Raw genomic sequence first — 57671 nt, forward strand, 5'->3', positions numbered from 1 at the left:
ATTTATTTCGTCGTCCCACCCCGGCAAGGTTGACTAGAATTGAAAAAAGCTTGTTACAAGTGCATTTTCGTTCAGTCAACTACTGCCAATATAACTTCGTAGAGCATAGAACATTGATTTCTTTCCTAGCCTGTTTATCATTTATGTCTCGCTCTCAAATGTAAATTAATAATTGTTTTGGGGGAGTTTGAAGTAAAATATTTAACAGGATTTATTTTAATATTATTGTTAGAAGGAATTTTTACAAATTCAGCAAGTGCAATCGAATATTCAGACTTACATCATAAAAGTAAACTTGATTCCAAGCGTCTATATAATGCTAAGGTGTCATTTGCTAATCCAACTGATCTTGAAAATAAAAAAACAAATGATAGACTGTTGAAGCATGATTTGTTATTTCATGACATGTTCTTAAATGATGCTTGGAAAAAAGATTTAAAAGTTGAATTCGAAAATGAGGCACTTTCAAAGAAATTTATAAATAAGAATATTGATGTATATGCTGGAAGCTATAGCTATGAATGTCATGGGGGAGAAACCAATAAAACGCAATGTAGTTATGGTGGTGTTACTTTAAGTGACAATAATAAATACGATGATTATAAGAATATACCTTGTAATTTATGGATTGACGGACATCAAACAGAAATAGAACTAACTGCAGTGAAAACGAAAAAGTAAATTGTTACCATTCAAGAATTAGATGTTCAATTAAGAAATTATTTGAATGAGAAGTATAAGTTGTACGAACAAGGTGGCGACATTGTTAAAGGGTATGTTAAATATCATAATGATGATGAAAAAATGTAGAATATGATTTTTATAATTTAAATGGTGAGTATGGTCATGAGGTATTAAAAATGTATGCTGATAATAAAACTATCAATAGTGACAAATTGCATTTAGATATCTATTTATTCAAATCATAATTTAAGTGAGTTAATCATTAATGATCTTTGACAGTGAAATATAAAGTACCTGTCATTATATTGTTACAAATAAAAACAGCAGTAAGGAGGCTATTACTCAGAAAAGTCTTACTGCTGTTTTCTATTAGAATAATCTTTAATGCACACAGGAATTCGATACGAAACAAATATGATTAACTGTATAATTACAAAATAAAACTACTATAGTAAAAAGAAGATAAAGACGATGATAATAAATGCATCGAATATAATTTTCTTAATGTTTTTATCAACAACATCAGGTAAGGACATAAGTATAAATCCTAGAATTAGAGTGTAGCGACATATGTTCATAATTGTTGCTGTAAACTCGATATTAAATGAAAACTTTAAAAATATACTTATAAATAAAATGACAAACGACGCAATTGCAATAAAACTGCCGTATGTAGCTATCTTTGTTACGAGACTATTTTGATTATTTTCAGCCATTGTAAAATCCTCTTATTTCATCATTATTATTTTAAACATATCATTTTCCTGTTATTTAATAAAGTTTCTTGACACTATTGGTTGATGTAATTGATATGATTAGTTTTTGAAAAATACACAAATTAGAAGCATCTATTTCACTGTTATGAGTTCATAAATAATTATTTATGATACCAAGGTATTGTGAAAGCTTTTTATAAAAATAAAGCAAAAGTTTTATACAGTAATGAAAATCATGATACTTGTCGTTGTAGTGATTAAAATGTGATAAAATAACAAATGCTAGGATTTTTTAAAAGAGGTGAATCAAAGGATGATTGGTATAATTGGTGCCATGGAAGAAGAAGTAACAATATTAAAAAATAAATTAACACAATTAAGCGAAATTTCAGTTGCACATGTTAAATTTTATACTGGCATTTTAAAAGATAGAGAAGTAGTGATTACCCAAAGCGGCATTGGAAAAGTTAATGCTGCAATTTCTACGACATTATTAATTAATAAGTTTAAACCGGACATCATTATTAATACAGGTTCTGCTGGAGCTTTAGATGAAAGTTTAAATGTAGGTGACGTTCTTATAAGTGATGATGTAAAATATCATGATGCGGATGCAACAGCATTTGGTTATGAATATGGACAAGTACCACAGATGCCGGTAGCATTTCAATCAAGTAAACCTTTAATAGAAAAAGTATCTCAAGTTGTACAACAACAACAATTAACAGCTAAAGTAGGCTTAATTGTAAGTGGTGATAGCTTTATCGGTAGTGTTGAACAACGCCAAAAAATTAAAAAAGCATTTCCAAATGCGATGGCGGTTGAAATGGAAGCAACTGCAATTGCACAAACATGTTATCAATTTAATGTACCATTTGTTGTAGTTCGTGCAGTTTCAGACTTAGCAAATGGAGAAGCGGAAATGAGTTTCGAAGCATTTTTAGAAAAAGCAGCGGTATCATCAAGTCAAACTGTTGAAGCATTAGTGTCTCAATTATAAAAAGGTAAAGGTGAGTTAAATGGGTTTAGTTCGCAAGTTTTTTATGCCGAATTCATATGTTCAATCAATATTTCAAATTGATTTAGACAAGTTAGTGGACAAAGGCGTTAAAGGTATTATTACAGATTTAGATAATACGCTAGTAGGTTGGGATGTTAAAGAACCTACAGAACGTGTTAAAGCATGGTTTAAGGAAGCTAATGAAAAAGGAATCACTATTACAATTGTGTCTAATAATAATGAGTCTCGTGTTGCTAGTTTTAGTCAGCATTTAGACATCGATTTTATTTTTAAAGCGAGAAAGCCAATGGGAAAAGCGTTTGATAAAGCAATAACTAAGATGAATATAAGACCTGATCAAACTGTTGTTATAGGTGACCAAATGCTTACTGATGTATTTGGTGGTAACCGTCGAGGTTTATATACAATTATGGTCGTTCCAGTTAAACGAACGGATGGCTTTATTACTAAGTTTAATAGATTAATTGAAAGACGATTATTACGTCATTTCAGTAAAAAAGGTTATATCACATGGGAGGAAAATTGATTGTCTGACATTTTAAAATGTATCGGTTGTGGTGCGCCACTTCAATCTGAAGATAAAAATAAACCTGGGTTTGTACCAGAGCATAATATGTTTGGTGATGACGTGATTTGCAGACGTTGTTTCCGCTTGAAAAATTATAACGAAGTTCAAGATGTAGGATTAGAAAGTGAAGACTTTTTAAAATTATTATCAGGACTTGCGGATAAAAAGGGTATTGTCGTCAATGTTGTGGATGTATTTGACTTTGAAGGATCATTTATTAATGCAGTTAAACGTATTGTCGGAAACAAAAAAATCATTTTAGCAGCAAATAAATTGGATTTATTGCCGAAGCAAATTAATAAACGTCGAGTTAAAGAATGGCTAAAACGAACAGCAAGAAAATATGGTTTGGAAGCTGACGATGTCGTATTAATTTCAGCTGAAAAAGGCTGGGGCATAGACGACTTATTATCATCAATTGCGAATATTCGAGAAAATGAAGATGTGTATATTGTAGGGACAACGAATGTTGGGAAATCTACATTGATTAATAAACTGATTGAAGCTAGTGTTGGTGAAAAAGATGTAGTAACAACTTCAAGATTCCCTGGAACAACTTTAGATATGATAGATATTCCATTAGATGAAACATCATTTATGTATGATACACCAGGTATTATTCAAGATCATCAAATGACGCATTTAGTTAGTGAAAAAGAATTGAAAATTATTATGCCTAAGAAAGAAATAAAACAACGCGTATATCAATTAAACGAGGCGCAAACATTATTCTTCGGCGGTCTAGCGCGCATAGATTATGTATCAGGTGGTAAACGTCCGTTAATTTGTTTCTTTTCTAATGACTTGAATATACATCGTACTAAAACGGAGAAGGCCAATGATTTATGGCGTAATCAACTTGGCGATTTATTAACGCCACCTGGAAATCTACAAAATTTTGATCTTAATGAGGTAAAGGCTGTTAGACTTGAAACAGGCAAAGAGAAACGCGATGTTATGATCTCTGGTCTAGGCTTTATAACTATAGGACCAGGAGCTAAAGTAATCGTTCGTGTTCCTAAAAATGTTGATGTTGTATTAAGAAATTCTATTTTATAAGGTGATTTAAAAAATGAAATTTGCAGTTATCGGAAATCCTATTTCACATTCCTTGTCGCCCGTTATGCATAGAGCAAATTTTAATTCTTTAGGATTAGATGATACTTATGAAGCTTTAAATATTCCAATTGAAGATTTTCATTTAATTAAAGAAATTATTTCAAAAAAAGAATTAGATGGCTTTAATATCACAATTCCTCATAAAGAGCGTATCATACCGTATTTAGATCATGTTGATGAACAAGCGATTAATGCAGGTGCAGTTAACACTGTTTTGATAAAAGATGGCAAGTGGATAGGGTATAATACAGATGGTATTGGTTATGTTAAAGGATTGCACAGCGTTTATCCAGATTTAGAAAATGCATACATTTTAATTTTGGGAGCAGGTGGTGCAAGTAAAGGTATTGCTTATGAATTAGCAAAATTTGTAAAGCCCAAATTAACTGTTGCGAATAGAACGATGGCTCGTTTTGAATCTTGGAATTTAAATATAAACCAAATTTCATTGGCAGATGCTGAAAAGTATTTAGCTGAATTCGATATTGTTATTAATACAACACCAGCGGGTATGGCTGGAAATAACGAAAGTATTATTAATTTAAAGCATCTTTCTCCCAATACTTTAATGAGTGATATTGTTTATATACCATATAAAACACCTATTTTAGAGGAAGCAGAGCGCAAGGGAAACCATATTTATAATGGCTTAGATATGTTTGTTTACCAAGGTGCGGAAAGCTTTAAAATTTGGACTAATAAAGATGCTGATATTAATTCTATGAAAACAGCAGTTTTACAACAATTAAAAGGAGAATAACATATGCTTACTGGCAAACAAAAAAGATACTTAAGAAGTTTAGCACACAATATTGATCCGATTTTTCAAATTGGAAAAGGCGGTATCAACGAAAACATGATTAAACAAATAGATGATACGTTAGAAAACAGAGAATTGATTAAAGTACATGTACTACAAAATAACTTTGATGATAAAAAAGAATTAGCTGAAACATTAAGCGAAGCTACGCATAGTGAATTAGTGCAAGTGATTGGATCTATGATCGTGATTTATAGAGAATCTAAAGAAAATAAAGAAATTGAATTGCCATAATAATGAAAAGGATAGTACTTTACGGCGGTCAGTTTAACCCTATCCATACTGCACATATGATAGTAGCTAGCGAAGTATTTCATGAATTACAGCCAGATGAATTTTATTTTTTACCTAGTTTTATGTCTCCATTGAAAAAGCACCATGATTTTATAGACGTTCAGCACAGATTAACAATGATACAGATGGTTATCGACGAGCTTGGTTTTGGAGATATTTGCGACGATGAAATTAAACGTGGTGGTCAAAGTTATACCTATGACACGATCAAGGCATTCAAGGAGCAACACAAAGACAGTGAGTTGTACTTTGTTATTGGGACGGATCAGTATAACCAACTAGAGAAATGGTATCAAATTGAATACTTAAAAGAAATGGTTACTTTTGTAGTTGTAAATCGAGACAAAAATAGTCAAAATGTTGAAAATGGTATGATTGCAATTCAGATACCTAGGGTAGATATAAGTTCGACAATGATTCGACAAAGAGTTAGTAAAGGTAAATCTATCCAAGTTCTTGTTCCTAAATCCGTTGAAAACTATATTAAGGGGGAAGGATTATATGAACATTGAAAAAGCAAAACGGCTTGCAAAAGAGAAACTGCCAGAGAAACGTTATAATCATTCTTTAAGAGTTGCAGAAACAGCGATTAAATTAGCAGAAATTTATGATGGAGACACTAGTAAAGTAGAATTAGCAGGTGTATTACATGATTTCTGTAAATATGATGATTTAGGTAAAATGTATCAAATTGTTCGACAATACGAATTAGGTAATGATCTACTGAGTTATGGTAGTGAAATATTGCATGGCCCAGTGTGTGCAGCAATCATGGAACATGAATATGGTATCAATGATGAGGAAGTATTAATGGCTATCAAATACCATACTACGGGACGTCAACAAATGACAAAAACTGAAAAACTGATTTTTATTGCAGATTACATCGAACCTGGTAGAACAATCCCAGGAGTTGATGATATTCGAGATATGGCATACAATCAAGGTAGTTTAGATAAGACAATTTATGAAATTTCTAAACGCACAGTACTATTTTTAATACAGAAAGATATTACGGTATATAATAAGACAATTGACTGTTTAAATTATTATAACTATAGTGACGAAAGAATAAAGGATGATTAAATGAATTCACAAGAATTATTAGCAATTGCTGTGGATGCAATTGACAATAAAAAAGGCGAAGATACGATTTCTTTAGAAATGAAAGGTATCAGCGATATGACAGATTATTTTGTTGTAACGCACGGAAATAATGAACGACAAGTTCAAGCGATTGCTAGAGCGGTGAAAGAAGTAGCCAATGAACAAAATATAGAAGTAAAACGTATGGAAGGTTACAATGAAGCGCGTTGGATATTAATTGACTTAGCTGATGTTGTGGTACATGTTTTCCATAAAGACGAACGAAATTATTATAATATTGAAAAGTTATATCAAGATGCACCATTAGAATCATATGGTCAGGTTGCGTATTAATTATGTCGCAATATGCAGAAATGAGCCTAGTGTACGATCAATTGACTCAAGATCAACCATATGAAAAATGGTTTGAAATTGTAAAAAATCACTGCAAAGATGAATCAAATATTTTAGATATTGGATGCGGTACTGGTAGTTTAACAGTTCAATTAGAAGCTTTAGGTAATGTTACTGGTATGGATTTAAGTGTTGATATGTTGACTGTTGCAGCTCAAAAATCAGCAAATGTAAATTGGCTTGAAGGAGATATGACATCGTTTGATTTGCAACAACAATTTGATATCATCACTATTTTTTGTGACTCTCTAAATTATTTGCAAGATGAAACTGCTGTTATTGAAACATTCATCAATGTTTATCGTCATCTGGCTGATTCAGGTGTATTTATTTTTGATGTACATACTGTTTATAAAATGATGACTTTGTTTAATAATCAAAGTTATATTGATGATAAAGGGGACATTTTTTTAGCATGGGATGCTGTGCAAGGAGATTTACCTTTAAGTGTTTATCATGATATGACATTTTTCATTCGACATGAAGATGAAACATATTCAAGATTTGACGAGTCTCATTTTCAGAGAACATTTGATGAAAAGACATATTTGTCTTGGTTAACTCAAGTTGGTTTTAAACATGTTGAAACATTTACTGATTTTAATATAGATGAACATAATGAAGATGCAGAAAGATTGTTTTTCATTGCGAAAAAATAAAAGTAAAACCACTCGCTCAGACGTGTATAAAGTTGAGGAGTGGTTTTATTGTATCAATTTTTATTACGCTATAAAGATTTTTTAGCTCAATGGAAGTTATATATTATAAGTGCTGTTGTTTTAATTATGGTATTAATTGGTTTTATATTCTGGAGACAAGATGATTATACTTCAAGAGATTTTGAAAATAAAGATACTGTTCTGAAACAAAGCACTAGTGAAAATAGTAGTTTGTCCAAATTAGAAGATGTCCAGGTCAAAGATGGAGATAATTCCAAAAATAAAGGTCCTGTATATGTCGATATAAAAGGTGCTGTTAAACATCCTAATGTTTATAAAATGACATCTAAGGATAGAGTAGTTGATTTACTTGATAAAGCACAATTATTAGATGATGCAGATGTAAGTCAAATTAATTTGTCTGAAAAATTAACAGATCAAAAAATGATTTTCATTCCTCATAAAGGACAAAAGAATGTTGAACCACAATTTGGAGCAAACAGTGTGCACGTAAAAAATGGGAACACAAATAATACTAAAGTAAATTTAAATACGGCATCTGTATCAGAATTGATGTCTGTTCCTGGAGTAGGGCAAGCTAAAGCTAATGCAATTGTTGAATATCGCAACCAACAAGGTGCATTTCAAGAAATTGACGATTTGAAAAAAGTAAAAGGTTTTGGAAGTAAAACTTTTGATAAACTGAATTCTTATTTCACGACATAATGGATTATTTTAATTGCAAATTTTATTTTTTGTGATTAATCTTATATTATTAGAAAATGTTACTAAATTTTAAGTATGGAAGGTGAACATCTTGGAAAGAATCAAATGGGAAGAATATTTTATGGCACAAAGTCATTTGCTAGCATTACGTTCAACTTGTCAAAGATTATCTGTAGGTGCAACGATTGTTAAGGATAATCGTATTATTGCTGGTGGTTATAATGGCTCTGTAGCTGGCGAGGTGCATTGTATAGATGAAGGGTGTTTAATTGAAGATGGACATTGTATCAGAACGATACATGCAGAAATGAATGCTTTATTACAATGTGCAAAACAAGGTGTATCTACTGAAGGTGCAACAATCTATGTTACTCATTTTCCATGCCTAAATTGTACAAAGTCAATTATTCAAGCAGGTATAAAGCGTATCTACTATGCAGAAGATTATCATAACCATGAATATGCAACTAAATTACTCAAACAATCTGGTATTGAATTTAAAAAAATTCCATTTTCACCTGAATATGTTGCTGAATATCTGACTAAAGGTTGATGTTTTGCTGTATGTCGCGTTATCAATGATTGTAGGAGTGCTTTGGAATTCTAGCAAAGTGCTCTCTACATTTCTTTTTATTTTACTTTTGTATATTGCTTATCGTAAAAATAAAATCGTATATGCCCCTATTTCTCTCTTTTTAATCATTTTCTCCTCATGGTATTTACATTATTCACAACAAGCAATATTTAATTATATCAATTATATTGAACGTAATTCTCAGTTTAATGAGCGTGCTCAAGTAATCCAAATTCAACGTCAAGGTAGTGACACATATAAAGGTAGGTTGAGTTTAAAAAATGAAATATATCCTTTCTTTTTAACAAATAAAAAGAATTTTGATTTAAAGAAAATTGAAAGTCGTAATTGTATTGTTAAAGGACAATTCAAAGTTAATGACAATAAGTTTGTAACTCTTAAATTACAAAGTATAGTTGTACAAAGCTGCCTAGAATCGAACCGGTCTAATTTAATTGAGAAACATAAACAGTTTATAATGAATCGAATTTATGATTCGGGTATTAAGTTTCCGGATCGTATTATGGCATTGATTACTGGTGACGTAAAAGAAATTAATGAGCAATTTAAGGAACGTGTTAAAGAAATAGGTATATATCATTTGCTGGCAGTTAGTGGCTCGCATATAGCTGCAATTGTATTCTTAATTTACCAACCTTTAAAACGATTAAATTTACCTTTATTTGTCATTAAAGGAATTACAATCATTGTATTAGCCTTATTTGCTCAATACACAAATTATGCACCTAGTGCTGTAAGAGCTATAATAATGACAACGCTTGTACTGCTTATTACTAATCAAATTAAAATAAAGGGTATTCAGCTTTTAGCATTTGCATTTATAATTATGTTTATTTTAAATCCACTAGTTGTTTATGATATTGGATTTCAATTTTCATTCATCATTTCATTTTTTATTATGTTACTTTTTCCTTTTTTACAGCAATTGTCGAAGTTACAATCATTATTCATAATTACGTTTATTGCACAATTAGCTTCATTTATCGTTGCCATTCCAAACTTTCATCAACTTCAATGGGTGGGATTTTTATCTAATTTGATTTTTGTACCATACTATTCGATTATATTGTTTCCTCTATCTATTTTATTCTTTATTACAAGTCATTTTATTGTGGGATTAACGCCGCTAAATTACTTGGTTGACCTAAGTTTTAATTTTCATGACTGGTTACTAGACCTATTCACAAGAATCAAGCAATCACATTTTTCTGTTCCCAAGTTTAATGATTGGATATTTATAATATTTATAATTTCCGTTTATTACATATTTTGGTTATTGGCTAAACGTAAATATATATTGGTTACGTTTTGGACTATAATTATTCTGACATTATTAATAACGTTTCCAACAAATTCACATCACAAAATTACAATGTTAAATGTGGGGCAGGGAGACAGTATTTTATATGAAGGTGGTAAGAACCAAAATGTCTTGATTGATACAGGTGGGAAAGTGATTGATGATACTAAACAACCTAGTTATTCAATTTCTAAATATCATATTTTACCAACGCTAAATGAGAGAGGGATAAATGAATTAGAGTATCTAATTTTAACACATCCACACAATGATCATATTGGTGAATTGGAATATATTATTAGTCATATTAAAATTAAACATATAGTGATATACAATAAGGGATATAGTAGTAATACATTGATGTTATTATCGAAATTAAGCCATAAGTATAACATTAAACTTATGGATGTAAGGCAAGTTAGTAGTTTTAAACTTGGAGATAGTAGTTTTCTATTTTTTGATAGTTTTATTCCAAATAGCCGAGATAAAAATGAATACTCGATTATTACTATGATTACATATCAAAATAAAAAAGTTTTATTAATGGGCGATGCTAGTAAAAATAATGAATCTTTACTTCTAAAAAAATATAATTTGCCGGAGATTGATATTTTAAAAGTAGGACATCATGGGAGTAAGACAAGTAGTTCTAAAGAATTTATAGAGATGATTAAGCCTAAAATAAGTTTGATTTCTTCTGGAAAGAACAATATGTATCATCTTCCTAACATAGAAGTTGTTAAACGATTGCAAAGGATTCGCAGTCGCATTTACAATAGCCAACAAAACGGTCAAGTTACAATAGACTTAGATGATAATTTAAAAGTTGATTCAAACTCTTATGGAAATGCAAGTGGTTTATAGATACAGAAACATGATATAATCTATTGATGTGTCAAACGAATGAAAGGGTGTACTGAATGAGCGACAATATTGTAGCTATTTATGGAGATGTGCCTGAATTGGTTGAAAAACAAAGTGCAGAAATCATATCACAATTTTTGAAAAGTGATAGAGATGACTTTAACTTTGTGAAATATAATTTATACGAAACAGAGATTGCACCAATTGTTGAAGAAACATTAACATTGCCTTTCTTTTCAGATAAAAAAGCAATTTTGGTTAAAAATGCATATATATTTACAGGTGAAAAATCGCCAAAAGATATGGCTCATAATGTAGATCAATTAATAGAATTTATTGAAAAATATGATGGCGAAAATTTGATTGTCTTTGAGATATATCAAAATAAACTTGATGAAAGAAAAAAGTTAACTAAAACTCTAAAAAAGCATGCAAGGCTTAAAAAAATAGAGCAAATGTCTGAAGAAGAAATAAAAAAATGGATTCAAAGTAAATTAAATGAGAATTTCAAAGATATCAAAAGAGATGCATTAGATTTATTTATTGAGTTGACAGGTATTAACTTTAATATTGTCTCACAAGAGATAGAAAAGTTGATTTTATTTTTAGGCGATAGACCAACAATTAATAAGCAGGATGTTAACCAAATTATTAATAGAAGTTTAGAACAAAATGTATTTTTACTGACTGAATACATTCAGAAAAGAAAGAAAGAACAAGCAATTCATTTAGTAAAAGATTTAATAACAATGAAAGAAGAACCTATTAAATTACTTGCACTAATTACAAGTAATTACCGATTATTTTATCAATGTAAGATTCTGAGTCAAAAAGGATATAGTGGACAGCAAATTGCTAAAACAATAGGCGTACATCCATACAGAGTAAAATTAGCGTTAGGACAAGTAAGACATTATCAACTTGATGAATTATTGAATATTATAGATGCTTGTGCGGAAACTGATTATAAACTTAAATCATCATATATGGATAAACAGTTAATACTGGAATTATTCATTCTATCTTTATAAAAAATAAAAGTTCAAGCATGCGCTTGAACTTTTATTTAAAAAGATTATTTATTTGCAGTCATTAATTGTGATTTAATACGGTCAGCTTTGTTTGAATGTATTAAATTACTTTGAGCAGCTTTGTCTACTAACTTAACTGCTAAGCTTACTAATTCATTTTTATTATCAGCGTTATTTGAAACAGCTGTTTTAGCGTTTTTAACTGCTGTACGCATTGCACTCTTTTGTGAAATGTTGCGTGCTTCAGCTTTTTCAGTTGTTTTTACACGTTTAATTGCAGATTTGATATTTGCCATTTCTGTCACCTCCTAAAAGTGAGTTCATCTTATCAAAATTTTATTTGATTACAACAAGAAATATTTTAACAAAAGTCTAACCGTTGTGCAATCATTTATTTGATGGGGTTAGCTTAAAATTTTGCAGATTTAATAAATTGTGTTGGAAACACAATCAATACGTTTTATAATTATAAGTACGTAATTAACATATTAACATATCGCAAGTATGTATTTAAATAAAGATTGTTATAAATTCAAAGTTCATCCAAGATTATGGCGTTTGCATTTACCTATTAAAAACGTTATTATATCAAAGATGCGAAAGATAATACGGGTTTATTTTATGAAAGTGAGAAGGATAAAATGGATAATGAGCAACGCTTAAAAAGAAGAGAGAATATAAGGAATTTCTCGATTATAGCACATATTGACCACGGAAAATCTACATTGGCTGATAGAATTTTAGAAAATACCAAATCAGTTGAAACAAGAGATATGCAAGATCAGTTACTAGATTCAATGGATTTAGAAAGAGAACGTGGTATTACAATCAAATTAAACGCAGTACGTTTAAAGTACGAAGCTAAAGATGGAAATACTTATACATTCCATTTAATCGATACGCCTGGACACGTCGATTTTACATATGAAGTGTCACGTTCTTTGGCAGCTTGTGAGGGCGCGATTTTAGTAGTAGATGCGGCTCAAGGTATCGAAGCACAAACATTAGCAAATGTTTATTTGGCATTAGATAATGAGTTAGAGTTATTGCCTGTTATTAACAAAATTGATTTACCTGCTGCAGAACCTGAACGCGTGAAACAAGAAATTGAAGATATGATAGGTTTAGACCAAGACGATGTTGTTTTAGCAAGTGCTAAATCTAACATTGGAATTGAAGAGATACTTGAGAAAATAGTTGAAGTTGTGCCAGCTCCAGATGGTGACCCAGAAGCACCACTAAAAGCGTTAATATTTGATTCTGAGTATGATCCATATAGAGGGGTAATTTCATCGATAAGAATTGTAGACGGTGTTGTTAAAGCCGGAGATAAAATTCGAATGATGGCCACTGGTAAAGAGTTCGAAGTAACAGAAGTTGGAATTAATACACCTAAGCAACTTCCAGTTGATGAATTAACAGTTGGTGATGTTGGTTACATTATTGCAAGTATTAAAAATGTTGATGATTCTAGGGTTGGTGACACAATCACATTAGCTAGTAGACCTGCATCAGAACCATTGCAAGGTTATAAGAAAATGAATCCAATGGTATATTGCGGACTGTTCCCAATAGATAACAAAAATTATAATGATTTAAGAGAAGCATTAGAAAAATTACAATTGAATGATGCATCATTAGAATTTGAGCCTGAATCATCACAAGCATTAGGTTTTGGTTATAGAACTGGTTTCTTAGGTATGTTACACATGGAAATAATTCAAGAAAGAATTGAAAGAGAATTTGGCATTGAATTAATTGCAACCGCACCATCTGTAATTTATCAATGTATTTTAAGTGACGGTTCAGAAGTGACGGTTGATAATCCAGCACAAATGCCAGACCGTGATAAAATTGATAAAATATTCGAGCCATATGTTCGTGCAACTATGATGGTTCCAAATGACTATGTAGGTGCAGTAATGGAATTATGTCAACGTAAACGTGGACAATTTATAAATATGGACTATTTAGATGATATTCGTGTAAATATTGTTTATGAATTACCTTTAGCTGAAGTTGTATTTGATTTCTTCGATCAACTTAAATCTAATACTAAAGGATATGCATCATTTGATTATGAGTTCATCGAAAATAAAGAAAGTAATTTAGTGAAGATGGATATTTTATTAAACGGTGATAAAGTGGATGCTCTAAGCTTCATAGTCCATAGAGATTTTGCATATGAACGTGGTAAAGCATTAGTTGAAAAACTTAAAACGTTAATTCCAAGACAGCAATTTGAAGTACCTGTACAAGCTGCAATAGGACAAAAAATTGTAGCACGTACAAATATTAAATCAATGGGTAAAAACGTTTTAGCTAAATGTTATGGCGGTGACATAAGCCGTAAACGTAAATTACTTGAAAAACAAAAAGCAGGTAAAGCTAAGATGAAAGCAGTTGGTAATGTTGAAATTCCACAGGATGCTTTTTTGGCTGTATTGAAAATGGATGACGAATAATTTTTTAAAAATCAATTAACAATTTACAATGAATAAAGTTTAATAACTAAAAAGAGGGAGCCTAGGATAAATTAACGTCCTGGGCTTTACAATGTTATATTGGCAGTCATCGACAGAGTTAAAATGAGCTTATAACAATGGGGCCCCAACATAGAAGCTGACGAAAAGTCAGCTTACAATAATGTGCAAGTTGGGGTGGGACGACGAAATAAATTTTGCGAAAATATCATTTCTGTCCCACTCCCTTATGCATGAGTTTAACTCATGTAATTCTATTTTTAAGTACATATTACCTCTGGCTAATGTGTAAGAGCCACTACATAATAAATCATTAGTGGTTCTTTATTATTTCTATCTCACTCCCTCTTAACATTTATAAATATTAAAATGAATCGATATATTAGACAATTATTGATTAAACGTTAAAGTTAAAAGTAAGAATAATTGCAGATAGTCCAACAGGATATAGCCGATTGGATAAACAGTCTGAGAAGCGGGGCATTAAAATGACAGTACAAAGTGCATATATACATATTCCATTTTGTGTAAGAATATGTACATATTGTGATTTCAATAAATATTTTATACAGAACCAACCTGTAGATGAGTACTTAGATGCACTAATAACAGAAATGTCTACAGCAAAATATAGGAACTTAAAGACTATGTATGTAGGTGGCGGCACACCAACGGCCCTTTCTATTAATCAGTTGGAAAGATTACTTAAAGCAATACGTGATACGTTTACAATCACAGGTGAGTATACATTTGAAGCAAATCCTGATGAGTTAACTAAAGAGAAAGTCCAACTATTAGAGAAATATGGAGTAAACAGAATTTCAATGGGCGTTCAAACATTCAAGCCGGAGTTATTGTCTGTTTTAGGTAGAACGCACAATACTGAAGATATTTACACGTCGGTGTTAAATGCTAAAAACGCCGGTATTAAATCAATCAGTTTAGATTTAATGTATCATTTACCGAAACAGACGATTGAAGATTTTGAACAAAGTTTAGATCTAGCTTTAGATATGGATATTCAACATATTTCGAGTTACGGCTTAATACTTGAACCTAAAACCCAATTTTATAATATGTATAGAAAAGGTTTGCTCAAACTTCCTAATGAGGATTTAGGTGCTGACATGTATCAGTTGCTGATGTCTAAGATAGAACAATCTCCTTTCCATCAATACGAAATATCTAATTTTGCATTAGATGGCCATGAATCAGAACATAATAAGGTTTACTGGTTTAATGAGGAATATTATGGATTTGGAGCAGGTGCAAGTGGTTATGTAGATGGTGTTCGTTATACGAATATCAATCCAGTGAATCATTATATCAAAGCTATAAATAAAGAAAGTAAAGCAATTTTAGTATCAAATAAACCTTCTTTGACTGAGAGAATGGAAGAAGAAATGTTTCTTGGGTTGCGTTTAAATGAAGGTGTGAGTAGTAGAAGGTTCAAAAAGAAGTTTGACCAATCAATTGAAAGTGTCTTTGGTCAAACAATAAATAATTTAAAAGAGAAGAAATTAATTGTAGAAAAGAACGATGCGATTGCACTTACAAATCGAGGGAAAGTCATTGGTAATGAGGTTTTTGAAGCTTTCCTAATAAATGATTAAAAAAAATTGAAATTTCGAGTCTTTAACATTGACTTACTTTGACCAATTTGATAAATTATAATTAGCACTTGAGATAAGTGAGTGCTAATGAGGTGAAAACATGATTACAGATAGGCAATTGAGTATATTAAACGCAATTGTTGAGGATTATGTTGATTTTGGACAACCCGTTGGTTCTAAAACACTAATTGAGCGACATAACTTGAATGTTAGTCCTGCTACAATTAGAAATGAGATGAAACAGCTTGAAGATTTAAACTATATCGAAAAGACACATAGTTCTTCAGGGCGTTCGCCATCACAATTAGGTTTTAGGTATTATGTCAATCGTTTACTTGAACAAACATCTCATCAAAAAACAAATAAATTAAGACGATTAAATCAATTGTTAGTTGAGAATCAATATGATGTATCATCAGCATTGACATATTTTGCAGATGAATTATCAAATATATCTCAATATACAACTTTAGTTGTTCATCCTAATCATAAACAAGATATTATCAATAATGTACACTTGATTCGTGCTAATCCTAATTTAGTTATTATGGTTATCGTATTTTCATCAGGTCATGTTGAGCATGTACATCTTGCTTCAGACATACCGTTTAGTAATGACAAACTAAATACAATATCAAATTTTGTTACTAACAAACTAACTGAGTTTAATCAGAATTTACAAGATGATATTGTCTCTTTTGTTCAATCAGAGCAGGAAGAAATATTTATCAATAAATTGTTAAATACGATGAATAATCATATTTCTAATCAAAGTAATAGCATTTATATGGGGGGGAAGGTTAAACTTATTGATGCATTGAATGAAAGTAATGTATCTTCAATTCAGCCCGTTCTACAATATATAGAATCAAATAGAATTGCAGAATTATTACAAGATATATCTTCACCAAATATTAATGTAAAAATTGGTAATGAAATTGATGACAGCTTAAGTGATATTTCAATTGTAACAAGTCAATATCATTTTGATGAAACGTTAAAAGGTCAAATCGCTGTGATTGGACCTACAGCTATGCATTATCAAAATGTCATTCAATTATTAAATAGAATTTGGTAATGATGGATTAGAAAGTATTGGAGGACAGAAAATGACAAATAAAGACGAATCAGTTGAAAAAAACACTGAATCAACAGTTGAAGAAACAAACGTCAAACAAAATATTGATGATTCAGTTGAACAAGCTGAAGAAAGTAAAGGTCATTTACAAGATGAAGCAATAGAAGAAACGTCTGACGAGAATGTTATTGAAGAAATAGATCCAAAAGATCAAAAAATTAATGAACTTCAACAATTAGCAGATGAAAACGAAGAGAAATATTTAAGGCTCTACGCTGAGTTTGAAAATTATAAGCGTAGAATTCAAAAAGAAAATGAAATAAATAAAACATATCAAGCACAACGTGTGTTAACAGATATTTTACCAGCAATAGACAATATAGAACGTGCACTTCAAATTGAAGGTGATGATGAGACTTTTAAATCTCTTCAAAAAGGTGTACAAATGGTGCATGAAAGTTTGATTAACGCACTAAAAGATAATGGTCTTGAAGTTATTAAAACTGAAGGTGAAGCATTTGATCCAAATATTCACCAAGCTGTAGTTCAAGATGATAACCCTGATTTTGAATCTGGCGAAATCACTCAAGAACTACAAAAAGGATACAAGCTTAAAGATAGAGTATTAAGACCATCAATGGTCAAAGTAAACCAATAACTTAAATTTGGCGAAAAGACATTGTTTAAAATTAAATTAATTTAATGATTAAATGGAGGAATTTTATTATGAGTAAAATTATTGGTATAGACTTAGGTACAACAAATTCATGTGTAACAGTATTAGAAGGCGATGAGCCAAAAGTAATTCAAAACCCTGAAGGTTCACGTACAACACCATCTGTTGTAGCTTTCAAAAATGGAGAAACTCAAGTTGGTGAAGTAGCTAAACGTCAAGCTATTACAAACCCAAACACTGTTCAATCTATTAAACGTCATATGGGGACTGATTATAAAGTAGATATTGAAGGTAAATCATACACACCACAAGAAATCTCAGCTATGATTTTACAAAACTTAAAAAATACAGCTGAAAGCTATTTAGGTGAGAAAGTTGACAAAGCTGTAATTACAGTACCTGCATACTTTAACGATGCTGAACGTCAAGCAACTAAAGATGCTGGTAAAATTGCTGGTTTAGAAGTTGAGCGTATCATTAATGAACCAACAGCTGCAGCATTAGCATATGGTTTAGACAAAACTGATAAAGACGAAAAAGTTCTTGTTTTTGACTTAGGTGGCGGTACATTTGACGTATCTATCCTAGAATTAGGTGACGGTGTATTCGAAGTACTATCAACAGCCGGTGACAACAAACTTGGCGGTGATGATTTTGACCAAGTAATTATTGATTACCTAGTTGCAGAATTCAAAAAAGAAAATGGCGTAGACTTATCTCAAGATAAAATGGCATTACAACGTTTGAAAGATGCTGCTGAAAAAGCTAAAAAAGACTTATCAGGTGTATCACAAACTCAAATCTCATTACCATTTATCTCAGCTGGTGAAAACGGTCCATTACACTTAGAAGTAAACTTAACTCGTTCTAAATTTGAGGAATTATCAGATTCATTAATTAGAAGAACAATGGAACCTACACGCCAAGCAATGAAAGACGCTGGCTTAACAAACTCAGATATCGATGAAGTTATCTTAGTTGGTGGATCAACTCGTATTCCAGCGGTACAAGAAGCTGTCAAAAAAGAAATCGGTAAAGAACCTAACAAAGGTGTAAACCCGGACGAAGTAGTGGCTATGGGAGCTGCAATCCAAGGTGGCGTTATCACAGGTGACGTTAAAGACGTAGTATTATTAGACGTAACACCACTATCTTTAGGTATTGAAATTTTAGGTGGACGTATGAATACGTTAATTGAACGTAACACTACGATTCCTACATCTAAATCTCAAATCTATTCAACAGCAGTAGATAATCAACCATCAGTAGATGTACACGTATTACAAGGTGAACGTCCAATGGCTGCGGATAATAAAACACTTGGTAGATTCCAATTGACTGATATTCCACCAGCTGAACGTGGTAAACCTCAAATTGAAGTAACGTTTGATATCGATAAAAACGGTATTGTAAATGTAACTGCAAAAGACTTAGGTACAAATAAAGAACAAAGAATTACAATTCAATCAAGTTCTTCATTATCAGACGAAGAAATCGACCGTATGGTAAAAGATGCTGAAGTTAACGCTGAAGCAGATAAAAAACGTCGTGAAGAAGTAGACTTAAGAAACGAAGCTGACAGCCTAGTATTCCAAGTTGAAAAAACTTTAACTGATTTAGGCGAAAATATCGGTGAAGAAGATAAAAAATCTGCTGAAGAGAAAAAAGACGCTCTTAAAACTGCTTTAGAAGGTCAAGATATAGAAGATATTAAATCTAAAAAAGAAGAACTTGAAAAAGTGATTCAAGAATTATCAGCAAAAGTATATGAGCAAGCGGCTCAACAGCAACAACAAGCACAAGGTGCTAATGCTGGTCAAAACAACGATAGTACTGTAGAAGATGCTGAATTTAAAGAAGTAAAAGACGACGACAAAAAATAATTAAACAATACAATTAGAATGTTGTCATGATCTGAAAAGTCAAAGTCAATAGAACATTGGCTTTGGCTTTTTATTTGGATAGTATGACATATTACGTTAAACTATATGAGTTAATTAAGAAAAGGAGAGATAGCTGTGGCCAAAAGAGACTATTATGAAGTTTTAGGCATTAGTAAAGATGCTTCAAAAGATGAAATCAAAAAAGCGTATCGAAAGCTTTCGAAAAAATATCATCCAGATATTAACAAAGAAGAAGGTGCAGATGAAAAGTTTAAAGAAATTTCTGAAGCCTATGAAGTTTTAAGTGATGATAATAAACGCGCAAGCTATGATCAATTTGGACATGACGGGCCACAAGGTTTTGGTGGACAAGGATTCAATGGCTCTGACTTTGGCGGTTTTAGTGGCTTCGGTGGCGGCGGTTTTGAAGATATCTTTAGCTCTTTCTTCGGTGGCGGCAGACAAAGAGATCCAAATGCACCGCAAAAAGGTGATGATCTTCAGTACACAATGACATTGACATTTGAAGAAGCGGTATTTGGTACAACAAAAGAAATTTCAATCCGTAAAGATGTAACATGCGAAACATGTCATGGTGATGGTGCAAAGCCTGGAACAAGTAAAAAGACTTGTAGTTACTGTAATGGCGCTGGTCATGTAGCTGTAGAACAAAATACAATTTTAGGTAGAGTTCGCACTGAACAAGTTTGTCCTAAATGTAATGGAAGTGGTCAAGAATTTGAAGAAGCTTGTCCAACATGTCACGGAAAAGGTACTGAAAATAAAACGGTTAAATTAGAAGTGAAAGTACCTGAAGGTGTCGACAATGAACAACAAATTAGATTAGCTGGTGAAGGCTCTCCAGGCGTGAATGGAGGACCTGCTGGTGATTTATACGTAGTATTTAGAGTTAAACCATCTGAAACATTTAAACGTGATGGTGATGATATTTATTACAAATTAAATGTTAGCTTCCCACAAGCAGCTTTAGGCGATGAAATAAAAATACCAACATTAAATAATGAAGTTATGTTAACAATCCCAGCTGGTACACAAACAGGTAAGCAATTCCGCTTAAAAGAAAAGGGTATAAAAAATGTTCATGGCTATGGATACGGAGATTTATATGTTGATATTAAAGTAGTAACACCTACTAAATTAACAGATAGACAAAAAGAACTAATGAAAGAATTTGCCCAATTAAATGGTGAAGAAATTAATGATCAACCTTCGAATTTTAAAGATAGAGCAAAAAGATTCTTTAAGGGAGAATAAAGTATGAACTGGACAGAGCTTTCAATTATTATTAATCATGAAGCAGTAGAATTGGCTACCAATATACTTGAAAATCATGGATCAAATGGTGTCGTGATAGAAGATTCATATGATTTAATTAATCAACCAGAAGATAAATACGGTGAAATTTACGCTTTGAAAAAAGAGGATTATCCAGATAAGGGAGTAAGATTGAAAGCCTATTTTAATGAGTTGACTTATGATGATAAGTTGCGACAGCGAATTAAAGATGAGTTATTAAACTTAGATGAACTTGATCAACATAACGTTCAATTCAGTGAGCAAATCATTGCAGAAACGGATTGGGAAAATGAATGGAAAAACTATTTCCATCCATTCCGAGCGTCGAAGAAGTTCACAATAGTCCCTAGTTGGGAAACATATGCTAAAGAAGCGGATGAAGAGCTTTGCATTGAGCTCGATCCAGGTATGGCTTTTGGAACAGGAGATCATCCGACTACAAGTATGTGTTTGAAGGCAATAGAAACATATGTATTGCCACAGCATTCAGTAATTGATGTTGGTACTGGCTCAGGTATATTAAGTATTGCAAGTTATCTAATCGGTGTAAAACGTATTAAAGCGTTGGATATTGATGAAATGGCAGTGAGTGTAGCTAAAGAAAACTTCAGAAGAAATCATTGTGAAACGTTAATTGAAGCTGTTCCAGGTAACTTATTGAAAGACGAAACAGAAAAATTTGATATTGTAATAGCAAATATTTTAGCGCATATTATTGATGAAATGATTGATGATGCTTATAATACTCTAAATGAAGGCGGTTATTTTATTACTTCTGGTATTATAAAAGAGAAGTATGAAGGTATACAGTCACATATGGAGCGTGTAGGTTTTAAAATTATTTCAGAACAACATGACAACGGTTGGGTTTGTCTTGTTGGCCAGAAAGTGAGTGAATAATGTGCAACGTTATTTCATAGACCAAAACGCTGATGTAAGTCAGCGTTTTTTTATTACAAAAAAAGAAGATATTCATCATATAACAAATGTAATGAGATATGATGTTGGTAGTAAAATTATTTTAACTTTTAATGATCAAACAGTTTATTTATGTGAAATTGCTGATATAACAAGTGATAAAATTGCAGTTGATTTAAAAGAAAAACAAAATATTAATACAGAATTGCCAGTTGATGTTACGATTTGCAGTGGACTAATTAAAGCTGACAAATATGAGTGGTTGCTACAAAAAGCTACTGAATTGGGTGCTTCATCGTTTATAGCTGTTAGCATGGAACGTTCAATTGTTAAATTAAACGAGGCAAAAGTTGCCAAAAAGATAGAACGTTGGCAAAAAATAATTAAAGAAGCTGCTGAACAAAGCTATCGTTTAGTGATTCCATCTATTCAATTCGAGTCGAATTTAAAATTAATTTGTGATACTATTGATAATTATGACTATATTCTTATTGCACATGAAGAGGAAGCAAAAGATGGTGAGTTAAGCAATTTCAAGCAAACTTTACAACAATTCAAGGCTCAGGATAAAGTGTTGATGATTTTTGGTCCTGAGGGTGGTTTGTCAGAAAATGAAATTTCATTATTTAGTAATACTAGTACAGTTGTTGGTCTTGGACCGAGAATTTTACGGGCAGAAACTGCGCCATTGTATGCGTTAAGTGCAATAAGTTATGAAAAAGAATTAATGGGGTGAATATTTATGTCAACAGTTGCGTTTCACACATTAGGTTGTAAAGTAAACCATTATGAAACTGAAGCAATCTGGCAATTATTTAAAGAAGCAAACTATGAGCGCGTTGACTTTGAAGCGAATGCTGATGTATTTGTTATTAATACTTGTACAGTAACGAATACAGGTGATAAAAAAAGTCGTCAAATTATTAGACGTGCAATAAGACAAAATCCTGATGCTGTAATCTGTGTAACAGGTTGTTATGCGCAAACTTCATCAGCTGAAATTATGGAAATTCCTGGTGTCGATGTAGTAGTTGGTACACAAGATAGACATAAACTATTAGGTTACATTGATGAATTCCGTAAAGAACGCCAACCAATTAATGGTGTTGGAAATATCATGAAAAATCGTAAATATGAAGAATTAGATGTCCCTTATTTTACAGATAGAACACGTGCGTCATTAAAAATTCAAGAAGGTTGTAACAACTTTTGCACATTCTGTATTATTCCATGGGCTCGTGGCTTAATGCGTTCAAGAGATCCGGAAAAAGTAGTTGAACAAGCGACGCAACTAGTGAATTCAGGATATAAGGAAATTGTATTGACGGGAATTCATACAGGTGGATATGGTCAAGATTTAAAAGATTATAACTTGGCCCAATTATTACGTGATCTTGAAACGATTAATGGATTAGAACGAATTCGAATTTCTTCAATTGAAGCAAGTCAACTTACAGATGAAGTGATTGACGTTTTAGAACGTTCAACAAAAGTTGTGCGTCATTTGCATATTCCGTTACAATCTGGTTCAGATACAGTATTAAAACGTATGAGACGTAAGTATACAATGGATAGGTTTTCGGAACGATTAACAAAATTGCATAAAGCTTTACCAGACTTGGCAGTTACGAGTGATGTAATTGTTGGTTTCCCAGGTGAAACTGAAGAAGAGTTCCAAGAAACATATGATTTTATCGTAAAGCATAAGTTCTCTGAACTGCATGTTTTCCCTTATTCTCCTAGAATTGGCACGCCAGCTGCAAGAATGGATGACCAAATTGATGAAGAAATTAAAAATGAACGCGTGCATAAGTTAATTACGCTTAGCAATCAACTTGGAAAGTTATATGCGTCTAAATTTGATCAAGATGTGCTTGAAGTAATTCCTGAGGAGCAGGGTGACACAGAAGGTACATTAGTTGGATATGCAGATAATTATATGAAAGTACAATTTGAAGGTGACGAATCACTCATAGGTCAAATTGTAAAAGTTAAAATTACGCAAGCAAATTATCCATTAAATGAAGGGCAAGCAATTAAAGTTGTTGATTTCGCAACAAATAAATCTGATAGAGAAGTTTTAGTTTAAGTATTCCTTGATTCATACCATAAGGTTCCGTATTAAAGATATAGGTTTTGTAACGTTGTTTTAACAGCTTCACAATTTACTATATAAACAACTCTTCTCATTAAATAAATTATTAAGAGATTTTTAGAACAAAATCTAAAAGTCTTTGTGATTTTGATGTGAAATATGTTTCAAATAAAAAACAATTTACTAATTGACCATAAATTACAGATATATTATACTTATAAATGCATAGTTTTACTGTGCAATTGACTATAAAGTTCCGTTGATATTTGGAGGGAGGGAAATACAGATGTCTAAAACAGTAGTACGTAAAAATGAATCACTTGAAGATGCGTTACGTAGATTTAAACGTTCAGTTTCTAAAAGTGGAACAATCCAAGAAGTACGTAAACGTGAATTTTACGAAAAACCAAGCGTAAAACGTAAAAAGAAATCAGAAGCTGCACGTAAACGTAAATTCAAATAATTAATACCTCTGTTGACTCCCTCAACACGAATATTAATTATATAAAATAAACATCACAAGTTAGTGTCTGACACTAATATGTGATGTTTTTTTGTTGTCAATTTTTAATTTAAAAAAATTATATAGTTTATAAATAATCAAATTGATATTCTATAGGTTCTTATAACTATAAAGTATATTCAATTTCATGTATAATTAATGTGAGGGCGAGGTGAAATTGTGAGTTATAATAATTTTTTACAAATGACAACTATCTTGGAATCAACGGCTGGAGATACTTGGGTTGAACAAGTTAGTAATATAATTGTTCAACCTATTTTTACGTTAATATTAACCTGTTTGACATTCTTAGGATTTGCATATCAACTTTACTCTAAAAAAATCAATGCAGCTGGTATTATCGCCACATTATCATTACTTATTTTATTTTTGGGATTTCTAATCCAAGGAAATGTCAATATGCATTCTATCTTAATATTCTCAATTGGCGTTATATTAGTTGTAATTGAATTATTTGTAGTTGGTGCAGTAATTGGTATTATTGGCATGATACTGATAACTATAAGCATAACAACGCTCGGTGATAATTTGCTATTTATGCTTGCGAATGTTATCGTTGCCTTGATTTTAACGATTGTAGAATGGGTGATATTAGTGAAGATTTTCAACAGAAAGATTCCGTTTTTGGATAAAGTTATCTTAAAAGATTCAACTAATTCTGAGTCAGGTTACAATTCTCATGATAACCGCTCGCACCTCGTAGGAAAGACTGCTCAAACAGTTACAGATCTTCGACCTGCAGGGATTATTTTTTGTGAAAATGAACGTATTGATGCTGTTTCAGATGGCAACTTTATTTTACGCAATAAAACGGTAAAAATCCTTGAAGTTGAAGGAACAAGAGTAGTTGTGAGGGAAGTAGATTAATTAAAAGGAGCGATACCATGTTTAGTTTAAGTTTTATCGTAATAGCAGTTATTATAGTAGTTGCATTACTTATTTTATTCTCATTTGTACCGATTGGTTTATGGATTTCAGCGTTAGCAGCTGGCGTTCATGTTGGTATAGGTACATTGGTTGGTATGCGTTTACGTCGTGTATCTCCAAGAAAAGTTATAGCGCCATTAATTAAAGCGCATAAAGCAGGACTAGCATTAACAACAAACCAATTAGAATCGCATTATCTAGCAGGAGGAAATGTTGACAGAGTTGTTGACGCTAATATTGCTGCACAACGTGCTGACATTGACCTTCCTTTCGAACGTGCAGCTGCTATTGACCTAGCAGGACGTGACGTATTAGAAGCGGTTCAAATGTCTGTTAATCCTAAAGTCATTGAAACTCCATTTATCGCAGGTGTAGCAATGAATGGTATTGAAGTGAAAGCCAAAGCTCGTATCACAGTTAGAGCTAATATTGCTCGACTTGTTGGTGGTGCTGGTGAAGAAACAATCATCGCACGTGTTGGTGAAGGTATCGTTTCAACAATTGGTTCTAGTAAGCATCATACAGAAGTACTTGAAAACCCAGATAATATTTCTAAAACAGTATTAAGCAAAGGTTTAGATTCAGGTACTGCATTTGAAATTTTATCAATTGATATTGCTGACGTTGATATTAGTAAAAATATTGGTGCAGACTTACAAACTGAACAAGCATTAGCAGACAAAAATATTGCACAAGCAAAAGCTGAAGAACGTAGAGCTATGGCTGTAGCAACTGAGCAAGAAATGAAAGCGCGTGTACAAGAAATGCATGCTAAAGTAGTTGAAGCCGAATCTGAAGTACCATTAGCTATGGCTGAAGCATTACGTTCAGGTAATATCAGTGTTAAAGATTATTATAATTTGAAAAATATCGAAGCTGATACAGGCATGAGAAATGCAATTAATAAACGAACTGATCAAAGTGATGATGAGTCACCTGAACATTAAGTCGAGAGGTGATTAAATGAGTGTCGGTATTCTAATTTTTGTCATATCAGTGATCATTTCTATCATTACTACTATGCGCGAAAATAGTCATAAAGATAGACAAAATCAAAAGCCACCTCAAAAAACATCTACCGATAATGAACCAAAAAAAGGTGGCTTTTTTGAAGAAATTGAGCGAACGTTTAAAGAAATAAGTGAAGAATTAAATGAAGAAGAAAAGAAATCATCGAAACGAAAATACGATGATACGTTACCACCTTTATTCGATGAACTTCCAAAGGAAGAGCCTAAATCGAAACCTGTTGTAGAACCTATGGCACCTAAAAAACAACAAGAAACAAAACCGATGACAGAGAAACCAATTACAGTGCCTAAAGCAGAACCGGTGGAGCAGAAACATAGACCTTCTAGACAAGATAATTCTGACGAAATTAGACGTCAATTAGAAAAATCACTTAGAGATGATATTAAAACGATTCGTACTGACATTGATAGAGAAAAAGAAAAGCAAATTGCTAAAATGGAAAAACGTGCTAGAGATATTATTGAGGATAAATACTTATCTGAACGTACAAAACGTTTGAAATTAAAGCAGTTGTTTAATTCTCAAAATGTCGAAAAAGATTTGACTAAATCAGCGTTCCAATTTGATAAAGATGAAGTAATCAATGGTATGATATGGTCAGAAATTTTAGCTAAACCAAAACAATTATAAAATTTTTGAAAACAAGCACTATCGTAATGGTAGTTGCTTGTTTTTTTACGTTAAGAAAAATTGAAAATCAAAGAGAATCTTTCGAGAAATATGAGTTGTTTAAATTACAACAAAAAATTGATTAGTCTAAAATTGAATCTGTTTTTATGACAAGGTGAAAAGTATAAATGATTATTTTAAATTAAAGAAAAATCAGTAAGTCAATGCAAAGATGTTTAAATCAATCAATTGCATGATATAATTAAGTAGATATTAAAGCATCATAGAATGAATATAAATGATATATGAAAAGGAGCGCGTGTATGCCTGGAATTATACAAATAGACGATATGAACCAATCTCAAGCTTTAATTGGAAATAATGATGAACATTTAAAAGCAATTGAAGAGAGTTTCGATGTTGTCATCCATGCAAGAGGACAAGAAGTTGCCGTTAAAGGTACAAAAATAGAAAACGTAGAAAAAGCGGAATCAGTATTAATCAATTTGCTGAAGGTTATTGATTTAGGTAATAATATTACAATTAAAGATGTTGAAGCAGCTATTAAAATGGCGCATAATAACACAATTCAACATCTGTTAGATTTATATGATGAAGAGATAACTAAAGATGCATTTGGTAAGACGATTCGTGCGAAAACGATGGGGCAACGTATATATGTTAATGCCATGAAAAATAATGATTTAGTATTTGGTATAGGTCCTGCTGGTACAGGTAAGACATTCTTAGCTGTAGTTTATGCAGCAAAGCAACTCCGTAAAGGTACTGTTAAACGTATTGTATTAACAAGACCTGCTGTTGAAGCAGGAGAGTCACTTGGATTTTTACCAGGAGATTTGAAAGAAAAGGTAGATCCATATTTAAGACCTTTATATGATGGTCTATATACTGTTCTTGGGCGTGAACAAACAGAGCGATTTATTGAAAGAGGCATTATCGAAATAGCGCCACTTGCATATATGCGCGGACGAACATTAGAAGATGCATTTGTAATTCTTGATGAGGCGCAGAATACGACACATGCGCAAATGAAAATGTTTTTAACAAGACTAGGTTTTGGCTCAAAAATGGTAGTTACTGGTGACCAAACTCAAATCGATTTACCTAAAGGTGTTAAAAGTGGACTTAAGGAAGCGGTCAGTAGGTTACACAACGTTAAAGGTATAAGTATATTGAAATTAGATCAGAGCGATGTAGTAAGACATCCATTGGTAAGTAAAATCATTGAACATTATGAAGGAGAGAATTAAATGTTTACGATAGATTTTAGCGATCACACAGGCTTAGTTAAAGATGCTTGGTATAAACAAATTGAAGATTTATTAGAATTTGCTAAAAAAGAAGAGCATATAGAAGACGATGCTGAGCTTTCTGTTACATTTGTAGATAAACAAGAAATACAAGAAATTAATCGAACATATAGAGATAAAGATAAAGTTACAGATGTAATCTCATTTGCTTTAGAAGAGGATGAGCCAGATATTGATTTTAGTGGTCTTGATATACCACGTGTTTTAGGGGATATAATTATCTGTACGGATGTAGCGCAAGAACAAGCAAACAATTACGGACATTCTTTTGAACGAGAATTAGGATTTTTAGCATTACATGGATTTTTGCATCTATTAGGTTATGATCATATGACTGAAGCGGATGAAAAGGAAATGTTTGGTCGACAAGATACAATATTAAACGCATATGGATTAACACGAGACTAATTATGAAAAGGTTTAAATATGCACTTGATGGGCTGAAAATCTTAATTCAAAAAGACTATAAATTTCTTTTACATGTGTTTGCAATGATTGTTGCTATTGTCTTTGGTCTCGTACTAAATATTAATCGGATTGAGTGGATATTTATACTCATTGCTATTGCATTAGTTCTCACTGTTGAAGCTTTAAACACTGCTATTGAATATGTTGTAGATTTAGTGACCGTTGAATATCATGATTTAGCTAAATACGCTAAAGATATAGCGGCTTTTAGTGTACTTATAGTTTCAATATTAGCATTTATTATAGGTTTAATAGTATTTTTACCACATTTTATAGCGTTATTTTAGGGAGGCATATATGAGTTATCAACCTCATTATTTTCAAGAAGTTAGAAAAGCACAACAAGAATCATATTCGCCATACAGTCATTTTAAAGTAGGGGCTTATTTAAAAACGAAAGACGGTAGAACTTTTTATGGTACCAATGTAGAAAATGCTTCTTATCCATTATCGATATGTGCTGAACGAGCTAGTTTGGTATCGGCAATTTCTCAAGGATACAGACCAGGTGATTTTGAATCAATAACTGTAACCGTAGATGCAGATAAACCGTCATCACCTTGTGGTGCATGTCGTCAAGTTTTGAAGGAATTATGTGATGATGATATGCCTGTGTATATGACAAATCATAAAGGAGATATGGTTATGATGACAGTCGCAGAGTTACTACCATTTGGATTTTCAGGAAAGGATTTAGAATAAATGACAGAACATAAATCAGGATTTGTTTCAATTATAGGTAGACCAAATGTAGGGAAGTCAACATTTGTTAATAGAGTGATTGGCCATAAAATAGCAATCATGTCCGATAAAGCTCAAACAACTAGAAATAAAATTCAAGGTGTAATGACAAGAGATGATGCGCAAATTATATTCATTGATACGCCAGGTATTCATAAACCTAAACACAAATTAGGTGACTATATGATGAAAGTCGCTAAAAATACATTATCTGAGATAGATGCAATCATGTTTATGGTTAATGCCAATGAGGAAATTGGACGAGGCGATGAATATATTATAGAAATGTTGAAAAATGTTAAGACACCAGTATTTTTAGTATTAAATAAAATAGATTTAGTGCATCCAGATGAATTAATGCCAAAGATTGAAGAATATCAAAGTTATATGGACTTTACAGAGATTGTACCTATTTCAGCATTAGAAGGGCTAAATGTAGATCATTTTATTGATGTATTAAAGACGTATTTACCCGAAGGACCAAAATATTATCCAGATGATCAAATTTCAGACCATCCTGAACAATTTGTAGTGGGTGAAATCATTCGTGAAAAAATCCTTCATCTTACAAGTGAAGAAATCCCTCATGCGATTGGTGTTAATGTGGACCGTATGGTTAAAGAAAGCGAAGATCGTGTTCATATCGAAGCAACTATATATGTTGAAAGAGATTCGCAAAAAGGAATTGTCATTGGAAAAGGCGGTAAAAAGTTAAAAGAAGTAGGAAAACGTGCGAGACGTGATATAGAAATGCTTCTAGGCTCTAAAGTTTACTTGGAATTATGGGTCAAAGTTCAAAGAGACTGGCGAAACAAAGTTAACTTTATTCGCCAAATTGGTTATGTTGAAGACCAAGATTAATCTTAAAAGTGGTGAAGATAATTGTTAATGCGCCAAAAAGGGATTATCATCAAAGCAGTTGATTATGGTGAATCTGATAAAATTATCACGATTTTAAATGAGCATGGTGCAAAAGTACCACTTATGGCAAGGCGTGCTAAAAAAGTTAAGACGGGTTTGCAAGCGCAAACGCAATTGTTTGTTTATGGTTTGTTTATTTACAATAAGTGGCGAGGTATGGGAACGTTAAATTCTGTAGATGTTATTAGTCAACATTATAAATTACAAATGGACCTTTACGTAAGCAGTTATGCGTCTCTGGCAGCTGAAACTATTGAGCGTTCAATGGATGAAGGGGACGTTGCACCATATAACTATCAATTATTACAATTTGTTCTTGAAAAAATAGAATCAGGTACATCTGCACAGTTAATGTCAGTCGTTGTTATGTTAAAGTGTATGAAACGATTTGGTTTTACCGCATCATTTAATCGCTGTGCTGTGAGTGGTAATGACACACAAGCAGATTTAATAGGTTATAGTTTTAAGTATGACGGTGCTATTTCAAGGCAAGAGGCTTCTAAAGATGTACATGCAGTTATATTATCGAATAAAACACTATATTTATTAGATGTATTACAAAAATTACCAATAGATAAAATGAATTCATTGAATATCCATCAAGAAATTATTGATGAAATGTCAGATATCATTTTAATGTTATATCGTGAATATGCAGGTATGTTTTTTAAAAGTCAGAAACTAATCAACCAATTAAAAAGATTGGAACAATAACATAAAATAATAAAAGGTATTCAAGTAGCCACATAGATGTGTTTATTTGAATACCTTTTTCGAATAGAAAAGAGATACTGGCAATTTTACTAACCAGTATCTCTTTTTATAAATTATATAGCCACCACATATGGTGGAGAGTCTTTTTAATTAGAATTTTGTTTTTTCAGTTAAGAAAGCTTCTAACTCTGAGATTGGCATACGAACTTGTTCCATTGAATCTCTGTCACGTACTGTAACTTGATTATCTTCTAATGAATCAAAGTCGAATGTTACACAATAAGGTGTACCAATTTCATCTTGACGACGATATCTTTTACCGATAGATTGTGATTCATCGAAATCGATTGAGAATTTAGAACTTAATTGCTCAAAAATCTTAATCGCTTCGCCAGATAATTTCTTGCTTAAAGGTAAAATCGCTGCTTTATATGGTGCTAATGCAGGATGGAAGTGTAAAACTGTACGTGCATCTTTACTACCTTCAACGCCTTCTTCATCATATGCATCACATAAGAAAGCTAATGTTACACGATCTGCACCAAGTGATGGCTCGATACAATATGGAATATATTTTTCGTTCGTTTCTGGATCGTGGTATCTGAAATCTTCACCAGAGTGTTCAGCATGTTTACGTAAGTCGAAGTCTGTACGACTTGCGATACCCCATAACTCACCCCAACCAAATGGGAATTTATATTCAATATCAGTTGTTGCATTTGAGTAATGAGATAATTCATCTTCATCATGATCACGTAAACGCATATTTTCACTACTCATATTTAAGCTTGTTAACCAGTCACTTGCAAAAGTTTTCCAATAATTTTGCCATTCGATTTCTTCACCAGGTTTACAGAAGAATTCAAGTTCCATTTGTTCAAATTCTCTTGTTCTGAAAATGAAGTTACCTGGAGTGATTTCATTACGGAATGATTTACCAATTTGACCGATACCAAATGGTAATTTTTTACGCATTGAACGTTGCACGTTTTTATAGTTTACAAAAATACCTTGTGCTGTTTCAGGACGTAAGAAAATTTCATTTGTAGAATCTTCAGTTACACCTTGGAATGTTTTAAACATTAAATTGAATTGGCGAATTTCAGTCCAGTTAGCAGTTTTACTTACAGGACAAACAATACCTTCATCGTCAATAATTTTTTTCATTTGTTCAAAACTTAAACCATCGGCAATGAAGTTTTCATCACCTTTAACATCTTGCATATAATCTTCAATTAATTTATCAGCGCGATATCGAATTTTACTATCTTTATTATCAATCATTGGGTCGTTGAAGTTGTTTAAGTGTCCTGAAGCTTCCCATACTTTTGGATTCATTAAGATTGCAGCATCGATACCAACGTTAAACGGTGATTGTGTAATGAATTTTTGCCACCAAGCTTTTTTAACATTATTCTTTAATTCAACACCTAAAGGACCATAATCCCATGTGTTTGATAAACCACCGTAAATATCACTACCAGGGAACACAAAACCTCTGTGTTTTGCTAATGAAACAATTGTATCCATATCTTTTGCCATAATTACCTCTCCTCATACATGAAAACGCCCCATGGAAAATAACAGCATAGTAAATATGCTTTACTTCCATGGGACGAGTTAATATTTTAAATTGTATATAATACAAAATAAGTTACGTATTTAACCCGCGGTTCCACCCAAATTAGTGTAGTCACTCGCTTTTATTTTAAAATGATTCGTTGCGCCAATCTTATTGTTAAGCTTACACTATCCTTAACTCGCTGTACGTTTATTCTAATTGATAGATTATTTAAAGGCAAGTAAAATTAATGTGTTTGTGACATGAAAGAAATATCGGTATAATAATAAGTGAATAAAAAAGGGGTGAAGACCTATAGAACTCAGTCAAAGACAAGAACGAATCATCGAAATTGTTAAAACTCAAGGACCCATTACTGGTGAACAAATAGCAGATAAGTTGAATTTAACAAGAGCAACGCTTAGACCAGATTTAGCGATATTAACAATGTCAGGTTTTTTAGAAGCGCGTCCCCGAGTTGGATATTATTATTCAGGTAAATCAAAAGGTAAATTTTTTAATGAAAAACTTCGACAATTTGAGGTTAAGGACTATATGTCTCAACCTGTTGTGCTAAGAGAGAATACAACAGTTTATGACGCTATTTGTACAATTTTTTTAGAAGATGTAAGTACATTATTTATTATTAATGAAGATAACGATTTTGTTGGTGTGTGTTCAAGAAAAGATTTATTAAGAGCTTCAATGATTGGAGCAGATATTCATACAGTACCTATCAGTGTTAATATGACACGTATGCCTAATGTCACTTATTTAGAGGAAAGCGAATTAGTCATATACGCAGCAGATAGAATGATTGAAAAAGAAATTGATTCGATTCCAATTGTAAGAAAAAAAGATAATCAAAAGTATGAAGTAATTGGAAGAATTTCCAAAACAACAATAGCTAAGTTATTAGTAGCATTATATAAAGAATAGGTGAGAAGTAATGGAAAAAATTAAAATTATCGTAGCTTCAGATTCTATAGGTGAAACGGCAGAGTTAGTTGCTAGGGCAGGTATTTCACAATTTAATCCTAAGCAATGTAAAAATGAATTATTAAGATATCCATATATTGAATCTTTTGAAGATGTTGATGAAGTGATTCAAGTTGCTAAAGATACAAATGCTATCATTGTTTATACACTTATTAAACCTGAAATGAAGCAATATATGAGTGAGAAAGTAGCAGAATTCCAATTGAAGTCCGTCGATATTATGGGGCCATTAATGGATTTATTATCAGCATCAGTTGAAGAAAAACCTTATAATGAGCCAGGTATCGTTCATAGATTAGATGATGCATATTTCAAGAAAATTGATGCGATAGAGTTTGCAGTTAAATATGATGATGGTAAAGATCCTAAAGGATTACCTAAAGCTGATATTGTTTTACTTGGTATTTCGAGAACTTCAAAGACACCATTATCCCAGTATTTAGCGCATAAAAGTTACAAAGTTATGAATGTACCGATTGTACCAGAAGTGACACCGCCAGATGGCTTATATGATATTGATCCAAAGAAATGTATCGCACTTAAAATAAGTGAAGAAAAATTAAATCGCATTAGAAAAGAGCGACTAAAACAATTAGGACTAGGTGACACAGCTCGATATGCAACAGAAGCACGAATTCAAGAAGAATTGAATTACTTTGAAGAAATCGTAAGTGAAATTGGATGTCCTGTCATTGATGTTTCTCAAAAAGCAATCGAAGAAACAGCAAACGATATAATCCATTATATTGAACAAAATAAATCGAAATGATTTCATTTTTGTCAAAAATTAGGTATAATAGTATAACTAATGCTTAATAGGTGATTTAATTTGCGAATAGATCAATCGATCATTAATGAAATAAAAGATAAAACCGATATTTTAGACTTGGTAAGTGAATATGTAAAATTAGAAAAGAGAGGACGCAATTATATAGGTTTGTGTCCTTTTCATGATGAAAAGACACCTTCATTTACAGTTTCTGAAGATAAACAAATTTGCCATTGTTTTGGTTGTAAAAAAGGTGGCAATGTTTTTCAATTTACTCAAGAAATTAAAGACATATCATTTGTTGAAGCGGTTAAAGAATTAGGTGATAGAGTTAATGTTGCTGTAGATATTGAGGCAACACAATCTAACTCAAATGTTCAAATTGCTTCTGATGATTTACAAATGATTGAAATGCATGAGTTAATACAAGAATTTTACTATTACGCTTTAACAAAGACAGTCGAAGGCGAACAAGCATTAACGTACTTACAAGAACGTGGTTTTACAGATGCGCTTATTAAAGAGCGAGGCATTGGCTTTGCACCCGATAGCTCACATTTTTGTCATGATTTTCTTCAAAAAAAGGGTTACGATATTGAATTAGCATATGAAGCCGGATTATTATCACGTAACGAAGAAAACTTCAGTTATTACGATAGATTTCGAAATCGTATTATGTTTCCTTTGAAAAATGCGCAAGGAAGAATTGTTGGATATTCAGGTCGAACATATACCGGTCAAGAACCAAAATACCTAAATAGTCCTGAAACACCTATCTTTCAAAAAAGAAAGTTGTTATATAACTTAGATAAAGCACGTAAATCAATTAGAAAATTAGATGAAATTGTATTACTAGAAGGTTTTATGGATGTTATAAAATCTGATACTGCTGGCTTGAAAAACGTTGTTGCAACAATGGGTACACAGTTGTCAGATGAACATATTACCTTTATACGAAAGTTAACATCAAATATAACATTAATGTTTGATGGGGATTTTGCGGGTAGTGAAGCAACACTTAAAACAGGTCAACATTTGTTACAGCAAGGGCTAAATGTATTTGTTATACAATTGCCATCTGGCATGGATCCTGATGAATACATTGGTAAGTATGGCAACGACGCATTTACTGCTTTTGTAAAAAATGACAAAAAGTCATTTGCACATTATAAAGTGAGTATATTAAAAGATGAAATTGCACATAATGACCTTTCATATGAACGTTATTTGAAAGAACTGAGTCATGACATTTCACTTATGAAGTCATCGATTTTGCAACAAAAGGCTTTAAATGATGTTGCACCATTTTTCAATGTTAGTCCTGAGCAATTAGCAAACGAAATACAATTCAATCAAGTACCAGCCAATTATTATCCAGAAGATGAGTATGGCGGTTACATTGAACCTGAGCCAATTGGTATGGCACAATTTGACAATTTGAGCCGTCAAGAAAAAGCGGAGCGAGCATTTTTAAAACATTTAATGAGAGATAAAGATACATTTTTAAATTATTATGAAAGTGTTGATAAGGATAACTTCACAAATCAGCATTTTAAATATGTATTCGAAGTCTTACATGATTTTTATGCGGAAAATGATCAATATAATATCAGTGATGCTGTGCAGTATGTTAATTCAAATGAGTTGAGAGAAACACTAATTAGCTTAGAACAATATAGTTTGAATGATGAACCATATGAAAATGAAATTGATGATTATGTCAATGTAATTAATGAAAACGGACAAGAAACAATTGAGTCATTGAACCATAAATTAAGGGAAGCTACAAGGATTGGCGATGTAGAATTACAGAAATACTATTTACAGCAAATTGTTGCTAAGAATAAAGAACGCATGTAGCATGTGGTTTTAAAGAATAATACGAATAATGATTATGTCAAAATGTATAAGGGTAAATGATAGTTACCGCATTTAAACAACACTATTGAAAAATAAATATTGGGATTAGTTCCTATTTGTAAAATAAAATTAAAAATATGGATGAATTAATTAAGAATTTAGTTTAAAATAGCAATATTGAATAAATTTCGAATGTTCATATTTAAAATCGGGAGGCCGTTTCATGTCTGATAACACAGTTAAAATTAAAAAACAAACAATTGATCCGACATTAACATTAGAAGATGTTAAGAAGCAATTAATTGAAAAAGGTAAAAAAGAGGGTCATTTAAGTCATGAAGAAATTGCTGAAAAACTTCAGAATTTCGATATCGACTCTGATCAAATGGATGATTTCTTTGATCAATTAAATGATAATGATATTTCACTAGTTAATGAAAAAGATAGTTCAGATACTGACGAGAAACTGAATCCAAGTGATCTTAGTGCCCCTCCAGGTGTTAAAATAAATGACCCAGTTCGTATGTACCTTAAAGAAATTGGGCGTGTTAACTTATTAAGTGCACAAGAAGAAATCGAATTAGCCAAACGTATTGAACAAGGTGATGAAGTAGCAAAATCAAGACTTGCAGAAGCGAACTTACGTTTAGTTGTAAGTATTGCTAAAAGATACGTAGGTCGTGGTATGTTATTCCTTGATTTAATCCAAGAAGGTAATATGGGTCTTATTAAAGCTGTTGAAAAATTTGACTTTAACAAAGGATTTAAGTTTTCAACATATGCAACATGGTGGATTAGACAAGCAATCACTCGTGCAATTGCTGACCAAGCACGTACAATTCGTATCCCTGTGCATATGGTAGAAACAATTAATAAATTAATTCGTGTTCAACGTCAATTATTACAGGACTTAGGTCGAGATCCAGCACCAGAAGAAATTGGTGAAGAAATGGATTTACCAGCAGAAAAAGTTCGTGAAATTTTAAAAATTGCGCAAGAACCTGTTTCATTAGAAACACCAATTGGTGAAGAAGATGATAGTCATTTAGGGGACTTTATTGAGGATCAGGAAGCACAAAGTCCTTCAGATCATGCTGCTTATGAATTATTAAAAGAGCAATTAGAAGATGTGCTTGATACATTAACTGATAGAGAAGAAAATGTATTACGATTAAGATTTGGTCTTGATGACGGCAGAACAAGAACACTTGAAGAAGTTGGTAAAGTTTTCGGTGTTACACGTGAACGTATTCGACAAATCGAAGCAAAAGCACTTAGAAAATTAAGACATCCAAGTCGTAGTAAACGTTTGAAAGACTTTATGGATTAATTTATATCAATTTTAATGATTGATACCAAGACATGAATAAACGCTTATTTATTTTTAGATTAAGATTTAACTTGAGTGAGGTTGGTACATTGAATAATGTTCAACCTCTTTTTTCATAAAGGAGAATAAAATGATTTCGTTAAATAACCGATTAACGACGGTAAGTCGATTTTTAAAACAAGGTACAATCGCGGATATTGGCTCAGATCATGCTTATTTGCCAATCTATGCAATACAAAACCATTTATGCGAATGCGGTATTGCTGGAGAAGTTATTCAAGGCCCTTTTCAAGCTGCTGTGAAAAATGTAGCTGCAAACCAATTAGTAGATAGAATTGATGTACGTTTAGGGGATGGCTTAAGTGTTATTCATCCTGAGGATGTAATCGATAATATCACAATTTGTGGTATGGGCGGACCACTTATCGCTAAAATTTTAAAAGATGGGCAAGATAAGTTAAGTCAACATCCAAGGTTGATTTTACAAAGTAATATCCAAACTGAAAATTTAAGACAAACATTACAACAATTGAATTATGAAATAATTGATGAAATAATAATGGAAGAAAAAGGCCATATTTATGAAATTGTTGTAGCAGAATATTCTACGCAATTAATAGAGCTATCATCTGATGAATTGAAATTCGGACCAAAATTGCTGAATAACAAAAATGAATATTTTATAAAAAAATGGCAAAGAGAGTTAGAAGCACTTTATCATATTAAATCGAAACTCAATACTGAACAACATCGTCAACGTTTAGCTCAAATTAATGACGAAATTGCTGTAATTGAAAGGGTGTTATAGTAATGAAAATAGCTGATTTAATGACATTGTTAGATCATCATGTGCCATTTAGAACTGCTGAATCTTGGGATAATGTAGGATTGTTAATAGGTGATGAAGATGTTGAAGTTACTGGTGTTTTAACAGCATTAGACTGTACGTTGGAAGTAGTAAATGAAGCAATCGAAAAAGGTTATAATACTATTATTAGTCATCATCCTCTAATCTTTAAAGGTGTAACATCATTAAAAGCTAATGGTTATGGTTTGATTATTAGAAAACTAATTCAACATGACATTAATTTAATAGCGATGCATACAAATTTAGATGTAAATCCTCATGGTGTCAATATGATGTTGGCGAAGGCGATGGGATTGAAGAACATTTCAATAATAAATAATCAACAAGATGTATACTATAAAGTTCAAACATATATACCTAAGGATAATGTTGGACCATTTAAAGATAAGCTTAGTGAAAATGGATTAGCACAAGAAGGTAATTATGAATATTGTTTCTTTGAAAGTGAAGGAAGAGGGCAATTCAAACCAGTTGGTGAAGCTAATCCAACAATAGGACAAATTGATAAAATTGAATATGTAGATGAAGTTAAAATTGAATTTATGATAGATGCATGTCAAAAGTCATGGGCTGAGCAATTAATTAAACAATACCATCCATATGAAACACCGGTATTTGATTTTATTGAGATAAAACAAACATCTCTTTATGGACTTGGCGTTATGGCAGAAGTGGATAATCAAATGACATTGGAAGATTTCGCAGCTAATATTAAATCTAAATTAAATATCCCAAGTGTCCGTTTTGTTGGTGAGTCTAATCAGAAAATTAAACGTATTGCAATTATTGGTGGTTCAGGTATTGGATATGAATATCAAGCTGTTCAACAAGGCGCAGATGTCTTTGTTACAGGTGATATTAAACATCATGATGCCTTAGATGCTAAAATTCATGGTGTGAACTTAATTGATATTAATCATTACAGCGAATATGTGATGAAAGAAGGTTTAAAAACGTTACTAATGAATTGGTTCAATACAGAAAAAATAAATATAGATGTTGAAGCATCTACAATTAATACAGATCCATTTGAATATATTTAAACTAAAATCTCGGGATTTCTAAATTTTGAAATTTCGAGGTTTTAATATTTTTATTTAAAATAGCACATTTATACTTTATAATAGTAAAGATGAACATATAAGGAGGCCAAATCATGGCAAAACATCCATTCGAACAATTTAATCTAGAATCTAGTTTAATTGACGCTGTGAAAGACCTTAATTTTGAAAAAACAACTGAAATTCAGAATCGAATTATTCCAAGAATACTAAAGAGAACAAATTTAATTGGTCAATCTCAAACGGGTACAGGGAAATCTCATGCATTTTTATTACCATTAATGCAGTTAATTGATAGTGAAATAAAAGAACCACAAGCAATCGTAGTTGCACCAACAAGAGAACTTGCACAACAACTATACGATGCAGCGAACCATTTAAGCCAATTTAAAGCTGGTGTTTCAGTTAAAGTTTTTATTGGTGGTACAGATATAGAGAAAGATAGACAACGTTGTAATGCACAACCTCAATTGATTATAGGTACCCCTACTAGAATTAATGATTTAGCTAAAACGGGACATTTACATGTGCACTTAGCATCATATTTAGTTATTGATGAAGCGGATCTTATGATTGACTTAGGATTAATTGAAGATGTAGATTACATCGCTGCAAGATTGGAAGATAATGCAAATATTGCGGTGTTTAGTGCTACAATTCCAGAACAGTTACAACCATTTTTAAATAAATATTTAAGTCATCCAGAATATGTAGCTGTCGACAGTAAAAAACAAAATAAAAAGAACATCGAATTCTTTTTAATACCTACTAAAGGTGCAGCTAAAGTTGAAAAGACTTTAAATTTAATTGATATACTAAATCCATACTTATGTATTGTTTTCTGTAATAGTAGAGATAACGCAAATGATTTAGCACGTTCACTAAATGAAGCTGGTATTAAAGTTGGTATGATTCATGGTGGTTTAACGCCACGTGAACGTAAACAACAAATGAAACGTATACGTAATTTAGAATTCCAATACGTTATAGCCAGCGATTTAGCATCTCGTGGTATTGATATTGAAGGTGTTAGTCATGTCATCAATTTTGATGTGCCAAATGATATTGACTTCTTTACACATAGAGTCGGCCGAACTGGCCGTGGGAATTATAAAGGTGTAGCAATTACGCTTTATAGTCCTGATGAAGAACACAATATTTCATTAATAGAAGATCGCGGTTTTGTTTTCAATACTGTTGATATTAAAGATGGTGAGTTAAAAGAAGTTAAAGCGCACAATCAGCGTCAAGCAAGAATGCGCAAAGATGACCATTTAACTAATCAAGTGAAGAACAAAGTTCGAAGTAAAATTAAAAACAAAGTTAAACCAGGTTATAAGAAGAAATTTAAACAAGAAGTTGAAAAAATGAAACGTCAAGAGCGTAAACAATTTAGTAAGCAGCAAAATAGACAAAAACGTAAGCAAAACAAAAAAGGTTAGGTGTGTTTTATGTTATTAGGATCACATGTTTCAATGAGTGGTAAAAAGATGTTAGAAGGTTCTGCTATAGAAGCGCATGAATATGGTGAAACAACATTTATGATTTATACTGGTGCACCTCAAAACACGCGCCGTAAAAGTATTGAAGATTTAAATATAACTAAAGGTCATGAAGTGATGGAAAAATATGGCTTATCTAATATTGTTGTTCATGCACCATACATCATTAATATTGCAAATACAACCAAACCAGAAACGTTTAATCTTGGTGTAGATTTCTTGCAACAAGAAATTGAAAGAACGCAAGCTATAGGCGCTAAAGATATTGTATTACATCCAGGTGCACATGTTGGAGCTGGTGTTGATGCCGGAATTAATAAGATTATTGAAGGATTAAATGAAGTTTTAACGAATGACAATAATGTACGTATTGCGCTTGAAACGATGGCAGGTAAAGGTACAGAGATTGGTCGCTCGTTTGAAGAGTTAGCACGTATTATTGATGGAGTTCATAATAACGAACGTTTATCAGTATGTTTTGATACATGTCATACGCATGATGCTGGATATAATGTGAAAGAGGACTTTGATGGCGTATTAAATGAATTTGATAAAATCATTGGAGTCGACAGGATTAAAGTTGTTCATGTCAATGATTCTAAAAATGACCGTGGCGCTCAAAAAGACCGACATGAAAATATTGGCTTCGGTTACATTGGTTTTGATGCATTAAATTACATTGTGCATCATGATAGTTTTAAAGATATTCCGAAAATCTTAGAAACACCTTATGTTGGTGAAGATAAGAAAAATAAAAAACCGCCATATAAACTTGAAATTGAAATGTTAAAACAACAGCATTTTGACCCAGAATTAAAAAATAAGGTTATGCAACAATAAAATGATAATGCTCTCTTCAAGAAATGCGATAAATAAAACTTGAAGGGGGCATATCTCTTTATTTTGTCTAATTTTGAGTCGTAAACATTACTGTTTACATATGTTACTAGGAGTTGTATAGTTGAATGCGAGGTGAGAATACGATGACACCAGTCTTTGAATTGAAAAATGTCAATTACTACTATGATCATAAAAAAGTGTTAGAAAATATAAACATTAAAATAAATAAAGGTGAATTTTTAGCAATTGTTGGACCAAATGGTGCTGGTAAATCAACATTATTGAAGTTGATTCTAGGATTATTACCTTTACAAAGTGGTGAGATTTTTGTTGAAGGTATTGATTTTAAAAATAAGAAAACATCAATTAAATTAAGCTATGTATCACAAAAAGCAAATGCCTTTAATTCAGGTTTCCCAGCAAGTGTTAAAGAAGTTGTTTTAAGCGGATTAACAAAGACAAAACGTCTTTTCCAAACATTTAATAGCAAAGATAATGAAAAAGTGATTAAAGTACTAGAAAGACTGAATATAAGTGATTTAATTCATAAAAATATAGCAGAATTATCAGGTGGTCAACAACAACGTGTAATGATTGCTCGAGCATTGATTTCAGAACCTGCAGTATTAGTACTTGATGAACCGACGAATGGTATTGATGCAAAACATGTAAGTGAATTTTATAATACTTTAGATCAATTAAAACAAGAAGGTATCACTATTATCTTAGTTACTCATGATATTGGTGTTGTAGCAGATACTGCTACTGAAGTAGCATGTTTAAATAAGCATTTGCATTTCCATGGTACAACTGATGAGTTTAAATCACTTGATGAAGTTGAAATTTCAAAAATTTATGGACATCCTGTACGTTTTGTCGATCATCAGCATAATCGAGAATGTTGTAATTAATAAAGATTTGAGTTTATTTAAAATGGAAAGGCGTGTCACAATTGATAGATGCATTATTGAATTTTGATTTTATGAGGTACTCTTTAATTAGTGGTATCTTGATAGGTTTTATTGCGCCTCTAATCGGTGCTTTTATCGTTGTTAGACGACTATCACTTATAGCTGATGCTCTAAGCCATGTAACTTTAGGTGGTATATCCTTCGGTATGTTTTTACTTACTATTATGCCAACACTAGTATTTATTAATCCAATGTGGTTTGGAATCTTATTCGCAATAGTAGGTGCGCTACTAATTGAAAAATTAAGAACGTCATACACTGCTTACCAAGAAATTGCTATTCCAATTATAATGAGTGCTGGTATCGCCTTGAGTGCAATCTTCATTTCATTAGCTGATGGGTTCAATCAAGAAATTGTTGGATTGCTATTTGGCTCAATAAGCGCAGTGAATATAAGTGATTTAACAACGATTATTGTCATTGCCATCATAGTTGTTCTGTTTATTACATTGTTTTATAAAGAATTATTTATATTGTCATTTGATGAGGAATATAGTAAAGTCATTGGCATTCCTAAATGGATTCAATTTTTATTTATTGTTATTGTAGCGATGGTTATTTCTGCCTCAATGCGTGTTGTAGGGATACTGTTAGTAAGTGCGTTAATCACGTTACCAATTGCAATAAGTATGCGAATAACAAAAAGTTTTAAGCAATTGATATTACTAAGTGTATTTTTAGGTGAATTATCAGTAATATTAGGCTTAGTCCTAGCTTTCTATATGGACATTTCTCCGGGTGGTGTAATTGTAGTTCTACTAGTTATTTTACTTATGATTACAATGGCTTATCAGAAAATGCGAATGAAGTTTAAAAAGGGAGCTAATATCAATGAATACAAATGATGCTATTAAAATTTTAAAAGAGAACGGTTTAAAATATACAGATAAACGTAAAGATATGTTAGATATTTTTGTCGAAGAAGATAAGTATATAAACGCAAAGTATATACAACAAGTTATGGATGAAAATTATCCTGGAATTTCATTCGACACAATATATAGAAACCTGCACTTATTTAAAGATTTAGGGATTATTGAAAATACAGAACTTGATGGTGAAATGAAGTTTAGAATTGCTTGTACAAATCATCATCATCATCATTTTATCTGTGAAAAGTGTGGAGATACAAAGGTAATAGATTATTGTCCAATAGATCAGATAAAATTATCACTACCTGGTGTTAATATTCACAAACACAAACTTGAAGTTTATGGTGTATGTGAGTCTTGCCAAGATTAATATAAAGAAATGAGATTTATGCACATTTGGTCAGATGTATGCATAAATCTCATTTTTTAAATTATAGAAGATAAAGGTTCATTTCATACTCCGTTCGTATGATTTTATGGCAAATCTGTTAACTTTTTATATACAAAATGTTTAATTATTTTTGATTTGAGTTATATTAAATGAGTAGAGAAAATAATAAGTAGTAGAATTTAAGCAAATTCTTTGTTGAACCAGTCACTGCTTGTTATTATTTACTTACAGACATTTTAGGAGGATGATTATTTATGGCTTTTGAATTACCAAAATTACCATACGCATTTGATGCATTAGAACCACATTTTGACAAAGAAACTATGGAAATTCACCATGACAGACATCATAACACTTATGTTACGAAATTAAATGCTGCAGTAGAAGGTACAGATTTAGAATCTAAATCTATTGAAGAAATTGTTGCTAATTTAGACAGTGTACCAGCTAACATCCAAACTGCTGTACGTAATAATGGCGGTGGACATTTAAACCATTCATTATTCTGGGAGTTACTTTCACCAAACTCAGAAGAAAAAGGTACTGTAGTAGAAAAAATTAAAGAACAATGGGGTTCTTTAGAAGAATTTAAAAAAGAATTTGCTGACAAAGCAGCTGCACGCTTTGGTTCAGGTTGGGCTTGGTTAGTCGTAAACAATGGCCAGTTAGAAATTGTGACTACACCAAACCAAGATAATCCATTAACTGAGGGTAAAACACCTATTTTAGGTTTAGACGTATGGGAACACGCTTATTACCTAAAATATCAAAACAAACGCCCTGACTACATTGGCGCATTTTGGAATGTAGTTAACTGGGAAAAAGTTGACGAATTATATAATGCAACAAAATAAAGTATGATTACTTGTTCGGTCTCTTAAATGAGACCGTTATTTTTTGTCAAAAAGATAGAAATAATTTCTAAATTCATATATGATTTAAAGTGAAAGACTTTGAATAGAGGTAGGTAGTTTTGTTAAAAAGACTAAAAGAAAAATCAAATGATGAAATCGTTCAAAATACAATTAACAAGAGAATTAACTTTATATTTGGTGTGATTGTATTTATTTTTGCAGTACTAGTACTACGTTTAGGTTATTTACAAATCGCACAAGGCTCACATTATAAACAAATTATAAAAAATGATGAAAACATTACAGTGAATGAGTCTGTGCCAAGAGGTCGTATTTTAGACAGAAATGGGAAAGTTTTAGTTGATAATGCTTCTAAAATGGCTATTACATATACTAGGGGTCGAAAAACAACACAATCGGAAATGTTGGATACGGCTGAAAAGTTATCAAAGCTAATCAAGATGGATACTAAGAAGATTACAGAACGTGATAAAAAAGATTTCTGGATTCAGTTGCATCCTAAAAAAGCAAAAGCAATGATGACAAAAGAACAAGCTATGTTAGCAGATGGAAGTATTAAACAAGATCAATATGATAAACAACTGTTATCGAAAATCGGAAAATCACAATTAGATGAATTGTCTTCTAAAGATTTACAAGTTTTAGCCATTTTTCGAGAGATGAATGCAGGAACAGTTTTAGATCCACAAATGATAAAAAATGAAGATGTCAGTGAAAAAGAGTATGCAGCAGTTTCTCAGCAACTTTCCAAATTACCAGGTGTTAACACGTCTATGGATTGGGATAGAAAATACCCATATGGCGACACTTTAAGAGGTATATTCGGAGATGTATCGACACCTGCTGAAGGTATTCCCAAAGAATTGACAGAACATTACTTATCCAAAGGATATTCACGCAATGATCGTGTTGGAAAATCTTACCTAGAATATCAATATGAAGATGTATTGCGTGGTAAGAAGAAAGAAATGAAATACACAACGGACAAATCTGGTAAAGTTACATCTTCAGAAGTGTTAAATCCTGGTGCTCGCGGTCAAGATTTGAAATTGACGATCGATATAGATCTTCAAAAAGAAGTAGAAGCATTATTAGATAAACAAATTAAGAAGCTTCGCAGCCAAGGTGCAAAAGATATGGATAATGCTATGATGGTTGTACAAAATCCTAAAAATGGAGACATTCTTGCGCTTGCCGGAAAGCAGATTAATAAGAGTGGTAAAATGACTGATTATGACATTGGTACGTTTACTTCTCAATTTGCAGTTGGATCTTCTGTAAAAGGTGGAACATTATTAGCTGGTTATCAGAATAAAGCTATCAAAGTTGGAGAAACAATGGTCGATGAACCATTACATTTCCAAGGTGGTTTGACAAAACGATCATACTTTAATAAAAACGGGCATGTATCTATTAATGATAAGCAAGCTTTGATGCATTCATCAAACGTATATATGTTTAAAACAGCATTAAAATTAGCGGGAGACCCTTATTATTCTGGTATGGCTTTACCATCAGACATAAGTTCACCTGCCCAAAAGCTAAGAAGAGGATTGAATCAAGTAGGCTTAGGTGTGAAAACAGGTATAGATTTACCAAATGAAACAAAAGGTCAAATCGAACCATTAACAAATAATCCAGGTAATTATCTAGATTTATCAATTGGTCAATATGATACCTATACACCATTACAATTATCACAATATGTTTCAACTATAGCGAATGATGGTTATAGAATACAACCACACATTGGATTAACGATTCATGAATCAACTAATAAAGATGATGTTGGTCCACTCAAGAAGAAAATTAATGGCACTGTCTTGAACAAGGTTAATAATACTGAAAAAGAAATCAAACAAATTCAAGAAGGATTCAAAATGGCATTTAATGATAAAGATGGTACTGGATATGTTAGTTTTAAAGATACAGTAGTGCCTACTGCTGGTAAAACTGGTACCGCTGAAGTGTTCCAAAACGGAGAGCCAAGAGTTAACTCTACTTATATAGGATACGCGCCAATTGATGATCCAAAATTAGCGTTTTCAATTGTATATACAAATCAGCCTGTACCACCACCATGGTTAACAGGTGGAGACTTAGGTAGAGATGTAATTAACTACTACTTTAAGCAGTTAGGTAAAGACGATAAAAATAAAGACAAAGACAAATAAAATTTAACCTGACGATTATGTAGCGCATGGTTGTAAAATTTTAACTTTGCAAATATTATAGATGTTGGTATAATAATAAAGTCGTATTTAGAAATGATAAGGAGGAATAACCATGCGCGTAAACGTAACTTTAGCTTGTACGGAATGTGGTGACAGAAACTACATTACAACTAAGAACAAAAGAAATAATCCAGAACGTGTTGAAATGAAGAAATTCTGTTCACGTGAAAACAAACAAACTTTACACCGTGAAACAAAATAATCATTAAAATTAAATTTAAATTAACAATAAAAAAGGTGAAATCTCAAAATAAGAGGTTTCACCTTTTTAATTGTGCACACGTATGAAATGATAAAAGATTTTCAATTGAAATAATAAATTTTAGAATTGTCGCATAATTCATCATGACAACATAATGACATGTATTGTTATTAACGATATAATAGAATTGAATAAAGTGGGTGATAATGTGACTAAAAATGAGATTAGAAAATATATTTTACATAAAATGAAGACTTTTAATAAAGCTGAAAAGCGAAAAGCAGACACATGGTTAAGAAATCAATTTTTTGCAACTGAAGAATACAAAGAAGCAAACGCAATTGCGCTAGTTCTTTCTTTTAATCATGAAGTAGATACTTTTTCTATTATTGAACAAGCCTTAATGGATCATAAACGTATTTTTGTGCCGAAAATGGATTATTTAAATCATCAAATGACTTTTAAAGAGATATTTAATCTAAAAGATATTGATGTAGATAAGAAGGGGATTTACTATCCAACTTCAAAAGGTGAAACAACGAATAACCTAGATTTAATTGTTGTTCCTGGTGTTGGATTTCAAGACGATGGATATAGAATTGGGTATGGTGGTGGCTATTATGACAGGTTTTTAGCTAATTATCAGACAAAGACAATAAGCTTATTATACGATTTTCAAATAACATCATTTGAACCGGAATCATTCGATCAACCAGTCGATAAATTGATTATATATCAATCAGCATAGTGGAGGACTAAATGAACATAGACAAACAATTTTGGAAAACAATATATTATTGGATTAGGTACTTGAATTTTGATATTGTCAGTAGGGAAAAAGATGACCAAGAAATTTGGTTAGCCCATAAAAGAAAAAAACAAGTAGTCATTTTTAAACAACATATCAAGTCTACCCAAGAAATACGTTTTGACAAAGCGAAAGTGCTTGAACACAAAGATGAAATAGCAAATTTTATTTCTTTCGAACCACAAAGTTTTGAATTTTATTATTTTACAGAATCGGAATTTTCAGAAGAACAATTAAATGAAGTTTCGACAATTAGAATTAAATTCAATGTTATAAGACACACAAAAGATTTGATAAAGCATATGCCGAATATATTTTTGGCTAGACTTATTTCAGAAGATAATGATAAAAAGACATATATGTTCTATAAACGCAAAGTATTAACCGATAACTTTTTAGATAAATATATGCAGAAATTTTCACCGGCAACATACACAATAATATTTGTAAATGTCTTAATATGGTTATGTATGATTTTATATTTAAATAATTTTTCGGATGTAAAATTATTAGATGTTGGCGGGTTAGTGCATTTTAATGTCGTACATGGTGAGTGGTATCGAATTGTTACATCGATGTTTTTACATTTTAGTTTTGAACATATACTTATGAATATGCTTTCATTATTTATTTTTGGTAAAATAGTCGAAGCAATTATTGGTTCATGGAGGATGTTAACTGTATACTTTATTGCAGGGCTGTTTGGAAACTTTGTATCACTATCATTTAATACGACTACAATTTCAGTTGGGGCTAGTGGTGCTATATTCGGTCTGATCGGATCAATTTTTGCGATGATGTATGTTTCAAAAACATTTAACAAAAAAATGTTAGGACAGTTATTAATTGCATTAGTGATATTAGTTGGTGTTTCTCTGTTTATGTCAAATATAAATATTGTGGCGCATATTGGAGGCTTCATTGGTGGTTTATTAATAACTTTAATTGGCTATTACTATAAAGTGAATCGTAATATTTTTTGGATTTTACTAATCGGTATGCTTGTTATATTTATTGCACTTCAAATTAGAATTTTTACAATTAAAGAAGATAATATTTATAATAAATTGATCAAAGATGATATGACTAGTGGTAATTATGATAATGCTCAAAATATTGTGAAGCAGACAATAAATAAAAATTATGCCGATGATCAAACATATTATTTAAGTGGTATGATTATGGCTACTATCAATTCTAAGTCTGAAGGTATGACAGAATGGGAGCGAGGACTTAGAATGTTTCCTAAATCAGGTTTATTAAATTTTGAGTTAGCGATAGCAAATCGTTCATTAAATGATGATGAAAAAGCATTAAAATATGTGCGTAAAGCATTAAATGCAGACCCTAAAAATACAGATTATATTAACTTAGAAAAAGAGTTGACTAAATCAAATGAGTCGAAAAATAAATAACTTTTATGATGTACAACAGTTATTGAAAAGTTACGGATTTCTAATATATTTTAAAAATCCAGAAGATATGTACGAAATGATTCAACAGGAGATTTCATCATTGTATCAATATGAACTGTTATCTAAGGAAGAATATTTGAAATGTACGTTGATAATTAATCAGAGAAGGAATGAACAGAAATGACAAAAATTATTTTAGCAGCTGATGTAGGCGGGACGACTTGTAAATTAGGTATTTTCACACCTGAATTAGAACAATTACATAAATGGTCTATTCACACTGATACATCTGATAGTACAGGTTATACACTTTTGAAAGGAATTTATGATTCGTTTGTTGAAAAAGTAAATGAAAATAATTATAATTTTTCAAATGTACTTGGCGTAGGTATTGGTGTTCCAGGTCCTGTTGACTTTGAAAAAGGTACAGTAAATGGAGCAGTAAACTTATATTGGCCAGAAAAAGTTAATGTACGTGAGATTTTTGAACAATTCGTTGATTGTCCAGTGTATGTAGATAATGATGCTAACATAGCTGCTTTAGGGGAGAAACACAAAGGTGCTGGTGAAGGTGCCGATGATGTTGTTGCCATCACACTTGGTACAGGACTAGGTGGAGGAATTATTTCAAATGGTGAAATCGTACATGGTCATAATGGCTCTGGCGCAGAAATAGGTCATTTTAGAGCAGACTTCGATCAACGATTTAAATGTAATTGTGGTCGTTCTGGATGTATTGAAACAGTTGCTTCAGCGACAGGCGTTGTTAACTTAGTCAACTTCTACTATCCGAAGTTGACGTTTAGATCTTCTATATTAGAATTGATTAAAGAAAATAAGGTTACAGCAAAAGCTGTTTTTGATGCGGCTAAAGCTGGTGACCAATTCTGTATTTTCATAACTGAAAAGGTTGCAAACTATATTGGATATTTATGTAGTATTATTAGTGTTACAAGTAATCCGAAATATATCGTTCTAGGTGGAGGAATGTCTACTGCAGGACCTATTTTAATTGAAAATATTAAAACAGAATATCATAATTTAACATTTGCACCTGCTCAATTTGAAACTGAAATTGTACAAGCGAAATTAGGTAATGATGCAGGTATTACAGGAGCAGCAGGATTAATCAAGACCTATGTATTAGATAAAGAGGGGGTAAAATAATGGCTATTGTTGATGTGGTTGTTATTCCAGTTGGAACGGAAGGTCCGAGTGTTAGTAAATATATAGCAGATATTCAGAAAAAACTTCAAGAATATAAAGCGATGGGTAAAATTGATTTTCAATTAACACCAATGAATACTCTAATTGAAGGTGAATTAAGCGATGTATTAGAAGTTGTGCAAGTGATACATGAATTACCTTTTGATAAAGGTTTAAGTAGAGTTTGTACAAATATCCGTATTGATGACCGACGAGACAAATCTAGAAAAATGAATGATAAACTAACATCAGTACAAAAACATTTAGAAAATAGTGGTGAAAACCTATGAGGATTTCAAGCTTAACTTTAGGCTTAGTTGATACTAATACGTATTTCATCGAAAATGACAAAGCTGTTATTCTGATTGACCCTTCAGGTGAAAGTGAAAAAATTATTAAAAAATTAAACCAAATAAATAAACCATTAAAAGCTATTTTATTAACACATGCACACTTTGATCATATCGGAGCAGTCGATGATATAGTTGATCGATTCGATGTCCCGGTTTATATGCATGAAGCAGAGTTTGATTTTCTAAAAGATCCCGTTAAAAATGGAGCAGATAAATTTAAGCAATATGGATTACCAATTATTACAAGTAAGGTAACTCCTGAAAAGTTAAACGAAGGTAGCACAGAAATAGAAGGATTTAAGTTTAATGTGTTACACACACCTGGACATTCACCAGGAAGTTTAACATATGTGTTTGATGAATTCGCAGTTGTTGGAGATACATTATTTAATAATGGAATCGGACGTACAGATTTATATAAAGGTGACTATGAAACGCTAGTTGATTCTATTCAAGATAAAATATTTGAATTAGAAGGCGATTTACCTTTATTCCCTGGACATGGTCCATATACGACGGTTGATGATGAACAATTAAATCCATTTTTACACGGTTAAATTGAAGTAATAAAAACACCTCCTACGTGATTATATGTAGGAGGTGTTTTTTTGAAGATTCTATTTCAAGAAATAATTAATAAAGCGATAGAAATGAAAGCGAGTGATGTACATTTTATTCCAGTTAAAAATGAAGTAAGTATTAAATTTAGAATTAATGATAACTTGGAGCAGTATGAACAAATTGGGAATAGCATTTATCAAAAGTTATTAGTTTATATGAAGTTTCAAGCTGGGCTTGATGTTTCTACACAGCAAGTCGCACAGAGCGGTCGATATAGTTACCATTTCAATAAAATATATTTTTTGAGAATATCAACTTTACCATTGTCACTTGGCCAAGAAAGTTGTGTTATCAGAATTGTACCTCAATTTTTTCAACAACAGAAATCAACTTATAAATTCAATGATTTTAAACACCTCATGAATAAGAAACAAGGATTACTATTGTTTAGTGGGCCAACTGGTTCAGGAAAGAGTACATTAATGTATCAAATGGTCTCATACGCGAATAAAGCCTTGAATTTAAATGTAATTTCTATAGAGGATCCTGTAGAGATGCAAATTCCTGGTATCGTGCAAATTAATGTGAATGATAAAGCTGGCATTAACTATGTAAATTCGTTTAAAGCTATTTTAAGATGTGATCCTGATGTTATTTTAATAGGTGAAATCAGAGATAAAGATGTTGCCAAGTGTGTTATACAGGCTAGTTTAAGTGGTCACCTTGTTCTGACTACATTGCATGCAACTGATTGTAAAGGTGCTATTTTAAGGCTATTAGAAATGGGCATTTCTGTACAAGAATTGATACAGGCAACTAACTTAATTATAAACCAACGACTTGTAACTACTATTAAGCAACAGCGACAATTAGTATGTGAAATTCTATCTCAGCAACAACTCCGATATTTCTTTTCCCATAATCATTCATTACCATCATCATTTAAGAACTTAGAAGATAAACTTGATGATATGACAAAAGCAGGTGTCATTTGTGAAACTACAATGGATAAATACATTTAAACTACATTCTAAGAAGCGACAATTAAGTAAGGCCCAACAAATCGATTTACTTTCAAATTTATGTAATTTGTTGAAATATGGTTTCACTCTGTATCAAAGTTTTCAATTTTTAAATCTTCAAATGACATATAAAAATAAGCAATTAGGTACCACCATTCTAAGTGAAATTTCAAATGGTGCACCATGCAATAAGATATTATCACTGATAGGTTATAGCGATACTATCGTCCTGCAAGTATATTTGGCAGAAAGATTTGGCAATATCATAGACGTTCTAGAAGAAACCGTAAATTATATGAAAGTGAATAGAAAGTCAGAACAACGATTGTTAAAGACACTGCAATACCCCTTAATACTAGTTTCTATTTTTATTGCTATGATTATTATATTAAACCTCACAGTAATTCCACAGTTTCAACAATTATATACTTCTATGAATATTCAACTATCTTCTTTTCAAAAAACATTGTCTTTTTTCATTACCAGCTTACCTACTATAATTGTAGTAATGCTCATAATAGTATCTATGTTGGCTATTATTATGAAATTAATTTATAACAATTTAAATATGCTCAATAAGATAAACTTTGTGATGAAACTACCGCTAATATCAGGCTATTTCCAATTATTTAAAACTTATTTTGTAACTAATGAATTAGTGTTGTTTTATAAAAATGGTATTACACTTCAATCAATAGTAGACGTTTATATTAACCATAGTAGTGATCCATTTAGACAGTTTCTAGGTAAATACTTATTAACTTATTCAGAAATGGGATATGGTTTGCCTCAAATTTTAGAAAAACTAAAATGCTTTAAGCCTCAATTAATTAAGTTTGTGCTACAAGGTGAAAAGAGAGGGAAGCTAGAAGTAGAACTAAAGTTATATTCGCAAATATTAGTAAAACAAATAGAAGATAAAGCGATAAAACAGACTCAGTTTTTACAGCCTATTTTATTTTTGATTTTAGGTTTATTTATTGTCGCAATTTATTTAGTAATTATGTTACCGATGTTTCAAATGATGCAAAGTATAAAATAATGGAGGTTAATATATGTTTAAATTTCTTAAGAAAACTCAAGCGTTTACATTGATAGAGATGCTATTAGTGTTATTAATCATCAGTTTATTATTAATTTTAATCATTCCAAATATTGCTAAACAAACTGCTCACATACAATCAACAGGTTGTAATGCACAGGTAAAAATGGTTAATAGTCAAATTGAAGCGTATGCATTGAAACATAATAGAAATCCATCGTCTATTGAAGACTTAATTGCAGATGGTTTTATAAAAGAAGAGCAAAAGACATGTAAATCAGGAGAGACAATAACAATTAGTAATGGAGAAGCAGTTGCAAATTAGAAAACAGTCAGCATTTACTATGATTGAGATGCTTGTGGTAATGATGTTAATCAGTATATTTTTACTTTTGACATTGACATCTAAAGGATTAAGCAATCTTAGAGTAATAGATGATGAGGCAAATATCATTTCTCTTATTACTGAATTGAATTATATTAAGTCGCAAGCTATAGCAAATCAAGGATATATCAATGTTAGATTTTATGAAAACAGTGACACTATTAAAGTAATAGAGAATAATAAAATACGATTTCTAAAACTAAAAGTAGGCAAAATAATTAATGTTGCAAAAGTTAATATTATTGCCTTTGATAAAAAAGGGAATATCAATAAATTTGGTAGCATAACAATTGATAATAACAATTCAATTTATAGAATAATATTCCATATTGAAAAAGGAAGAATTCGTTATGAAAAGCTATAAGTGTAAAGGATCATTCTTAATAGATAGTATGGCTGGATTTTTGCTTATTGGATTGATTACATTACTATTGATACCAATGATGAATCAAATGCAAGCGAGTATAAACCATAAACTACAAACAATTGATGCTTCTAAAGTAATTTTGACGACTGTATCTAAAATTAATAAAGAAGAACTTAAGAAGGGGGTAACTATAGGGAAATATGATATTAAGCAAAGTGACCAACAAATTTGTGCTATTTCAAAAAATACCACTTCTTATCAAAAGACATGTATACAGTATTAATGTCAAAGCTTTTTCGCTAATTGAAATGTTAGTAGCGATGATGGTTATAAGTATAACTTTACTAATTGTTCCAGACTTAATTAGACTTAACAAAACTTTTCTAATTGAAAGTAGGGAATTAACAACTGTAGATTTCGAATTTTTCTCAAGAGATATTCTAGAGGATTTTAAAGGTGTAGATAGAAACGATATTGAAATTAGGCAACAGCGTATCATTTTACATAAAGGTGAAGAAATGATCGAATACAAATTAATAAATAATAAAATTATTAAAGTTGTAAATGACAGAGGAAATATAACAATGATTAATAATGTTACAGCATTTACTGCAAATATCTACTATAAATCTATTATTAAAATAACGATAACAGTTAAAGTCGGTACAAATCTGCAGACTAAAACAATTTATGTATAACTTACTAGAATTTAAATGAGTACTATTAAAAAGGACGTGAAATAATTTATTAATTTTGATTTATATAAAGAAAAAGGATATGTTACGCCGTTCTTATTGATGCTAACAGCAATTTATTTTTCCATTTTCACTTTTTATATCAGTCAATATAGTTTAAAATTAAAGACATTATATAATATTGAAACTGACTATAACTATAAGATTGTTTTGTTATTGAAAGAAGGGAAAACGCATGAATCATGATAAATCACCAATAATTTTAATTGGTTTCATGGGTACCGGTAAATCTACGATTGGTAAATACGTTGCAGATGAGCAAAATTTATCATTTATTGATATAGATTCATATATCGAAGAAAAGTATAAGTTAACAATACCAGAAATATTTAGTAAACATGGTGAACAATATTTCAGGAATTTAGAGTTCACATGTTTGCAAGAATGTATTAACACTGCAGATATAATTGCTACTGGTGGTGGTATTATTGAAAGTGAAGAGGTATTTAATTTTTTGAAAAATCAAAAAAACATTATTTGGTTAGATTGTAATATTGATATTATATATAGTCGAATCAATGATGACCCACATCGACCTAATGCAAATAATAAGACAATCAAGCAGTTAAATGACTTGTATTGCTCGCGGATTTTAAGATATAATGAAATCGCATTCAAGAAATTTGATAGTCATTTGCTATCAATTTCAGAAATATATTATGAATTGCTAAATTTAATAAAAGCGAGTGATCAGTATTAGAGAGAATAGAGCGTTAAGACTCTATCGCCGAAGGTGCAAGTAATTTATTACGAAACTCTCAGGCAAAAGGATAATACTGTAACGCGTTCCTGAATTGGTGATTTATAAACAGGGTAGCGATTGCTATCCTGTTTTTATAATTTTAAGGGGGTATTTCAATGTCAAGTGATTTAAAACAAACACCTTTATATCAAAATTATGTTGATAGAGGTGCAAAAATTGTGGAATTCGGAGGATGGGCGATGCCTGTTCAATTTTCAAGTATTAAAGAGGAGCATAATGCTGTTCGATACGAAATTGGCCTGTTTGATGTTAGTCATATGGGTGAAATTGAAGTGACAGGTAAAGATGCTAGTCAGTTTGTGCAATATTTATTATCAAATGATACTGATAATTTAACTACTTCAAAAGCATTATATACTGCTTTATGTAATGAAGAAGGCGGTATTATTGATGATTTAGTAATATATAAATTAGCTGACGACAATTATTTATTAGTTGTTAATGCTGCTAATACTGAAAAAGATTTTAATTGGATTTTAAAACACAAAGAGAAATTTGATGTTGAAGTACAAAATGTATCAAACCAATATGGTCAATTAGCAATACAAGGACCAAAAGCTAGAGATTTAATTAATCAATTAGTTGATGAAGATGTAACTGAAATGAAAATGTTTGAATTTAAACAGGGTGTCAAATTATTTGGAGCGATCGTCATTTTATCTCAGTCAGGTTACACAGGTGAAGATGGGTTTGAAATTTATTGTAATATCGATGATACTGAAAAAATTTGGGATGGTTTATTAGAGTATAATGTTATGCCATGTGGGTTAGGCGCTCGTGATACATTAAGATTAGAGGCTGGATTGCCATTACATGGACAAGATTTAACTGAATCAATTACACCATATGAAGGTGGTATCGCTTTTGCAAGTAAACCATTAATTGATGCTGATTTTATTGGTAAATCTGTATTAAAAGATCAAAAGGAAAATGGTGCACCAAGAAGAACAGTGGGATTAGAATTACTTGAAAAAGGAATTGCAAGAACTGGTTATGAAGTTATGGATTTAGATGGAAATATTATTGGAGAAGTAACTTCAGGAACACAGTCTCCATCATCAGGAAAATCAATTGCACTTGCAATGATAAAAAGAGATGAGTTTGAAATGGGTAGAGAGTTGCTTGTTCAAGTTCGTAAGCGTCAATTAAAAGCGAAAATTGTTAAGAAAAATCAAATTGATAAATAATTAAAAAGGGGTGTGCATTGTGAGTCATCGTTATATACCTTTAACTGAAAAAGACAAGCAAGAAATGTTACAAACAATTGGTGCAAAATCTATAGGAGAATTATTCGGTGATGTACCAAGTGGCATTTTATTAAATAGAGATTTAAATATTGCTGAAAGCGAAGCGGAAACAACGTTACTTAGAAGATTAAATCGCATTGCAAGCAAGAATATCACTAAAGAAACGCATACATCATTTTTGGGTGC

65 protein-coding genes, 1 pseudogene and 1 riboswitch (1 of these 67 cut by a window edge) are annotated in these 57671 nt (G+C 31.5%); of the genes and pseudogenes, 63 read left to right on the forward strand and 3 right to left on the reverse strand.

Translation table 11 applies throughout. The features are described from left to right. Positions 1 to 177: 177 nt before the first annotated feature. Positions 178 to 929, forward strand: a pseudogene (locus NST10_RS02140) (exotoxin beta-grasp domain-containing protein). Between the two features lie 201 nt (positions 930 to 1130). Here NST10_RS02140 and NST10_RS02145 read toward each other — a convergent pair. Beyond that, the gene (locus NST10_RS02145; RefSeq protein ID WP_000829750.1) at positions 1131 to 1400 is read right to left on the reverse strand and encodes a hypothetical protein; all 270 of its coding nucleotides are present in this window, start codon (positions 1398 to 1400) and stop codon (positions 1131 to 1133) included. Positions 1401 to 1713: 313 nt separating this feature from the next. On the opposite strand from NST10_RS02145, the gene mtnN reads away from it, so the two are divergent. The 13 genes from mtnN (at position 1714) to holA (ending at position 11897) form a co-directional block, all read left to right on the forward strand. Beyond that, positions 1714 to 2400 carry a 5'-methylthioadenosine/S-adenosylhomocysteine nucleosidase gene (gene mtnN, locus NST10_RS02150; protein ID WP_000579273.1) on the forward strand — a complete coding sequence of 229 codons (687 nt, stop codon included), beginning with the start codon at positions 1714 to 1716 and terminating at the stop codon, positions 2398 to 2400. A 19-nt stretch (positions 2401 to 2419) separates the two neighbouring features. Then, a complete protein-coding gene (locus NST10_RS02155) occupies positions 2420 to 2947 on the forward strand; it encodes a YqeG family HAD IIIA-type phosphatase (protein WP_000524902.1) in 528 nt (175 codons plus the stop codon). Continuing rightward, positions 2948 to 4048, forward strand: a complete 1101-nt coding sequence (gene yqeH, locus NST10_RS02160) for a ribosome biogenesis GTPase YqeH (protein ID WP_001280132.1) — start codon at positions 2948 to 2950, stop codon at positions 4046 to 4048. A gap of 13 nt (positions 4049 to 4061) precedes the next feature. Continuing rightward, complete coding sequence (aroE, locus tag NST10_RS02165) at positions 4062 to 4868, forward strand: shikimate dehydrogenase (RefSeq protein ID WP_000666750.1); 807 nt, start codon at positions 4062 to 4064, stop codon at positions 4866 to 4868. 3 nt (positions 4869 to 4871) lie between these two features. Continuing rightward, complete coding sequence (yhbY, locus tag NST10_RS02170; protein ID WP_000955232.1) at positions 4872 to 5162, forward strand: ribosome assembly RNA-binding protein YhbY; 291 nt, start codon at positions 4872 to 4874, stop codon at positions 5160 to 5162. 2 nt (positions 5163 to 5164) lie between these two features. Next, positions 5165 to 5734: a nicotinate (nicotinamide) nucleotide adenylyltransferase gene (gene nadD, locus NST10_RS02175; protein WP_000822938.1), complete on the forward strand. Its 570-nt coding sequence runs from the start codon at positions 5165 to 5167 to the stop codon at positions 5732 to 5734. Continuing rightward, the gene (gene yqeK, locus NST10_RS02180; protein ID WP_001019324.1) at positions 5724 to 6308 is read left to right on the forward strand and encodes a bis(5'-nucleosyl)-tetraphosphatase (symmetrical) YqeK; all 585 of its coding nucleotides are present in this window, start codon (positions 5724 to 5726) and stop codon (positions 6306 to 6308) included. Before nadD ends, yqeK begins: the two co-directional genes overlap by 11 nt. Then, positions 6309 to 6662 carry a ribosome silencing factor gene (gene rsfS, locus NST10_RS02185; RefSeq protein ID WP_001088020.1) on the forward strand — a complete coding sequence of 118 codons (354 nt, stop codon included), beginning with the start codon at positions 6309 to 6311 and terminating at the stop codon, positions 6660 to 6662. It begins immediately after the preceding gene. Positions 6663 to 6664: 2 nt separating this feature from the next. Then, on the forward strand, positions 6665 to 7381 hold the full coding sequence (locus NST10_RS02190; protein ID WP_000084835.1) for a class I SAM-dependent methyltransferase: 717 nt from the start codon (positions 6665 to 6667) through the stop codon (positions 7379 to 7381). Positions 7382 to 7420: 39 nt separating this feature from the next. Then, positions 7421 to 8107 carry a ComEA family DNA-binding protein gene (locus NST10_RS02195; RefSeq protein WP_001794049.1) on the forward strand — a complete coding sequence of 229 codons (687 nt, stop codon included), beginning with the start codon at positions 7421 to 7423 and terminating at the stop codon, positions 8105 to 8107. Positions 8108 to 8198: 91 nt separating this feature from the next. Next, positions 8199 to 8660 (forward strand): ComE operon protein 2, encoded by a 462-nt coding sequence (locus NST10_RS02200; RefSeq protein WP_000439692.1) that lies wholly within the window; start codon positions 8199 to 8201, stop codon positions 8658 to 8660. Positions 8661 to 8664: 4 nt separating this feature from the next. Continuing rightward, entirely contained in the window at positions 8665 to 10866 is a 2202-nt protein-coding gene (locus NST10_RS02205; RefSeq protein WP_000967506.1) for a DNA internalization-related competence protein ComEC/Rec2, read from the forward strand. Positions 10867 to 10922: 56 nt separating this feature from the next. Further along, a complete protein-coding gene (holA, locus tag NST10_RS02210; protein ID WP_001282570.1) occupies positions 10923 to 11897 on the forward strand; it encodes a DNA polymerase III subunit delta in 975 nt (324 codons plus the stop codon). 44 nt (positions 11898 to 11941) lie between these two features. On the opposite strand, the gene rpsT is transcribed toward holA, so the two are convergent. Further along, complete coding sequence (gene rpsT / locus NST10_RS02215; RefSeq protein WP_001274017.1) at positions 11942 to 12193, reverse strand: 30S ribosomal protein S20; 252 nt, start codon at positions 12191 to 12193, stop codon at positions 11942 to 11944. Positions 12194 to 12538: 345 nt separating this feature from the next. Between rpsT and lepA the strand changes: the two genes are divergently transcribed. The 19 genes from lepA (at position 12539) to recO (ending at position 31226) form a co-directional block, all read left to right on the forward strand. Next, positions 12539 to 14362, forward strand: a complete 1824-nt coding sequence (gene lepA / locus NST10_RS02220) for a translation elongation factor 4 (protein WP_052995742.1) — start codon at positions 12539 to 12541, stop codon at positions 14360 to 14362. Positions 14363 to 14868: 506 nt separating this feature from the next. After that, on the forward strand, positions 14869 to 15993 hold the full coding sequence (gene hemW / locus NST10_RS02225) for a radical SAM family heme chaperone HemW (RefSeq protein WP_000218102.1): 1125 nt from the start codon (positions 14869 to 14871) through the stop codon (positions 15991 to 15993). Between the two features lie 100 nt (positions 15994 to 16093). Continuing rightward, positions 16094 to 17071, forward strand: coding sequence for a heat-inducible transcriptional repressor HrcA (gene hrcA / locus NST10_RS02230; protein WP_339210949.1), 978 nt, complete (start codon positions 16094 to 16096; stop codon positions 17069 to 17071). Positions 17072 to 17102: 31 nt separating this feature from the next. After that, a complete protein-coding gene (grpE, locus tag NST10_RS02235) occupies positions 17103 to 17729 on the forward strand; it encodes a nucleotide exchange factor GrpE (RefSeq protein WP_000182215.1) in 627 nt (208 codons plus the stop codon). Positions 17730 to 17797: 68 nt separating this feature from the next. Beyond that, on the forward strand, positions 17798 to 19630 hold the full coding sequence (gene dnaK / locus NST10_RS02240; RefSeq protein WP_000034716.1) for a molecular chaperone DnaK: 1833 nt from the start codon (positions 17798 to 17800) through the stop codon (positions 19628 to 19630). Between the two features lie 135 nt (positions 19631 to 19765). Beyond that, positions 19766 to 20905 (forward strand): molecular chaperone DnaJ, encoded by a 1140-nt coding sequence (gene dnaJ / locus NST10_RS02245; protein WP_001119020.1) that lies wholly within the window; start codon positions 19766 to 19768, stop codon positions 20903 to 20905. Between the two features lie 3 nt (positions 20906 to 20908). Continuing rightward, the gene (gene prmA / locus NST10_RS02250; RefSeq protein ID WP_001104621.1) at positions 20909 to 21847 is read left to right on the forward strand and encodes a 50S ribosomal protein L11 methyltransferase; all 939 of its coding nucleotides are present in this window, start codon (positions 20909 to 20911) and stop codon (positions 21845 to 21847) included. Between the two features lies 1 nt (position 21848). Next, positions 21849 to 22601 carry a 16S rRNA (uracil(1498)-N(3))-methyltransferase gene (locus tag NST10_RS02255; RefSeq protein ID WP_001190115.1) on the forward strand — a complete coding sequence of 251 codons (753 nt, stop codon included), beginning with the start codon at positions 21849 to 21851 and terminating at the stop codon, positions 22599 to 22601. Positions 22602 to 22607: 6 nt separating this feature from the next. After that, positions 22608 to 23954, forward strand: a complete 1347-nt coding sequence (gene mtaB / locus NST10_RS02260; RefSeq protein ID WP_000108671.1) for a tRNA (N(6)-L-threonylcarbamoyladenosine(37)-C(2))-methylthiotransferase MtaB — start codon at positions 22608 to 22610, stop codon at positions 23952 to 23954. Between the two features lie 292 nt (positions 23955 to 24246). Beyond that, on the forward strand, positions 24247 to 24423 hold the full coding sequence (rpsU, locus tag NST10_RS02265; protein ID WP_000048060.1) for a 30S ribosomal protein S21: 177 nt from the start codon (positions 24247 to 24249) through the stop codon (positions 24421 to 24423). 243 nt (positions 24424 to 24666) lie between these two features. After that, entirely contained in the window at positions 24667 to 25350 is a 684-nt protein-coding gene (locus NST10_RS02270; protein ID WP_339210962.1) for an NfeD family protein, read from the forward strand. Positions 25351 to 25367: 17 nt separating this feature from the next. After that, positions 25368 to 26357 (forward strand): flotillin-like protein FloA, encoded by a 990-nt coding sequence (gene floA, locus NST10_RS02275; RefSeq protein ID WP_000492114.1) that lies wholly within the window; start codon positions 25368 to 25370, stop codon positions 26355 to 26357. 16 nt (positions 26358 to 26373) lie between these two features. Next, positions 26374 to 27072, forward strand: a complete 699-nt coding sequence (locus NST10_RS02280; RefSeq protein WP_104430507.1) for an iron transporter — start codon at positions 26374 to 26376, stop codon at positions 27070 to 27072. Between the two features lie 302 nt (positions 27073 to 27374). After that, positions 27375 to 28322, forward strand: coding sequence for a PhoH family protein (locus NST10_RS02285; RefSeq protein ID WP_001117769.1), 948 nt, complete (start codon positions 27375 to 27377; stop codon positions 28320 to 28322). Then, positions 28323 to 28790 carry an rRNA maturation RNase YbeY gene (gene ybeY, locus NST10_RS02290; protein WP_000494130.1) on the forward strand — a complete coding sequence of 156 codons (468 nt, stop codon included), beginning with the start codon at positions 28323 to 28325 and terminating at the stop codon, positions 28788 to 28790. 2 nt (positions 28791 to 28792) lie between these two features. After that, complete coding sequence (locus NST10_RS02295; RefSeq protein ID WP_000819532.1) at positions 28793 to 29137, forward strand: diacylglycerol kinase; 345 nt, start codon at positions 28793 to 28795, stop codon at positions 29135 to 29137. Between the two features lie 10 nt (positions 29138 to 29147). Beyond that, a complete protein-coding gene (gene cdd / locus NST10_RS02300; protein WP_000121871.1) occupies positions 29148 to 29552 on the forward strand; it encodes a cytidine deaminase in 405 nt (134 codons plus the stop codon). Continuing rightward, complete coding sequence (era, locus tag NST10_RS02305) at positions 29553 to 30452, forward strand: GTPase Era (protein ID WP_000134765.1); 900 nt, start codon at positions 29553 to 29555, stop codon at positions 30450 to 30452. A gap of 27 nt (positions 30453 to 30479) precedes the next feature. Next, positions 30480 to 31226, forward strand: coding sequence for a DNA repair protein RecO (recO, locus tag NST10_RS02310; RefSeq protein ID WP_001574124.1), 747 nt, complete (start codon positions 30480 to 30482; stop codon positions 31224 to 31226). A 150-nt stretch (positions 31227 to 31376) separates the two neighbouring features. On the opposite strand, the gene NST10_RS02315 is transcribed toward recO, so the two are convergent. Then, entirely contained in the window at positions 31377 to 32768 is a 1392-nt protein-coding gene (locus tag NST10_RS02315) for a glycine--tRNA ligase (protein WP_001030080.1), read from the reverse strand. A gap of 334 nt (positions 32769 to 33102) precedes the next feature. Between NST10_RS02315 and NST10_RS02320 the strand changes: the two genes are divergently transcribed. The 30 genes from NST10_RS02320 to gcvPA all read left to right on the forward strand — a co-directional run. Next, the gene (locus tag NST10_RS02320; protein WP_001794939.1) at positions 33103 to 33726 is read left to right on the forward strand and encodes a helix-turn-helix transcriptional regulator; all 624 of its coding nucleotides are present in this window, start codon (positions 33103 to 33105) and stop codon (positions 33724 to 33726) included. 10 nt (positions 33727 to 33736) lie between these two features. After that, positions 33737 to 34555 carry a pyruvate, water dikinase regulatory protein gene (locus NST10_RS02325; protein ID WP_000411298.1) on the forward strand — a complete coding sequence of 273 codons (819 nt, stop codon included), beginning with the start codon at positions 33737 to 33739 and terminating at the stop codon, positions 34553 to 34555. A 60-nt stretch (positions 34556 to 34615) separates the two neighbouring features. Then, a complete protein-coding gene (gene dnaG, locus NST10_RS02330) occupies positions 34616 to 36415 on the forward strand; it encodes a DNA primase (RefSeq protein WP_339210988.1) in 1800 nt (599 codons plus the stop codon). A 223-nt stretch (positions 36416 to 36638) separates the two neighbouring features. Continuing rightward, on the forward strand, positions 36639 to 37745 hold the full coding sequence (gene rpoD, locus NST10_RS02335) for an RNA polymerase sigma factor RpoD (protein ID WP_001283055.1): 1107 nt from the start codon (positions 36639 to 36641) through the stop codon (positions 37743 to 37745). Between the two features lie 130 nt (positions 37746 to 37875). Continuing rightward, positions 37876 to 38553 (forward strand): tRNA (adenine(22)-N(1))-methyltransferase TrmK, encoded by a 678-nt coding sequence (locus NST10_RS02340; RefSeq protein ID WP_000624581.1) that lies wholly within the window; start codon positions 37876 to 37878, stop codon positions 38551 to 38553. A 2-nt stretch (positions 38554 to 38555) separates the two neighbouring features. Continuing rightward, the gene (locus NST10_RS02345; RefSeq protein WP_000683921.1) at positions 38556 to 39656 is read left to right on the forward strand and encodes a Nif3-like dinuclear metal center hexameric protein; all 1101 of its coding nucleotides are present in this window, start codon (positions 38556 to 38558) and stop codon (positions 39654 to 39656) included. Between the two features lie 113 nt (positions 39657 to 39769). Next, entirely contained in the window at positions 39770 to 41116 is a 1347-nt protein-coding gene (locus tag NST10_RS02350; RefSeq protein ID WP_303661269.1) for a DEAD/DEAH box helicase, read from the forward strand. A 9-nt stretch (positions 41117 to 41125) separates the two neighbouring features. After that, positions 41126 to 42016 carry a deoxyribonuclease IV gene (locus NST10_RS02355; protein ID WP_000924211.1) on the forward strand — a complete coding sequence of 297 codons (891 nt, stop codon included), beginning with the start codon at positions 41126 to 41128 and terminating at the stop codon, positions 42014 to 42016. 125 nt (positions 42017 to 42141) lie between these two features. Next, positions 42142 to 42927, forward strand: coding sequence for a metal ABC transporter ATP-binding protein (locus NST10_RS02360; RefSeq protein WP_001213908.1), 786 nt, complete (start codon positions 42142 to 42144; stop codon positions 42925 to 42927). 41 nt (positions 42928 to 42968) lie between these two features. Further along, positions 42969 to 43832 carry a metal ABC transporter permease gene (locus NST10_RS02365; RefSeq protein ID WP_000564316.1) on the forward strand — a complete coding sequence of 288 codons (864 nt, stop codon included), beginning with the start codon at positions 42969 to 42971 and terminating at the stop codon, positions 43830 to 43832. Beyond that, a complete protein-coding gene (locus NST10_RS02370) occupies positions 43819 to 44229 on the forward strand; it encodes a Fur family transcriptional regulator (RefSeq protein ID WP_001095260.1) in 411 nt (136 codons plus the stop codon). Before NST10_RS02365 ends, NST10_RS02370 begins: the two co-directional genes overlap by 14 nt. Before the next feature lie 275 nt (positions 44230 to 44504). Further along, the gene (locus NST10_RS02375) at positions 44505 to 45104 is read left to right on the forward strand and encodes a superoxide dismutase (RefSeq protein WP_000863556.1); all 600 of its coding nucleotides are present in this window, start codon (positions 44505 to 44507) and stop codon (positions 45102 to 45104) included. A gap of 119 nt (positions 45105 to 45223) precedes the next feature. Further along, entirely contained in the window at positions 45224 to 47299 is a 2076-nt protein-coding gene (locus NST10_RS02380; protein ID WP_000919764.1) for a penicillin-binding protein 2, read from the forward strand. Between the two features lie 112 nt (positions 47300 to 47411). Then, on the forward strand, positions 47412 to 47561 hold the full coding sequence (gene rpmG, locus NST10_RS02385; protein WP_001265709.1) for a 50S ribosomal protein L33: 150 nt from the start codon (positions 47412 to 47414) through the stop codon (positions 47559 to 47561). Positions 47562 to 47769: 208 nt separating this feature from the next. Further along, on the forward strand, positions 47770 to 48309 hold the full coding sequence (locus tag NST10_RS02390; RefSeq protein WP_000164553.1) for a 5-formyltetrahydrofolate cyclo-ligase: 540 nt from the start codon (positions 47770 to 47772) through the stop codon (positions 48307 to 48309). 11 nt (positions 48310 to 48320) lie between these two features. Continuing rightward, a complete protein-coding gene (locus NST10_RS02395; protein WP_001017873.1) occupies positions 48321 to 49784 on the forward strand; it encodes a rhomboid family intramembrane serine protease in 1464 nt (487 codons plus the stop codon). After that, a complete protein-coding gene (locus tag NST10_RS02400; protein ID WP_000087561.1) occupies positions 49765 to 49968 on the forward strand; it encodes a YqgQ family protein in 204 nt (67 codons plus the stop codon). Before NST10_RS02395 ends, NST10_RS02400 begins: the two co-directional genes overlap by 20 nt. Continuing rightward, positions 49965 to 50951: an ROK family glucokinase gene (locus NST10_RS02405; protein ID WP_000161314.1), complete on the forward strand. Its 987-nt coding sequence runs from the start codon at positions 49965 to 49967 to the stop codon at positions 50949 to 50951. The genes NST10_RS02400 and NST10_RS02405 overlap by 4 nt, the downstream gene beginning before the upstream one ends. Then, complete coding sequence (locus NST10_RS02410; RefSeq protein WP_001018871.1) at positions 50951 to 51280, forward strand: MTH1187 family thiamine-binding protein; 330 nt, start codon at positions 50951 to 50953, stop codon at positions 51278 to 51280. The genes NST10_RS02405 and NST10_RS02410 overlap by 1 nt, the downstream gene beginning before the upstream one ends. Then, the gene (locus NST10_RS02415) at positions 51277 to 51900 is read left to right on the forward strand and encodes an MBL fold metallo-hydrolase (RefSeq protein ID WP_001223008.1); all 624 of its coding nucleotides are present in this window, start codon (positions 51277 to 51279) and stop codon (positions 51898 to 51900) included. Before NST10_RS02410 ends, NST10_RS02415 begins: the two co-directional genes overlap by 4 nt. Before the next feature lie 51 nt (positions 51901 to 51951). Further along, positions 51952 to 52926, forward strand: coding sequence for a competence type IV pilus ATPase ComGA (gene comGA, locus NST10_RS02420; protein ID WP_000697220.1), 975 nt, complete (start codon positions 51952 to 51954; stop codon positions 52924 to 52926). Then, positions 52898 to 53968 carry a competence type IV pilus assembly protein ComGB gene (gene comGB, locus NST10_RS02425; protein ID WP_000776412.1) on the forward strand — a complete coding sequence of 357 codons (1071 nt, stop codon included), beginning with the start codon at positions 52898 to 52900 and terminating at the stop codon, positions 53966 to 53968. Before comGA ends, comGB begins: the two co-directional genes overlap by 29 nt. A gap of 13 nt (positions 53969 to 53981) precedes the next feature. After that, the gene (comGC, locus tag NST10_RS02430) at positions 53982 to 54293 is read left to right on the forward strand and encodes a competence type IV pilus major pilin ComGC (protein ID WP_000472257.1); all 312 of its coding nucleotides are present in this window, start codon (positions 53982 to 53984) and stop codon (positions 54291 to 54293) included. Next, on the forward strand, positions 54271 to 54717 hold the full coding sequence (gene comGD / locus NST10_RS02435) for a competence type IV pilus minor pilin ComGD (protein WP_339211021.1): 447 nt from the start codon (positions 54271 to 54273) through the stop codon (positions 54715 to 54717). Before comGC ends, comGD begins: the two co-directional genes overlap by 23 nt. Then, positions 54704 to 55003, forward strand: a complete 300-nt coding sequence (locus NST10_RS02440) for a hypothetical protein (RefSeq protein ID WP_000844413.1) — start codon at positions 54704 to 54706, stop codon at positions 55001 to 55003. The genes comGD and NST10_RS02440 overlap by 14 nt, the downstream gene beginning before the upstream one ends. Next, positions 54921 to 55418 (forward strand): competence type IV pilus minor pilin ComGF, encoded by a 498-nt coding sequence (locus tag NST10_RS02445; protein ID WP_001794055.1) that lies wholly within the window; start codon positions 54921 to 54923, stop codon positions 55416 to 55418. Before NST10_RS02440 ends, NST10_RS02445 begins: the two co-directional genes overlap by 83 nt. A gap of 96 nt (positions 55419 to 55514) precedes the next feature. After that, a complete protein-coding gene (locus NST10_RS02450; protein WP_001789879.1) occupies positions 55515 to 55661 on the forward strand; it encodes a hypothetical protein in 147 nt (48 codons plus the stop codon). Next, entirely contained in the window at positions 55651 to 56175 is a 525-nt protein-coding gene (locus NST10_RS02455; protein ID WP_001015125.1) for a shikimate kinase, read from the forward strand. Before NST10_RS02450 ends, NST10_RS02455 begins: the two co-directional genes overlap by 11 nt. Further along, a riboswitch (glycine riboswitch) is annotated at positions 56162 to 56259 on the forward strand. Its footprint overlaps the gene before it by 14 nt. A gap of 74 nt (positions 56260 to 56333) precedes the next feature. Continuing rightward, on the forward strand, positions 56334 to 57425 hold the full coding sequence (gene gcvT, locus NST10_RS02460) for a glycine cleavage system aminomethyltransferase GcvT (protein ID WP_000093347.1): 1092 nt from the start codon (positions 56334 to 56336) through the stop codon (positions 57423 to 57425). Positions 57426 to 57444: 19 nt separating this feature from the next. Next, on the forward strand, positions 57445 to 57671 hold the start of the coding sequence (gene gcvPA / locus NST10_RS02465; RefSeq protein WP_303661271.1) for an aminomethyl-transferring glycine dehydrogenase subunit GcvPA. 1120 nt of this gene lie beyond the right edge of the window; the window shows 227 of its 1347 coding nt (coding positions 1-227); the start codon lies at positions 57445 to 57447; the stop codon falls past the right edge of the window.

The organism is Staphylococcus sp. FSL W8-0305 (assembly GCF_037966415.1).
GTDB classification, from domain to species: domain Bacteria; phylum Bacillota; class Bacilli; order Staphylococcales; family Staphylococcaceae; genus Staphylococcus; species Staphylococcus aureus.

Bases quoted from the DNA above. Each gene is read 5' to 3' on its own strand.
- NST10_RS02145 (WP_000829750.1), bottom strand. From the start codon at position 1,400: ATGGCTGAAAATAATCAAAATAGTCTCGTAACAAAGATAGCTACATAC.
- mtnN (WP_000579273.1), top strand. From the start codon at position 1,714: ATGATTGGTATAATTGGTGCCATGGAAGAAGAAGTAACAATATTAAAA.
- NST10_RS02155 (WP_000524902.1), top strand. From the start codon at position 2,420: ATGGGTTTAGTTCGCAAGTTTTTTATGCCGAATTCATATGTTCAATCA.
- aroE (WP_000666750.1), top strand. From the start codon at position 4,062: ATGAAATTTGCAGTTATCGGAAATCCTATTTCACATTCCTTGTCGCCC.
- yhbY (WP_000955232.1), top strand. From the start codon at position 4,872: ATGCTTACTGGCAAACAAAAAAGATACTTAAGAAGTTTAGCACACAAT.
- nadD (WP_000822938.1), top strand. From the start codon at position 5,165: ATGAAAAGGATAGTACTTTACGGCGGTCAGTTTAACCCTATCCATACT.
- yqeK (WP_001019324.1), top strand. From the start codon at position 5,724: ATGAACATTGAAAAAGCAAAACGGCTTGCAAAAGAGAAACTGCCAGAG.
- rsfS (WP_001088020.1), top strand. From the start codon at position 6,309: ATGAATTCACAAGAATTATTAGCAATTGCTGTGGATGCAATTGACAAT.
- NST10_RS02190 (WP_000084835.1), top strand. From the start codon at position 6,665: ATGTCGCAATATGCAGAAATGAGCCTAGTGTACGATCAATTGACTCAA.
- holA (WP_001282570.1), top strand. From the start codon at position 10,923: ATGAGCGACAATATTGTAGCTATTTATGGAGATGTGCCTGAATTGGTT.
- rpsT (WP_001274017.1), bottom strand. From the start codon at position 12,193: ATGGCAAATATCAAATCTGCAATTAAACGTGTAAAAACAACTGAAAAA.
- lepA (WP_052995742.1), top strand. From the start codon at position 12,539: ATGGATAATGAGCAACGCTTAAAAAGAAGAGAGAATATAAGGAATTTC.
- hemW (WP_000218102.1), top strand. From the start codon at position 14,869: ATGACAGTACAAAGTGCATATATACATATTCCATTTTGTGTAAGAATA.
- hrcA (WP_339210949.1), top strand. From the start codon at position 16,094: ATGATTACAGATAGGCAATTGAGTATATTAAACGCAATTGTTGAGGAT.
- grpE (WP_000182215.1), top strand. From the start codon at position 17,103: ATGACAAATAAAGACGAATCAGTTGAAAAAAACACTGAATCAACAGTT.
- dnaK (WP_000034716.1), top strand. From the start codon at position 17,798: ATGAGTAAAATTATTGGTATAGACTTAGGTACAACAAATTCATGTGTA.
- prmA (WP_001104621.1), top strand. From the start codon at position 20,909: ATGAACTGGACAGAGCTTTCAATTATTATTAATCATGAAGCAGTAGAA.
- mtaB (WP_000108671.1), top strand. From the start codon at position 22,608: ATGTCAACAGTTGCGTTTCACACATTAGGTTGTAAAGTAAACCATTAT.
- rpsU (WP_000048060.1), top strand. From the start codon at position 24,247: ATGTCTAAAACAGTAGTACGTAAAAATGAATCACTTGAAGATGCGTTA.
- NST10_RS02270 (WP_339210962.1), top strand. From the start codon at position 24,667: ATGACAACTATCTTGGAATCAACGGCTGGAGATACTTGGGTTGAACAA.
- floA (WP_000492114.1), top strand. From the start codon at position 25,368: ATGTTTAGTTTAAGTTTTATCGTAATAGCAGTTATTATAGTAGTTGCA.
- NST10_RS02280 (WP_104430507.1), top strand. From the start codon at position 26,374: ATGAGTGTCGGTATTCTAATTTTTGTCATATCAGTGATCATTTCTATC.
- NST10_RS02285 (WP_001117769.1), top strand. From the start codon at position 27,375: ATGCCTGGAATTATACAAATAGACGATATGAACCAATCTCAAGCTTTA.
- ybeY (WP_000494130.1), top strand. From the start codon at position 28,323: ATGTTTACGATAGATTTTAGCGATCACACAGGCTTAGTTAAAGATGCT.
- NST10_RS02295 (WP_000819532.1), top strand. From the start codon at position 28,793: ATGAAAAGGTTTAAATATGCACTTGATGGGCTGAAAATCTTAATTCAA.
- cdd (WP_000121871.1), top strand. From the start codon at position 29,148: ATGAGTTATCAACCTCATTATTTTCAAGAAGTTAGAAAAGCACAACAA.
- era (WP_000134765.1), top strand. From the start codon at position 29,553: ATGACAGAACATAAATCAGGATTTGTTTCAATTATAGGTAGACCAAAT.
- recO (WP_001574124.1), top strand. From the start codon at position 30,480: ATGCGCCAAAAAGGGATTATCATCAAAGCAGTTGATTATGGTGAATCT.
- NST10_RS02315 (WP_001030080.1), bottom strand. From the start codon at position 32,768: ATGGCAAAAGATATGGATACAATTGTTTCATTAGCAAAACACAGAGGT.
- NST10_RS02325 (WP_000411298.1), top strand. From the start codon at position 33,737: ATGGAAAAAATTAAAATTATCGTAGCTTCAGATTCTATAGGTGAAACG.
- rpoD (WP_001283055.1), top strand. From the start codon at position 36,639: ATGTCTGATAACACAGTTAAAATTAAAAAACAAACAATTGATCCGACA.
- NST10_RS02340 (WP_000624581.1), top strand. From the start codon at position 37,876: ATGATTTCGTTAAATAACCGATTAACGACGGTAAGTCGATTTTTAAAA.
- NST10_RS02345 (WP_000683921.1), top strand. From the start codon at position 38,556: ATGAAAATAGCTGATTTAATGACATTGTTAGATCATCATGTGCCATTT.
- NST10_RS02350 (WP_303661269.1), top strand. From the start codon at position 39,770: ATGGCAAAACATCCATTCGAACAATTTAATCTAGAATCTAGTTTAATT.
- NST10_RS02355 (WP_000924211.1), top strand. From the start codon at position 41,126: ATGTTATTAGGATCACATGTTTCAATGAGTGGTAAAAAGATGTTAGAA.
- NST10_RS02360 (WP_001213908.1), top strand. From the start codon at position 42,142: ATGCGAGGTGAGAATACGATGACACCAGTCTTTGAATTGAAAAATGTC.
- NST10_RS02370 (WP_001095260.1), top strand. From the start codon at position 43,819: ATGAATACAAATGATGCTATTAAAATTTTAAAAGAGAACGGTTTAAAA.
- NST10_RS02375 (WP_000863556.1), top strand. From the start codon at position 44,505: ATGGCTTTTGAATTACCAAAATTACCATACGCATTTGATGCATTAGAA.
- rpmG (WP_001265709.1), top strand. From the start codon at position 47,412: ATGCGCGTAAACGTAACTTTAGCTTGTACGGAATGTGGTGACAGAAAC.
- NST10_RS02395 (WP_001017873.1), top strand. From the start codon at position 48,321: ATGAACATAGACAAACAATTTTGGAAAACAATATATTATTGGATTAGG.
- NST10_RS02400 (WP_000087561.1), top strand. From the start codon at position 49,765: ATGAGTCGAAAAATAAATAACTTTTATGATGTACAACAGTTATTGAAA.
- NST10_RS02405 (WP_000161314.1), top strand. From the start codon at position 49,965: ATGACAAAAATTATTTTAGCAGCTGATGTAGGCGGGACGACTTGTAAA.
- NST10_RS02410 (WP_001018871.1), top strand. From the start codon at position 50,951: ATGGCTATTGTTGATGTGGTTGTTATTCCAGTTGGAACGGAAGGTCCG.
- NST10_RS02415 (WP_001223008.1), top strand. From the start codon at position 51,277: ATGAGGATTTCAAGCTTAACTTTAGGCTTAGTTGATACTAATACGTAT.
- comGC (WP_000472257.1), top strand. From the start codon at position 53,982: ATGTTTAAATTTCTTAAGAAAACTCAAGCGTTTACATTGATAGAGATG.
- comGD (WP_339211021.1), top strand. From the start codon at position 54,271: ATGGAGAAGCAGTTGCAAATTAGAAAACAGTCAGCATTTACTATGATT.
- NST10_RS02440 (WP_000844413.1), top strand. From the start codon at position 54,704: ATGAAAAGCTATAAGTGTAAAGGATCATTCTTAATAGATAGTATGGCT.
- NST10_RS02445 (WP_001794055.1), top strand. From the start codon at position 54,921: ATGATATTAAGCAAAGTGACCAACAAATTTGTGCTATTTCAAAAAATA.
- NST10_RS02455 (WP_001015125.1), top strand. From the start codon at position 55,651: ATGAATCATGATAAATCACCAATAATTTTAATTGGTTTCATGGGTACC.
- gcvT (WP_000093347.1), top strand. From the start codon at position 56,334: ATGTCAAGTGATTTAAAACAAACACCTTTATATCAAAATTATGTTGAT.